At 71.6% G+C, this 57,671-nt stretch carries 49 protein-coding genes and 2 pseudogenes; 24 read left to right on the top strand and 27 right to left on the bottom strand.

Annotation, left to right across the window (positions count from 1 at the left end; translation table 11 throughout):
* Positions 1–15: 15 nt before the first annotated feature.
* The 10 genes from BL253_RS30280 to BL253_RS30235 all read right to left on the bottom strand — a co-directional run bounded on the left by BL253_RS30280 (position 16) and on the right by BL253_RS30235 (position 10,827).
* Positions 16–807: an SDR family NAD(P)-dependent oxidoreductase gene (locus BL253_RS30280; RefSeq protein ID WP_076820721.1), complete on the bottom strand. Its 792-nt coding sequence runs from the start codon at positions 805–807 to the stop codon at positions 16–18.
* Positions 808–1,034: 227 nt separating this feature from the next.
* Entirely contained in the window at positions 1,035–1,868 is an 834-nt protein-coding gene (locus tag BL253_RS30275) for a TauD/TfdA dioxygenase family protein (RefSeq protein WP_076820720.1), read from the bottom strand.
* Positions 1,869–1,962: 94 nt separating this feature from the next.
* A complete protein-coding gene (locus tag BL253_RS30270; protein WP_076820719.1) occupies positions 1,963–2,559 on the bottom strand; it encodes a carboxymuconolactone decarboxylase family protein in 597 nt (198 codons plus the stop codon).
* 311 nt (positions 2,560–2,870) lie between these two features.
* Complete coding sequence (locus BL253_RS30265) at positions 2,871–3,197, bottom strand: hypothetical protein (RefSeq protein WP_081438839.1); 327 nt, start codon at positions 3,195–3,197, stop codon at positions 2,871–2,873.
* A gap of 39 nt (positions 3,198–3,236) precedes the next feature.
* The gene (locus BL253_RS30260) at positions 3,237–4,520 is read right to left on the bottom strand and encodes an aromatic ring-hydroxylating oxygenase subunit alpha (protein ID WP_076820717.1); all 1,284 of its coding nucleotides are present in this window, start codon (positions 4,518–4,520) and stop codon (positions 3,237–3,239) included.
* A 183-nt stretch (positions 4,521–4,703) separates the two neighbouring features.
* Positions 4,704–5,183 (bottom strand): (2Fe-2S)-binding protein, encoded by a 480-nt coding sequence (locus BL253_RS30255; RefSeq protein WP_076820716.1) that lies wholly within the window; start codon positions 5,181–5,183, stop codon positions 4,704–4,706.
* On the bottom strand, positions 5,176–6,099 hold the full coding sequence (locus BL253_RS30250; RefSeq protein WP_076820715.1) for an FAD binding domain-containing protein: 924 nt from the start codon (positions 6,097–6,099) through the stop codon (positions 5,176–5,178). Before BL253_RS30250 ends, BL253_RS30255 begins: the two co-directional genes overlap by 8 nt.
* A gap of 283 nt (positions 6,100–6,382) precedes the next feature.
* Positions 6,383–7,576 carry a cytochrome P450 gene (locus BL253_RS30245; protein WP_076820714.1) on the bottom strand — a complete coding sequence of 398 codons (1,194 nt, stop codon included), beginning with the start codon at positions 7,574–7,576 and terminating at the stop codon, positions 6,383–6,385.
* Between the two features lie 144 nt (positions 7,577–7,720).
* Positions 7,721–8,518: an SRPBCC family protein gene (locus tag BL253_RS30240; protein WP_076820713.1), complete on the bottom strand. Its 798-nt coding sequence runs from the start codon at positions 8,516–8,518 to the stop codon at positions 7,721–7,723.
* Positions 8,518–10,827: a xanthine dehydrogenase family protein molybdopterin-binding subunit gene (locus BL253_RS30235; RefSeq protein ID WP_076820712.1), complete on the bottom strand. Its 2,310-nt coding sequence runs from the start codon at positions 10,825–10,827 to the stop codon at positions 8,518–8,520. The genes BL253_RS30240 and BL253_RS30235 overlap by 1 nt, the downstream gene beginning before the upstream one ends.
* Before the next feature lie 238 nt (positions 10,828–11,065).
* Here BL253_RS30235 and BL253_RS30230 point away from each other — a divergent pair, with 238 nt between their 5' ends.
* Complete coding sequence (locus tag BL253_RS30230) at positions 11,066–11,677, top strand: TetR/AcrR family transcriptional regulator (protein ID WP_076820734.1); 612 nt, start codon at positions 11,066–11,068, stop codon at positions 11,675–11,677.
* Between the two features lie 45 nt (positions 11,678–11,722).
* Here the strand turns inward: BL253_RS30230 and BL253_RS30225 are convergent, their stop codons facing one another.
* The gene (locus BL253_RS30225) at positions 11,723–13,333 is read right to left on the bottom strand and encodes a FadR/GntR family transcriptional regulator (RefSeq protein ID WP_076820711.1); all 1,611 of its coding nucleotides are present in this window, start codon (positions 13,331–13,333) and stop codon (positions 11,723–11,725) included.
* A gap of 205 nt (positions 13,334–13,538) precedes the next feature.
* Positions 13,539–14,330 (bottom strand): enoyl-CoA hydratase/isomerase family protein, encoded by a 792-nt coding sequence (locus BL253_RS30220; RefSeq protein WP_076820710.1) that lies wholly within the window; start codon positions 14,328–14,330, stop codon positions 13,539–13,541.
* Between the two features lie 332 nt (positions 14,331–14,662).
* On the opposite strand from BL253_RS30220, the gene BL253_RS30215 reads away from it, so the two are divergent.
* Positions 14,663–15,433: an SDR family NAD(P)-dependent oxidoreductase gene (locus BL253_RS30215; protein ID WP_076820732.1), complete on the top strand. Its 771-nt coding sequence runs from the start codon at positions 14,663–14,665 to the stop codon at positions 15,431–15,433.
* A gap of 104 nt (positions 15,434–15,537) precedes the next feature.
* Here the strand turns inward: BL253_RS30215 and BL253_RS30210 are convergent, their stop codons facing one another.
* Positions 15,538–16,215 carry a TetR/AcrR family transcriptional regulator gene (locus BL253_RS30210; RefSeq protein ID WP_198946459.1) on the bottom strand — a complete coding sequence of 226 codons (678 nt, stop codon included), beginning with the start codon at positions 16,213–16,215 and terminating at the stop codon, positions 15,538–15,540.
* A gap of 331 nt (positions 16,216–16,546) precedes the next feature.
* Between BL253_RS30210 and BL253_RS30205 the strand changes: the two genes are divergently transcribed.
* From BL253_RS30205 to cysN, 4 genes are read left to right on the top strand one after another with little or no spacing between them, the layout of a single operon-like run.
* Positions 16,547–17,713: a sulfotransferase family protein gene (locus tag BL253_RS30205; protein WP_076820709.1), complete on the top strand. Its 1,167-nt coding sequence runs from the start codon at positions 16,547–16,549 to the stop codon at positions 17,711–17,713.
* A gap of 16 nt (positions 17,714–17,729) precedes the next feature.
* Positions 17,730–18,767, top strand: coding sequence for a hypothetical protein (locus BL253_RS30200; protein ID WP_076820708.1), 1,038 nt, complete (start codon positions 17,730–17,732; stop codon positions 18,765–18,767).
* Positions 18,764–19,711 carry a sulfate adenylyltransferase subunit CysD gene (cysD, locus tag BL253_RS30195; RefSeq protein ID WP_076820731.1) on the top strand — a complete coding sequence of 316 codons (948 nt, stop codon included), beginning with the start codon at positions 18,764–18,766 and terminating at the stop codon, positions 19,709–19,711. Before BL253_RS30200 ends, cysD begins: the two co-directional genes overlap by 4 nt.
* The gene (cysN, locus tag BL253_RS30190; protein ID WP_076820707.1) at positions 19,711–21,639 is read left to right on the top strand and encodes a sulfate adenylyltransferase subunit CysN; all 1,929 of its coding nucleotides are present in this window, start codon (positions 19,711–19,713) and stop codon (positions 21,637–21,639) included. Before cysD ends, cysN begins: the two co-directional genes overlap by 1 nt.
* Before the next feature lie 128 nt (positions 21,640–21,767).
* On the opposite strand, the gene BL253_RS30185 is transcribed toward cysN, so the two are convergent.
* The 5 genes from BL253_RS30185 to BL253_RS30165 form a co-directional block, all read right to left on the bottom strand.
* Positions 21,768–22,304 (bottom strand): methylated-DNA--[protein]-cysteine S-methyltransferase, encoded by a 537-nt coding sequence (locus BL253_RS30185; protein ID WP_076820706.1) that lies wholly within the window; start codon positions 22,302–22,304, stop codon positions 21,768–21,770.
* A gap of 162 nt (positions 22,305–22,466) precedes the next feature.
* Positions 22,467–23,945 (bottom strand): AlkA N-terminal domain-containing protein, encoded by a 1,479-nt coding sequence (locus tag BL253_RS30180; RefSeq protein WP_274535273.1) that lies wholly within the window; start codon positions 23,943–23,945, stop codon positions 22,467–22,469.
* A gap of 348 nt (positions 23,946–24,293) precedes the next feature.
* Positions 24,294–25,973 (bottom strand): AMP-binding protein, encoded by a 1,680-nt coding sequence (locus tag BL253_RS30175; RefSeq protein ID WP_198946457.1) that lies wholly within the window; start codon positions 25,971–25,973, stop codon positions 24,294–24,296.
* Between the two features lie 173 nt (positions 25,974–26,146).
* Positions 26,147–27,430, bottom strand: a complete 1,284-nt coding sequence (locus tag BL253_RS30170; protein ID WP_076820704.1) for an amidohydrolase family protein — start codon at positions 27,428–27,430, stop codon at positions 26,147–26,149.
* A gap of 112 nt (positions 27,431–27,542) precedes the next feature.
* The gene (locus tag BL253_RS30165; protein ID WP_076820703.1) at positions 27,543–29,000 is read right to left on the bottom strand and encodes a thiamine pyrophosphate-binding protein; all 1,458 of its coding nucleotides are present in this window, start codon (positions 28,998–29,000) and stop codon (positions 27,543–27,545) included.
* 52 nt (positions 29,001–29,052) lie between these two features.
* On the opposite strand from BL253_RS30165, the gene BL253_RS30160 reads away from it, so the two are divergent.
* The gene (locus tag BL253_RS30160) at positions 29,053–29,817 is read left to right on the top strand and encodes an NIPSNAP family containing protein (protein ID WP_076820702.1); all 765 of its coding nucleotides are present in this window, start codon (positions 29,053–29,055) and stop codon (positions 29,815–29,817) included.
* Positions 29,818–29,859: 42 nt separating this feature from the next.
* On the top strand, positions 29,860–31,011 hold the full coding sequence (locus BL253_RS30155) for an acyl-CoA dehydrogenase family protein (protein ID WP_076820701.1): 1,152 nt from the start codon (positions 29,860–29,862) through the stop codon (positions 31,009–31,011).
* 37 nt (positions 31,012–31,048) lie between these two features.
* Here BL253_RS30155 and BL253_RS30150 read toward each other — a convergent pair whose 3' ends face one another.
* The 4 genes from BL253_RS30150 to BL253_RS30135 all read right to left on the bottom strand — a co-directional run bounded on the left by BL253_RS30150 (position 31,049) and on the right by BL253_RS30135 (position 35,046).
* A complete protein-coding gene (locus tag BL253_RS30150) occupies positions 31,049–31,855 on the bottom strand; it encodes an enoyl-CoA hydratase-related protein (protein WP_081438838.1) in 807 nt (268 codons plus the stop codon).
* A complete protein-coding gene (locus BL253_RS30145) occupies positions 31,852–32,685 on the bottom strand; it encodes an SDR family oxidoreductase (RefSeq protein ID WP_076820700.1) in 834 nt (277 codons plus the stop codon). The genes BL253_RS30150 and BL253_RS30145 overlap by 4 nt, the downstream gene beginning before the upstream one ends.
* 224 nt (positions 32,686–32,909) lie before the next feature.
* Complete coding sequence (locus tag BL253_RS30140) at positions 32,910–33,773, bottom strand: mycofactocin-coupled SDR family oxidoreductase (protein WP_076820699.1); 864 nt, start codon at positions 33,771–33,773, stop codon at positions 32,910–32,912.
* Positions 33,774–33,951: 178 nt separating this feature from the next.
* Positions 33,952–35,046 carry a beta-ketoacyl-ACP synthase 3 gene (locus BL253_RS30135; protein WP_081438837.1) on the bottom strand — a complete coding sequence of 365 codons (1,095 nt, stop codon included), beginning with the start codon at positions 35,044–35,046 and terminating at the stop codon, positions 33,952–33,954.
* A gap of 770 nt (positions 35,047–35,816) precedes the next feature.
* Here BL253_RS30135 and BL253_RS30130 point away from each other — a divergent pair.
* From BL253_RS30130 to BL253_RS30095, 8 genes are all read left to right on the top strand, one after another.
* Positions 35,817–37,883: an ABC transporter permease gene (locus BL253_RS30130; protein ID WP_076820698.1), complete on the top strand. Its 2,067-nt coding sequence runs from the start codon at positions 35,817–35,819 to the stop codon at positions 37,881–37,883.
* Positions 37,880–39,832: an ATP-binding cassette domain-containing protein gene (locus BL253_RS30125; RefSeq protein WP_076820697.1), complete on the top strand. Its 1,953-nt coding sequence runs from the start codon at positions 37,880–37,882 to the stop codon at positions 39,830–39,832. Before BL253_RS30130 ends, BL253_RS30125 begins: the two co-directional genes overlap by 4 nt.
* Before the next feature lie 188 nt (positions 39,833–40,020).
* The gene (locus BL253_RS30120) at positions 40,021–41,289 is read left to right on the top strand and encodes an ABC transporter substrate-binding protein (protein ID WP_076820696.1); all 1,269 of its coding nucleotides are present in this window, start codon (positions 40,021–40,023) and stop codon (positions 41,287–41,289) included.
* 353 nt (positions 41,290–41,642) lie between these two features.
* Positions 41,643–42,029, top strand: coding sequence for a hypothetical protein (locus BL253_RS30115; RefSeq protein ID WP_076820695.1), 387 nt, complete (start codon positions 41,643–41,645; stop codon positions 42,027–42,029).
* A gap of 212 nt (positions 42,030–42,241) precedes the next feature.
* Entirely contained in the window at positions 42,242–43,168 is a 927-nt protein-coding gene (locus BL253_RS30110; RefSeq protein WP_076820727.1) for a TIGR03619 family F420-dependent LLM class oxidoreductase, read from the top strand.
* Positions 43,159–43,707: a nuclear transport factor 2 family protein gene (locus BL253_RS30105; RefSeq protein ID WP_076820694.1), complete on the top strand. Its 549-nt coding sequence runs from the start codon at positions 43,159–43,161 to the stop codon at positions 43,705–43,707. The genes BL253_RS30110 and BL253_RS30105 overlap by 10 nt, the downstream gene beginning before the upstream one ends.
* Complete coding sequence (locus BL253_RS30100; RefSeq protein WP_241835278.1) at positions 43,707–44,204, top strand: SDR family NAD(P)-dependent oxidoreductase; 498 nt, start codon at positions 43,707–43,709, stop codon at positions 44,202–44,204. The genes BL253_RS30105 and BL253_RS30100 overlap by 1 nt, the downstream gene beginning before the upstream one ends.
* On the top strand, positions 44,194–44,967 hold the full coding sequence (locus BL253_RS30095) for an SDR family NAD(P)-dependent oxidoreductase (protein ID WP_076820693.1): 774 nt from the start codon (positions 44,194–44,196) through the stop codon (positions 44,965–44,967). Before BL253_RS30100 ends, BL253_RS30095 begins: the two co-directional genes overlap by 11 nt.
* A gap of 117 nt (positions 44,968–45,084) precedes the next feature.
* Here the strand turns inward: BL253_RS30095 and BL253_RS30090 are convergent, their stop codons facing one another.
* Positions 45,085–45,603 carry a MarR family winged helix-turn-helix transcriptional regulator gene (locus tag BL253_RS30090; RefSeq protein WP_076820692.1) on the bottom strand — a complete coding sequence of 173 codons (519 nt, stop codon included), beginning with the start codon at positions 45,601–45,603 and terminating at the stop codon, positions 45,085–45,087.
* 417 nt (positions 45,604–46,020) lie between these two features.
* Between BL253_RS30090 and BL253_RS39715 the strand changes: the two genes are divergently transcribed.
* The 6 genes from BL253_RS39715 to BL253_RS30060 all read left to right on the top strand — a co-directional run bounded on the left by BL253_RS39715 (position 46,021) and on the right by BL253_RS30060 (position 52,031).
* A complete protein-coding gene (locus tag BL253_RS39715; protein WP_198946456.1) occupies positions 46,021–46,428 on the top strand; it encodes an RNA polymerase sigma factor in 408 nt (135 codons plus the stop codon).
* Between the two features lie 534 nt (positions 46,429–46,962).
* Positions 46,963–48,216 (top strand): cytochrome P450, encoded by a 1,254-nt coding sequence (locus BL253_RS30080; protein ID WP_081438836.1) that lies wholly within the window; start codon positions 46,963–46,965, stop codon positions 48,214–48,216.
* Positions 48,217–48,380: 164 nt separating this feature from the next.
* A complete protein-coding gene (locus BL253_RS30075) occupies positions 48,381–49,142 on the top strand; it encodes an SDR family oxidoreductase (protein ID WP_076820690.1) in 762 nt (253 codons plus the stop codon).
* Between the two features lie 103 nt (positions 49,143–49,245).
* Positions 49,246–49,593, top strand: a complete 348-nt coding sequence (locus BL253_RS30070; protein ID WP_076820689.1) for a DUF4286 family protein — start codon at positions 49,246–49,248, stop codon at positions 49,591–49,593.
* A 23-nt stretch (positions 49,594–49,616) separates the two neighbouring features.
* Complete coding sequence (locus tag BL253_RS30065) at positions 49,617–50,921, top strand: amidohydrolase family protein (protein ID WP_076820688.1); 1,305 nt, start codon at positions 49,617–49,619, stop codon at positions 50,919–50,921.
* Positions 50,922–51,095: 174 nt separating this feature from the next.
* Positions 51,096–52,031 (top strand): alcohol dehydrogenase catalytic domain-containing protein, encoded by a 936-nt coding sequence (locus BL253_RS30060; protein ID WP_076820687.1) that lies wholly within the window; start codon positions 51,096–51,098, stop codon positions 52,029–52,031.
* A 132-nt stretch (positions 52,032–52,163) separates the two neighbouring features.
* Here the strand turns inward: BL253_RS30060 and BL253_RS30055 are convergent.
* The 3 genes and pseudogenes from BL253_RS30055 to BL253_RS30045 form a co-directional block, all read right to left on the bottom strand.
* Positions 52,164–52,820, bottom strand: a pseudogene (locus BL253_RS30055) (enoyl-CoA hydratase/isomerase family protein); the annotation flags it as partial.
* Entirely contained in the window at positions 52,817–53,977 is a 1,161-nt protein-coding gene (locus BL253_RS30050; protein ID WP_241835279.1) for an LLM class F420-dependent oxidoreductase, read from the bottom strand. The pseudogene BL253_RS30055 and the gene BL253_RS30050, both read right to left, overlap by 4 nt.
* A 2-nt stretch (positions 53,978–53,979) precedes the next feature.
* Entirely contained in the window at positions 53,980–55,590 is a 1,611-nt protein-coding gene (locus tag BL253_RS30045; protein ID WP_198946455.1) for an acyl-CoA carboxylase subunit beta, read from the bottom strand.
* 136 nt (positions 55,591–55,726) lie between these two features.
* Here BL253_RS30045 and BL253_RS30040 point away from each other — a divergent pair, with 136 nt between their 5' ends.
* Both BL253_RS30040 and BL253_RS30035 read left to right on the top strand, forming a co-directional pair.
* On the top strand, positions 55,727–56,506 hold the full coding sequence (locus BL253_RS30040; RefSeq protein ID WP_076820686.1) for an SDR family NAD(P)-dependent oxidoreductase: 780 nt from the start codon (positions 55,727–55,729) through the stop codon (positions 56,504–56,506).
* A gap of 218 nt (positions 56,507–56,724) precedes the next feature.
* Positions 56,725–57,006: a CopG family transcriptional regulator gene (locus BL253_RS30035; RefSeq protein ID WP_076820685.1), complete on the top strand. Its 282-nt coding sequence runs from the start codon at positions 56,725–56,727 to the stop codon at positions 57,004–57,006.
* 285 nt (positions 57,007–57,291) lie between these two features.
* Here the strand turns inward: BL253_RS30035 and BL253_RS43295 are convergent.
* Positions 57,292–57,671: pseudogene (locus tag BL253_RS43295) on the bottom strand (IS701 family transposase); the annotation flags it as partial.

The following is a 57,671-nucleotide window of genomic DNA, read 5'->3' as shown; positions in this document are numbered from 1 at the left end:
AGACGCCGGCAGGTGTTAGAAGACGGCGGAGGTGGTGTTGCGGCCGCCGTTGACGCCGATGATCTGGCCGGTGACGTAGCTGGCCTCCTCGCGGCAGAGGAAGGAGCAGGCGGCGGCGATGTCCTCGGACTGGCCGCCGCGGCGGACCGGGGTGCGGGCGATGACGCCGTCGAGGCCTTCCGGGCCGAGGCGGCCCTTGGCGGCGTTGCGCTCGGTCATCGGGGTGATGATGAAGCCGGGCGGGATCGTGTTCACCGTGATGCCGAACTCGCCGAGTTCCAGGGCCAGCGACTTGGTGAAGGTGATGACGCCGCCCTTGGACGCCGAGTAGTGCGTCATGAGCTGCTGACCGCCCTGGGCGCTGGACGACGAGATGGTGACGATCCGGCCCCAGCGCGCCTCGATCATGTCGGGGACGACGGCCTGGCAGGAGTGGAACGTGCCGGTCAGGTTGACATCGATCAGGGCCTGCCACTGCTCGGCGGTGATGTCGAGAAACCGGCGGAAGCCCTCGCGCCCGGCGGACGTCACCAGGATCGTGGCGGGGCCGTACAGCGACCTGATCTCCGCGACACCGGCGTCGATCTGCTCGCGGCTGGTGACGTCGACCGTGACCGGGTGCGCCTCGCCGCCCGCGGCGGCGATCTCGTCGGCGACCGCCTTGGCGTTGCCGGGATCGAGATCGAAGACGCCGATCCTGGCACCGTCGGCGGCCAGGCGCAGCGCGCAGCCGCGCCCGATGCCCGATCCGCCGCCGGTGACGATGGCGACCTTGCCGGCCAGGCTGTCGCTCGGTGCCACGGTCATCTGCGCGTGGTTTCCCTTCAGTTCAGGCTCGGTCGGTGACGGCGTTGTCAGCGACGGTGTTGTCCGTGAGGGCGTTGGCCGTGACGGCGCCGTCCGTGACGACGTCGTCTGGGCCGCGGCCGCCGTGGCGAGGACGAAAGGCTCGCGGCCTCGGCCGCGGCGTCAGGCCGCGGCGTCAGGCGACGGCGTCAGGCGACGGCGTCAGGCGACGGCGTCAGGCGACGGCGTCAGGCGACGGCTTCCTCGCCGACGAGGGTGGTGCGGTGCATCAGGCGGCGGGACGCGGCGGTGTAGGGCTGGGCGCGGTGCAGGATCCCGGTGTTGTCCCAGATGACCAGGTCACCGCGGTGCCAGTGGTGGCGCAGCGAGAAGTCGGGCTGGGTCGCCCAGTCGAGCAGCCGGTCGAGCAGGGCGCGGCTCTCGTCCTCGGCCAGGCCGACGACGTGGTCGGCGGTGGCACCGACAAGCAGGGACTTGCGCCCGCTTCGCCGAGTCCAGACCAGCGGGTGCTCCCCGGAGGGCACCTTGTCCCACGCGGCGCGCATCTTGGACGACGCGTCCGGCTGGGCCAGCCGCTGGGTGGCCGCGAAGCTGTGCACCACCCGAAGCTCGGCGAACCGGGCCTTCTCCTCGTCCGACAGCGCCTCGTAGGCGGCGTAGAGGTTCGCGAACTCGGTGTCGCCGCCCTCGGTGGCGACCTCGATCGCGGTCAGCAGCGTGGCCTTCTGCGGGACCAGGTCGTTGGCGCCGTCGATGTGCCAGAAGAACGTGCCGGCCCGGTAGGCGGCGAGCGTGCTCTGCGCCGGGTCGAGGGTGATCGCCGAGACCTCGGGGAAGTCCTTCTCGCCACCCATCGGGGCGACGACCACCTCGCCCAGCATCCGGGACAGCGCCACCAGGTCCGCGTCACCGATGTGCGCCTCGCGGTAGATGACGACGCCATGCTCGTCGAGGTACGCGCGCAGCTCGGCGGCGACCTCGGGGGTGGCGAGCTCCGGCCCGGTACGGCCCGTGATCTCGACGCCCACCTCGGGGCTGATCGGGCTGACGGTGACGGACATGGGGTCTCCCGTCCGGTCAGGGCGCGGCCCGGAGGCGCGCGCCCGTCCATGCGGTCGTAGACCTACCCGGCTGGCGATCTACGCGGTTGTCGACCTACTCGGTGATCGACTGGCGGCGGGCCACGGCCGCCAGCATGTCGTCGTCGATGTCGATCTCGAACGAACGCAGCAGGTAGGCGAGCGTCTCGTACGCGCCGACCGTGAAGATCACGTCCAGGATCTGCTTGACCTCGAGCTTGTCCGCGAGGACGGCCCAGGTCTCGTCGCCGATCCTGCCCTTGTCGACCAGCTCGTCGACGGCCCGCAGCAGCGCCGCGTCCAGCGGATCCCACAGCGGCGCGTCCGGGCCGAGGGCGATCCGCTGGATCTCCTCGTCGGACAGGCCGGCGTCACGCCCCAGGAAGGTGTGCTGCAGCCACTCGTAGCCCGCCCCGCGGTCCGCGGCGACCCGCAGTACCAGCAGCTCGCGCTGGCGTGGCGTCAGGGTGGTCGTCGACATGATGTGACCGTTGAAGGTGAAGAACGCCTGCGCCAGCGTCGGGTGGTACGCGTAGACCCCGAGCGTGTTCAGGGCCTTGGAACGGCCCTCGGGGGACAGCTTCGCGGGCGTGCCCGGCGGCTCGAGCGCGGCCAGCACCTGCCGCATCTCCTTGGGCCACTGCTTCGGCGGGAGCGGATCGATTCGAGCCATGTCAGCTGAGTCCTCTGCGTCAAGATCGCCTGCCGGTGTGGGCGACCCTCCCAGTCTTTCGCGGGGCGGGTTGCCGCGTCGACCGAAGGCATGTCGACCGAAGGCATGGTCACCGGGGGTGTCCAGGGGGCAGACAGACCCGACCGGTGCCGGCGTCGCCATGTCAACGGGGCTGGTCAACATGGCTTCACCGACACCGGCCAGGGCCTCGCCGGTCCGCGAGGGGCCGGAGGCTGCGATCCCGAGCTTGCTCGTCCCGGGGTCCGTCGGTCCGCGTCCGTCAGTCCGCTGGTCCGTCAGGGACGGACTGGTCAGACCGCGGGGGCGAGGACGTTCGAGATGTGCGCCGCGCCCGCGTCCGGCACGCGCGGCTGGCGCCACGCCTCGACCGGGAACGAGATCGTGCACAGCGAGTAGTACAGGAGAAGCAGGTTGTAGGCGTCCTCGGGGAGGTCGTCCAGGTCGAGCTTGTCGAGGTAGCTCAGGGCGTCCTGCATGCGGGGGAAGACCGCGTCGTAGAACGTCTGCAGCTCGTCCATGTTCGAGCTGTACCGCTTGTCGAACCGGTCGTCCTCGGCGGCGAGGCACCAGTCGGTGAACGGCTCCAGGTCCGCGARGTCCGCGGGCAGCTTGGCCACAGGTGGCTCCTTCTCAGTCAGCCTCGGTCAGCCGGGCGGTCAGACCAGCGCCGGGGACGGCTTGGCGCCAGGGGTGGTCTTGACGTACTCGGCGCAGAACGCGCGGGCGGTCTGGTGCAGGTGACGCAGGAGAACCTCCTGGTCGTTCAGCGGGAACTCGCTGACCGCCCGGGACTCGAGCATGCTCTGGGTCGCCTCGAGAGTGTTGGCGTCCTGCAGGCCGTACTCCTTGAACGTCGCCGCCGCCAGCTCCTGGCGCAGCCGGTCCGTCGCGTTCTTCGGCGGCGCGAAGTACAACGCCGCCTCGAAGGTGTGGCGGTTCACGGCGGTCGGCCAGTAGTGGTACGTGAGGTACCAGCCCGGCTCCCAGACCAGGATCATGAAGTTCGGGAAGAACACGAACGAGTCGACACCCCAGGCCTTGTGCCGGGCGGGGTTGAGCGCCGGCGGCAGCTCGATGTCGAACGGCTTGTCCCACGGGCCGAACAGGCCGGTGCGCAGCTCCCGCTCGATCGGCTTGACCATCCTCGGGTCCTTCGGCGGGGACATGCCGCCCCAGCTGGAGACCATCGAATGYGGGCCCTCGATCTGGTAGGACAGGGCCTCGTAGCCGTACTGCTGCAGCTTGCGGGACTCCTCCGCGGTCGCCTGGCGGTTGTGCAGCACAGGCGCGTGGTAGAACTCCGCGAACGCGTCGATGAACAACTTCCAGTTGGCGCCGATGTCGGACTTGTACTTGTAGACCGACGTCATCTCACCCCAGGGGTAACCCTCGAGGCCGGCCGCGAGCGGGCCGAGGTACTCGACGAGGGACTGGGTGYCGTCCTTGTCGAAGTTGATGAAGATGAAGCCCTGCCAGACCTCGCAGCGCACGTCCGCGAGGCTGTACTTCRCCTTGTCGAGGTCGAAGAACTCGGACTCCTGCTGTACGAAGGTGCAGGCGCCGCCGAGGTCGTACCGCCAGGCGTGGTACTTGCAGATGAACTGCCGCGCCGTGCCGGACGTCTCCTCTCGCGGAAAGTCCTGCCAGACCAGCTTGTTGCCGCGGTGGCGGCAGACGTTGTGGAACGCCTGAATGCCTTCGGCGTTCCGCACAATGATCACCGAGGAGCGAGCGGCGTCGATCTCCTTGGTGAAGTAGCTACCCACCTTCGGGAGCTGCTCGACCCGGCCGACATTGAGCCACGTCTTACCGAAGATCGCCTTGCGCTCGAGCTCGTAGTGCTCGGGCGAGATCGAGTCCTCGTACGAGGCATCCGCCGTGCTCAGGTCGGGATAGTGCTGGGTCCAGCTGCCCTCAGCTGGCTTCGGGAAGTGAGCCATGTTCGCGCGGTTCCTTTCCGTACCCCGGACTGGAGGCCATGGTAGCAGTCCTCTCTAGTGTTGAGAAGGGCATTCTCACCCGGCGAGTGTCGACCCCCCGCCAGACGCGACTGAGCCAGGGCTACCAGCGCGCCGCTGGTAGCCCTGGCTCGATGATGAGGAGGCCGTCAGGCCATCAGGCCATCAGGCCTTCTCGACCGTCTCGGCGGCTCGGTGAACCGCCGCGATGATGCCCTGGTAGCCGGTGCAGCGGCAGAAGTTGCCGGACAGGCCCTCGCGGATCTCCTCATCCGTCGGCTTCGGGTTGTCCCGCAGCAGCGCCGTGATCGACATGACGAAGCCGGGGGTGCAGAAGCCGCACTGCAGGCCGTGGCAGTCGCGCATCGCGGCCTGAACCCGGGAGAGCGTGCCGTCGGGGGCGGCGATGCCCTCGACGGTCGTGACGTCAAGGCCGTCGGCCTGGACGGCGAACATCAGGCAGGAACGGACGGCGGCGCCGTCGACCAGGAGGGTGCAGGCACCGCAGGCGCCGTGCTCGCAGCCGAGATGCGTACCCGTGAGGCCGCAGCGTTCCCGCAGGAAGTCAGCCAGCGTCATTCGCGGCTCGGCGGTCCTCTCGACCGTCTCGCCGTTCACCGTCAGCCGGACCGGCAGCTCAGCCATCGATTGCTCCCACACTCGCCGCCATGCCGCCAGCCCGGTCGGAGCCGGCCGCTTCCACGCTTGCCGTCACCCAGGCCCGCGCGACGAGCTCGGCGCCGACCCGGACGCGGTAGTCCGCCGAGCCCTGCAGATCCGCGGGGATGTCCTCCAGGCCGCTCATCGCCAGCCGGCCGAGCTCGGCCGCGTCCAGCTCGCCGGCCCGCTGGCCGACGGCGGCCGCCTCCGCCGCCGGCGCGCGCAGCGGGACCGAGCCGAGGCCCAGCATCCCGATCGCGGCGCGGGCGACCCGGTCGTCGCCGTCCAGCTCGAGGGCGACGACCACGCCGGCGATCGCGAAGTCGCCGGCACGGCGGGCGAACTCCTCGACCGCGAACCCGCACCGGCCCGTCCACACCGGGAAGCGGACCCCGACGAGCAGCTCGTCCGGCTCCAGCGCCGTGCTCCACAGACCGGTGAAGAACTCGGCGGCGGGGATGACCCGCCGGCCGGCCGAGGCCGAGAACGCCTCCAGCTCGGCGTCGAGCGCGAGCGCGACCGCCGGGTACTCGGCCGCCGGGTCGGCGTGCGCGATCGAGCCGCCGAGAGTGCCCCGGTTGCGGATCTGGAAATGCCCGATCAGGGGTGTCGCCCGCGCGAGCAGCGGTACCGCGCGGGCGACACCCGCGTCCGCACCGACGGCGGCCTCGGTCGTGCCGGCGCCCACGCGCAGGCTCGCGCCGTCGGCCGTGATGCCACGCAGCCCGTCCAGCCTGGACACGTCGATCAGATGGTCGAAGTAGGCCAGGCGTAACGACAGCATCGGCACCAGGCTCTGGCCGCCGGCGAGGATCTTGGCCTCGTCCCCCAGCTCGGCGAGCAGCGCGGCCGCCTCGTCCACGCTGCCGGGACGGTGGTATTCGAACCGCGCGGGCTTCATCCAGCCCGCCGCGTGTATCGGGTCAGCCGCGTGGACTGGGTCATGAGAACTCCCATGGATGGGTAGTGGTGCAGGACCGCGGGGCGCGTGCCGGAGGCGAGGCCGCACGCGCCCCGCGGCCCTGGTCCAAGTCCGGGTCCAAGTCCGGGTCCAGGTCCAGGTCCGGGTGCAGGTCCAGGTCCGGGTGCAGGTCCAGGTCCGGGTCCAGGTCCGGGTGCAGGTCCAGGTCCGGGTGCAGGTCCAGGTCCGGGTCCAGGTCCGGGTGCAGGTCCAGGTCCGGGTGTCAGCCGACCACGATCGGCAGGGACTCCCAGCCGCGCACGGTCGAGGTCGAGGCGATCTTCGCCGCCTCCCAGTCGACGTCCCAGCTCGGGAAGCGCTTCAGGATCTCCTCCAGCGCGACCCGGCCCTCCAGGCGGGCCAGCGCGGCGCCGAGGCAGTAGTGACCGCCGAGGCCGAAGGTCAGCTGCTGGCCGATCCGGCGGCGGACGTCGAAGGTGTTCGGGTCCGGGTAGCGGGCCGGATCGCGGTTCGCGCTCGCGATGATGAACATCATGGTCGAGCCCGCGGGGACCGTCTGGCCGTGGAACTCGACGTCCGTGGTGACGTAGCGGCCGATGGCGTGGCCGGGCGGCTCGAACCGCAGCAGCTCCTCGATGGCGCCCGGGATCAGCGACGGGTCGGCCACCAGCTCGGCGCGGGCCTCGGGGAACTTCGCGAGCGTCGAGGTGGCCCAGCCGATCAGCCGGCCGGTGGTCTCGTTGCCCGCGCCGGCGACGACGGTGACGTAGGTCAGGATCTCGTCGCGGGTGAGGGTGCGGGTGACGCCGTTCTCGTCCGTGAACTCGTTGGTCAGCAGCTCGGTCATCAGGTCGTCGGACGGGTTCTCGCGGCGCCAGTCGATGTACGGGCCGAAGACCTCGCCGGACAGGAGCGCGCCCTCGGAGAGGTCCATCTGGCCTCCGCCCTCGGTACGCAGCGCGTCGTTGCCGGCGTCGCGGATGCTGGCCTGGTCGGCCTCGGGGATGCCGAGCAGCATCCCGATGACCCGCATCGGGAACTCCTTGGCGAAGGCCTCGACCATGTCGAACCGGCCCGCGCCGACCAGYGGGTCGAGAGTGCGGACGCAGAAGTCGCGGACCTTCGGCTCGAGTCCGCCGATCCGCTTCGGGGTGAAGACCCGGGACAGCAGCTTGCGGTGCAGGTCGTGGGCCGGCGGGTCCTCGAAGATCAGAGTGCCCGGCGGCAGCTCGATGCCGGACTTGATGATTTCCAGGATGCCGCCCTTGGCCGACGAGAACGTCTTCCAGTCGGGCAGGCCACGCTCGCAGTCGGCGAAGCTGCTGACGGCGTAGAAGTCGTACTGCTCGTTGTAGTAGAGCGGGACGTCCTCCCGCAGCCGCTGGAAGATCGGGTAAGGGTCGTCGGCGTATGTGCGGTTGTACGGGTCCCAGGCGATGGCGGTGTCGGTGCTCACGATCGTCGTCCTCCGGTGGGGCCGCGCGCTCGGAAAGCCGAGCCCGGTAAGAGAAGGGGAATGCGGGCGGGTGGTCCAGGACGGTTCGGCGTCGCTCTCCTGACGGCGGCGTCAGAGATGGGCGACGTCAGGAGGTGAGGACAGTCAGGCGTTGCGCACGATCAGCCAGATGACCAGCCCGACGACGGCCGCGCCGACGAGCACCGGCAGCGCCCGCCTGACCAGCGGCCAGGCGACCACGCCGAGCAGGCTCACCGGCTCGGCCTCGGCGGTCCGCGCCGGCGCGGCCGGCGCCGTCGTTGCCGGTGCTGCCGTCGCCACTGCTGATGCGGCCGGTGCGGCCGGTGCGGCCGGTGCGGGCGCGAGTGGTGGTGCGGGTGCCGGCGCGGTCGCGACGGCGCCGGCACCCGGCAACGGGGCAGCGGCCGGCGCGGCAGAGGAGTGGTTGGCGGGACCGGCGGCGGCCGGCTCCGCCGCGGCGGCCGGCTCCGCGGACCCGGCGGCGATCACGTCGGCCTCCAGGTTGCGGACGAACTGGGTGACCAGCTTCCCGCTGACGTCGGCGAGCACGCCGCGGCCGAACTGCGCGGCCTTGCCGGAGATGGTGAGGTCGGTGACGAGGTGGACGGCGGTGCCGTCGCCGTCGGGGGTGAGCCCCATGGTGACGATGGCGCTCGCGTTGCCCTGGCCGCGGGACTCCTTGCCGTCGGCCTTGATGACGGCGCGGTGGGCCTCGGCGTCCTTCTCCCGGAAGGTGGCCTTTCCCTTGTACTGGGCGACGATCGGGCCGACCTTGACCTTCACGGCGCCGTGGAAGTCCTCGCCGTCGACCGACAGAAGCTGGGCGCCCGGCATGCAGGGGGCGATCCGCTCCGGATCGGTCAGCAGGGCCCAGGCGGCCTCGACCGGCAGCGCGACCCGGAATTCGTTCACCAGCTCCATCAGTGCCCCGCCTCGGTCAGTAGTGCGACAAGTGCGGCCGGGCTCGCCGGCAGATTTGTGATCTTCACGCCGAACGGCGACAGCGCGTCGGCGACGGCGTTGATGACGGCCGGCGGCGCGCCGATCGCCCCGCCCTCACCGGCGCCCTTGTGACCACCCGGCCCGGGCGCCGGCATCTCCATGTGGCCGTACTCGATGTGCGGCACCTCGGTCGTCGTCGGCAGCAGGTAGTCGACGAACGTGCTGGCCAGCGGGTTGCCGTCCTCGTCGTAGACCATGTGCTCGAGCAGCGCGCCGCCGATGCCCTGGACCGTGCCGCCGGCGATCTGGCCCTCGACCACGTTCGGGTTGATCATCGGGCCGACGTCCTCGCCGACGATGTAGCGCAGCAGGGTCACCTTGCCCGTGACGACGTCGACCTCGCAGGTGCAGACGTGCGTCGCGTTGGACCACAGCATCGGAGCCTTGGCGGTGTGCTCGGCGCTGGCCTCGACCCCGCCCGGACCGGCGAGCTCCGCGATCTGCGCGTAGGTCATGGCCAGTGATGTCCCGGGCACGCTCGCCTGCCCATCAGCGACCACGATGTCCTGCGGGGCGACGCCGAGGCGCGCGGAGGCCAGCTCGGCGAGCTTCGCCCGCAGGACCGACGCCGTCTCGGCGACCGCGCCGGCCGTCGCCGAGCCGCTGCGGCTGCCGGCGGTGCCGGCGCCGAACGGCGTCTCCGACGTGTCGTTCTGGATGGTGTCGACGCTGTCAAGGCTGACGCCGAGGGCGTCGGCCGTCAGCTGGATGACGGTGGTCTCCAGGCTGTTGCCCGCCGAGCCGCCGTTGACGATGACGGTGACCTGGCCCGACGGGTCGATCCGGATCACCGCACCTTCGCAGGCGTAGTACGGCTGGCCGGTGGCGGTCGGCTCGATGTAGGTGCAGGTGCCGACCCCCAGGTAGCGCCCGGCCGCGCGGGCGGCGGCCTGCTCGGCGCGGAACGCGTCGTAGTCGAGCATCCTCAGCGCGAGCTCGAAGGTCTCCAGCGGCGACGAGTGGTCGTACGGCGGCATACCGGCCGGGTTCGGGTAGGGCAGCTCGTCGCGGCTGAGCATGTTGCGGCGGCGCAGCTCCACCGGGTCGAGGCCGAGGTCGCGGGCGGCGATGTCGAGGAGCAGCTCGCGGGCGACCGACTCGAACTGCCACGGCCCGCGGTAGGCGTGGCGCCCGGCGGTGTTCGAGAAGACCGACGTCGTCGACCAGGTCGCGAGCGGCACCTTGTACGGGCCGGGGAAGAGCAGTCCCACGGCGGCGGCGGCGCCGACCGGCCACGGCGTCGGGTAGGCGCCGATGTCCTGGGCGTGCTCGATGCCGGCGGCGAGGATCGTGCCGTCGGCGGCGAAGGCCATCCTGGCGCGGCCGTGCTCGTGCCGGGCCTGGCCGGCGGCCATCAGGTTCTCCCGCCGGTCCTCGATCCACTTTAGGGCGGCCGGGACCTTGCGCGAGGCGAGCATGATGCACATGTCCTCGCGCATCGGGACGACCTTCTGGCCGAAGCCACCACCGGTGTCGCGCATGAGGACGCGGACGCGCTCAGGCTCGAGCCCCAGCAGGCGGGCGCCGAAGGCACGCACCTCGTGCGGGGTCTGCGTGGCCGTCCAGATCGTCACGTCGCCGTTGTCGGCGGCCCATTCGACGACGATGCCCCGGGTCTCCATGGGGACAGGGGCGTAGGCCTGCTGGTAGAAGGTCTCGTCGGCGATGTGCGCGGCCGAGGCGAAGGCGCCCTCGACCACCTCCGGCGGCGGTCCGGCCAGGCTGCCGGCGACGTTGTTCGGGAATTTCGGGTGGACGAGGATGTCCGAGGTCTGAGCATCGCGATAGTCGGCGATCGCGGTTAAGGGCTCGTAGTCGACTTCGACCAGCTCGATCGCGTCCTCGGCGATGTAGCGGTTTTCCGCGATGACGAGCGCGACCGGGTCACCGACGAACCGGACCTCGTCCACCGCCAGTGGCGGGCGCGGCGTGTCCGGGACGTTCGGGCCGTAGGAGGAGTACCACTGCTCGTGCACATCGGGGTTCAGGTCGGCGGCCGTGAAAACGGCGCGCACCCCGGGAAGCGCGAGCGCGGCGGACGCGTCGATCTCGTTGATCAGGGCACGGGCGAACGGGCTGCGCACAAAACAGGCGTGCAGCATTCCGGGCCGCTGGATGTCGTCGACGAAGGTTCCGTGCCCGGTGAGCAGTCGGCCGTCCTCGACCCGCGGCACCCGGCTACCGGTGTAGCGGGTCGGCGTCGGCGGGGCCGTGGCCGTCTCGGTCATGGATCTGGCTCCCTCGCGTCGCGGCATACTGGTGATGCCGACGGTGCCTCGTCGGCGGCGGGCGCGGGGCCCATGGGCGGGCCGGTGCTGAGCGCTCGCCCAATCGTTATGCTGGGCGCATGCCTACCTTCCCATCGCCCCACACGTCAAGGGGTACGGCGTCCGGGCTGGTAGGGGCACAGGCGCCGGCAAGGGTCGCGGCCCAGGCGCCGCGGCCCGCGGTATGGGGCGTGGCGCCGTGACCACTCCCCGCCGGATGGGCGCGACCGACTCGAAGACCAGGGCCGCGCTGCTCGACGTCACCGCCCAGATCATGATCGAGGAGGGCTACGCCGCGGCGACCTCGCGGCGGGTCGCGGCGAAGGCCGGCGTCAAGCCCGCGCTCGTGCACTACTACTTCCGCACGATGGACGACCTTTTCCTGGCACTCTTCCAGAAAGGCGCCGAGGTAAATCTGAGACGCTACGAGCAGGCGCTTGCCTCGGAAAAGCCGCTGCGGGCGCTCTGGGAGCTCTCCAGTGAGCCGGTCGGCACCGTCCTGTTGTCGGAGTTCCAGGCGCTGGCAAACCACCGCAAGGCCATTCGCACCGAGATCRCCGACTATGCGGAACGCTTCCGCGCGCTCCAGGTAAAGGCTCTCACCGGCCTTCTCGCCGACGCCGGCGTCGACACCGAAACGGTCCCGCCGGCGGTGGTCACCGTCGTCATCGCCGGCCTCGCCCGGATTCTCATCTCGGAGGACATTCTCGGCGTCGCCACCGGCCACCCCGAGACCCTCGCGCTCATCGAGCGGTACCTCACCCAGCTCGAGTCCGCCACGGCGGACGCGGGCGCGAAGGCAGCTCCGTAGGCAGGAGCCGCCGGACGGCGACGGCGACGGCGACGGCGACGATCTCTAGTCGATGACGTCGATCATGAGGCGGTGGGCGTAGCCGTGGGACTCGGCGAAGGGGACGTTGACATCGAGGAGTGCCGCCCAGCACTCGCGGGCCCGGCCTGGGTCGCGGGCGGCCAGGGCGTCGACCAGCTCGGCGAACAGCGGGACGAGGCGGCCGGTCACGGCGGCCCAGGCATCGTCGGGCGGGACGTTGACCGCGGGCCTCGTGCCCAGGCGCACCCACTGGAGGATCTCGGCGACGACGGAGAGGGCCGGGTTGCCGGTCGCGCCGAAGGCGACGGCGGCGGCGCGGCGCCACGCGTCGGAGAAGCGGGGAATGTCGTCGGCCGCGGCCGCCATCTCCGCGCCGAGCACCCGCAGCGCCGCCACCGACCCGTCGTCGATCCGCGCCGCCGCGAGCTCCATCATCGCGGGCTCGAAGAGACGGATGGCGTGGAAGTAGTCGGCCAGCGTGACCTGCCGGGCCTCGAGCACGGTGCCGGCGAGCTCGGCGGCGACCTGCGTGGACGGGTGGCGAACCTGCGCGCCGGCGCGGTCGCCGGCCCGCAGCGTCAGGAGCGACTCCATCTCCAGGATCCGCAACGCCTCGCGCAGCGTCGGCCGGGAGATGCCGAACTCGACGGCGAGGCCCGCGAGCGACGGCAGCCGGTCGCCGTCGGCGAGGCGGCCCTCGGCGATGCGGGCCCGGATCTCGTTGGCGACGATGGCCGCCATCCGCCGCGGTGGCGCCGCGGCACCGGCGAACGCCCCACCCGCGGACGCCCCACCCGCTGACATCCCCTCCGCGGATGCTCCCGCGGAGTGGGCCCGCCACAGCGGCACGACGTCGATCCGTGCCCGGCCCCGGCCGCGGGGGACCAGCAACCGGGCGGTGGAGAGCAGGTAGCCGCTCCAGGCGTGGTTCACCGCGACGGCGTCTCGTTGCCGGGCCGCCGCGAGAAACGCCCCGTGCGCGGCGACGATCCGCCGGCCGATCCGCTCGGCGGACCGCGGGTCGACGGCGTCCAGGGCGGTGTACACCTGACCGGCGTGGATCATCCGCAGGATGCCGGCGATCACCGCGATCGAACGGTTCCCGGAGAGGTCGGTGACGGCCTGGTCGAACGTCGAGACCGCGGTGACGAACGCGAGCAGGTCGCCCGCGGCGCGCTCGTTGTCGTACAGCGTGGCGAGGTGGTCGAGCGCGTCGTCGCCGGGGCGCAGGGCGAGCTGCCCCGCCGCGGGCGGCTCGAGCACCGAGCGGGCCTCGTCCAGGTGCTCCAGCGTGGTGCCGCGCAGCTGCAGGAGGAGGGCGACGTAGCTCGCCGCCGAGGTGAGGCCGGGGCGGCGCACGACGGCCCCGCCGCCGCGGCCCCGGCGGATGTCGAGCAGCGACTGTGCCTCGAGAATCCGCAGTGCCTCGCGCAGCGTGTCACGGGAGACGCCGAAGGCCGCCATGAGCTCGGTCTCGGGCGGCAGCCGGGCGTCGGCGGCGAGCGTGCCGCGCAGGATCTGGCGGCGCAGGTCGGCGGCCAGCACGTGACCGATCTTCTGCGGGCCGCGCCGGACCGGCGGCCGCAACGTCCCGGCGGCGGGGACACGACCCGTGACTGCCGCCGCCGACGTCATCGCGCCTTCACGCTCACTGACCACGCAGCGCCGCCCGACCGCGCAGCGCCGCCCGACCGCGCCGACATCTGGTGACGGCGCATCGGCGCAGCGCCAACCCAACCGCCTCCTCGAGCTGGAACCAGCCCAGGCACCGCCATACGCCTCGGCCCGGAACCACGTCGGAGGGCACCTGGCACCCGATGGCTGGCGCGCGGCGCCAGCCTCACAGGGGACCGTCTTCGGCGAACTGCTTCGGGACCCATTCCGGCGAGCGCTTCTCCATGAACGCGCGCATGCCCTCACGCGGCTCCGGCGAGTTCTCCAGCGCCCAGAACATCGTCTGGTAGTCAATGAAGCCGTAGCGCTCGTTGAGCATCCGCTTGACGTGCATGCGGGCCATCGGCGGTGTCCGCAACACCTGCTTGGCCGCGTTGACCGCCTCGTCGCGCAGCTGCTCGTGCGCGACGACCCGGGAGATCAGGCCGATCCGCTGGGCCTCGGCCGCGTCGAACTTGCGGGCCGAGAGGAGCAGGTCACGGGCGACGGCGATGCCGACATGCGCCGGCAGGGTCGCGGCGTAGGTCGCGTCCGGGATCCCGCGCAGCAGCTCGGGCACGCGGAAGGTCGCGCGGTCGCTGGCCACACAGATGTCGGACATCATCGCGATGAGCAGTCCGCCGGCCTGGCAGATGCCGTTGACGGCCGCGATCACCGGCGCGGTGCTGTCGCGGATGGTCAGGAACGGCAGCATGTGGGCGCCGATGTTCGGCGGCGCCTCGTCACCCGGGTCGCTGCGGCCGGCCAGGTCGCCGCCGGGGGCGAAGACGTCGCCGGTGCCCGTGATGATGAGGGCGGACAGGTCCGGGTCGGAGTTGACCAGGTGCACGGCCTTCTTGATGCCGAAGTACATGGCCGGGGTGAAGGCGTTGCGCGCGTGCGGCCGGTCGATGTACAGCCACGCGAGGGCGCCGTCCCGCTCGAACCGCAGACCGCTCGCGCCAAGCTCGTCCGCCACTCGTCCTCCTGAGGTGTCGACAACCCGGACACCGCACCGTCGCGACCGGGTCAACTGTATAGCGAGGTGGGCTCCCAGCCCGACTTCACGGATCACCGGCCTGGGCCGACGGCCTCATGCCCAGCCTTCCTCACCCACGTCCCACACGCCATCGGTAGGCTCGCTCTGGCCCGACCCGTCGTGGACGGTGGACCGGGTCAACTATATTTTCCTGGACGGCACGGAAGCGGCTCGGGTCACGTCACGTCGCCGCCCCGGGGCGGAGCGCCCGAACAACCGGTGAGACAAGAATTGACGTCGACGTCGACAATGATTCGGACGGAGTGCGCCTGATGAGGACTCCCGCGGAGCTTTTCGACCTGACCGGACGGGTCGCGATCGTCACCGGCGGCAGCCGGGGCATCGGCAGGGCGGTGGCCGAGGGCCTGGCGGCCGCCGGCGCGGACGTCGTCATCGCCAGCCGCAAGCTCGAGGCGTGCGAGAAGGCGGCCCAGGAGATCGAGGCGGCCACCGGCCGACGCGCGCTTCCCGTCGCCTGCCACGTCGGCAGCTGGGACGACTGCGACCGGCTCGTCGAGACCGTCTACGCCGAGTTCGGCAAGGTCGACGTGCTGGTCAACAACGCCGGCATGTCGCCGCTGTACGACAGGCTCTCCACGGTCACCCGGGAGCTCTACGACAAGGTGCACGCCGTCAACGCGGGCGGCCCGTTCCGGTTGTCCGCGCTCGTCGGCGAACGGATGGCGGCCGGCGACGGCGGGTCGATCATCAACGTCACCACCGCCGGCTCGCTGCGGCCAGGCCCGCACGACATTCCCTACGCCATGGCGAAGGCGGGGCTGAACGCGCTCACGCTGGGGCTGGCCGGCGAGTGGGCGCCCAAGGTGCGCGCGAACCTGGTGCTGCCGGGCGCGTTCGACACCGACATCTCCAAGGCGTGGGGGGCCCAGGCGCAGCAACGCGCCGCCGAGATGAACCCGATGCGGCGCATCGGCGTCCCCGAGGACCTGGTCGGCGTCTGCGTCTTCCTGGCGAGCGACGCGTCCGGCTACATCAACGGCGCCCAGATCCTCGCGGACGGCGGACTGTTCCGCACGCTGTAGTTCCGGACCCGTAGTTCCGGACGCCGTAGTTCCGGACGCGGCAGTTCCGGACGCCGTAGTTCCGCGAGTCGCGGGTTCGCACGCCGCGGGACCGTTCGCTCCGCTCACCCGGCGGCGGGCGGTGGCGGACGGCGGCCCTCGCGAACCGCGTCGGACAGCACCCCCATCGCCCACGTGATCGCTCTGGTCGCCTGCTCGCCGTCGAACTGCCAGGCGGTCAGCAGCCGCTGGTAGGTCGGGACGCTCCACAGCACGTCGAGCATGGCGGCGGCCATCCGCCGTTCCTCGTCGGCCCAGTCCGCGGCCGGTCCCGCGACCGCGCCGATGACGGCCTCCCGGCGGACCGCGTCCGCCTCCACCAGCGTGGGCTGCCGCGGCGGCTCCTCGACCCATCGCGTGACCGCGTACGACGGCAGCGTCGCGAACAGCAGGGCACTTATCGGGCCCATCCCGTCGAGGCTGAGCCCCTCGTAGCTGATCCCGGACTCCTCGCCGAGGCGGCGCATGACGGCGTCGTGCAGCTCCCGCTCGGTGGCGAAGTACCGGTAGACGGTGCGCTCCCCCACGCCGGCGCGCTCCGCGACGGCGCGGAAGGTCAGCCCCTTCCAGTCCCAGGTGGTGAACTCGTGCACCAGCTCGGACCCGGCGGCGAGAATGCGCTCCCGAGTCCGCGCGGCACGCTCGCGCCGCACCGGGCTGTGATAACGACGGCGGCCGCAGCCCGCCGTGGCGTCGCCCGCCTCCTCGGCCGCCTTGTTCTCGGCCGCCATGTCCTCGGCCATCGCCTCCTCGGCTACCGCGTCCTCGGCCACCGCGTCGTCTCTCGCCACGCCGTCGCCGACGTCGTGGGGTTCCGTGTCGGACGTCGTCTCCGGTGGCCCATCGAGGCGGTGCTCACCCACCTGCCCGCTCGCCTCCTCATCAGGTGTTGCCGGGACACTGGTATTCATGGCACCCTACTGTCACGAAATTGGCCGGGCAGCCGGCCGACTGTTCTCACCCATACACGGTCCCTGCCCACCCCCGCGGCACCAGCCACCTACCAGGCATGCGCGGACCGTGTCCACGTCTCCACGGGGTCGTGGGAGTGGGTCGCGAGAAGGGAGCGCTTACGTGCGATTAGCCGACAGCCTCATCGACGAGGCACGCGCCTCGACCGGCCTCGACGACTTCGGCGGTGACTCGTTCCGTGAGGGCCTGGAACGGGCCACCCGCGCGCTGGAGACCGAGGCCCAGCTCAGCATGGCCGGCCAGGCCGCGCTGCGCGGCATGATGGCCGGGGCCCTCAGGACCCGCCTGCAGATCGAACAGTGGTACAAGGACCATCCCGAGACCGACGACGCGCCGATCGTCGGACCGCTCATCGCCCTCGGCCTTCCCCGGACCGGCTCGACCGCGCTGGCGGGGCTGCTCGCCGAGGACCCGGGCATCCGTTACCTGCGCCGATGGGAAGCCACCGAGCCCGTCCCGCCGCCGGCGTCCGTCACGGAGTCCCCCGACCCGCGGCTGCTGCGCCAGATCGAGATCCAGTCCCGGCGCACCGAGCTCGACAAGGCGCTCGTCCCGTCGTTCCCCGACGGCCCGCAGGAATGCCACGACCTGATGCTCCTGGACTTCAAGGCCCATTACTTCGAGTGCTTCGCCCATGTTCCCTCCTACGCCGCCTGGCTGCTCGACGCGGACCTCACCGAGACGTTCCAGTACATGCGGCGGGCGCTGAAGTACCTGCAGTGGGGGCAGCCCGCGAAGCCGTGGCGGCTGAAGAACCCCAACCATCTCGCTCACCTCGTCGACATCGACAAGGCCTTCCCCGACGCCAGGTTSGTGATGACCCACCGCGACCCGACCGAGGTCCTGGTCTCGGTCTGCGACGTCTACGCGAACGTCGCGCTGCGGTTCAACGACACGATCGACAGGCGCTACATCGGCGAGCTCAACACCACAGTGCTCACGACCGGGATGGCACGGGCCCTGGCGTTCCGCGACGACGGCAACGAGCACCGGTTCCACGACATCGACTTCCGCGCCATGCAGCGCGACCCGATCGGCGAGATCCACGGCCTCTACGACTGGCTCGGAGAGGCCGTCACCCCCGCGTTCGAGGAGAACATGCGCCGCTGGTGGAAGGAGAACTCCGAGGACCGCGTACGCGTCAGGCACTCCGACCCCGCCGACTACGGGCTCGACCTCGACACGATCCGCCCGCGCTTCGCGGAGTACACCGCCCGGGCGGAACGTTGGACCAGCCACGGTCAGCCCACCAACGCCAGCGCGACCTAGGAAGGACAGGATCTCCATGGCGATAGACCTCAGTGGTGGCCTGCCCGTCGAGCGGGAGTACTTCTTTCCCACCCGGCCGGAGAACCCTGAGATGCGGGACTCGGCAAGCTTCTGGGTGACCGACGACAAGGGCGAGATCGGGCTGCCCCGGTTCGGGATCGAGGCCGTCGCGTCCAGCTGGGACACGCACATCGTGACGTTGAACGTGGTGTTCGGCGACGGCCGGGTGTACCGGTTCCGCGGCCCCGGCGCGGCGCGCTCGCCGTTCAACGCCGCCGGTCAGCCGGCGATCCTCGGAGCCGGTGGGCTCGTGTTCGAGGTCGTCGAGCCCTACCGGCGGTGGCGGATGACCTATGACGGCCCGGCCGTCGCGACCACCTCGCAGGCGCTGATCGAGGGCAGGCAGGACGGCCCGACGGTGAACCTGCGGGTCGAGGTGGAGACGGCGATGGTCGCGCCGCCGTGGGAGCAGGGCGCGCTGCTGCCCGACGCGGCCGAGCGGCTCGCGACCACGTCCGACGGCGACATGATGGGCCACGGCCCGCGGATCGAGCAGCTGTTCACCGCGACGGGCGTCGTCCAGGTGCCGGGCGAGGAGAAGACCTTCACCGGTACCGGCCTGCGGATCAAGCGGCAGGGGGTTCGCCACCTCGAGGRGTTCCGCGGCCACACCTGGCAGTCGGCGGTGTTCCCGAGCGGACGGGCGTTCGGGTACATCACCTACCCTCCGCATCCGGACGGCCGTGAGGTGTTCAACGAGGGCTACCTGTTCCTGGGTGAGGGGAAGCTCATTCCGGCCCGCGTTGTCGAGGCTCCCTGGCTGYGGCGGCTGGTACCGTCGGGCGACCCCGTCCCCGTCGTGTTCGAGTCCGAGCTCGGCACCACCCGTATCGAGGGCGTGACCGTGAACACCACCCACGACACGGTCGACCGGCCGGAACTGCCGAACTTCCCGGTGCTGTTCCAGGGCGAGTGCCGGTACACGTGGGACGGAGAGGAGACCTACGGCATGCTCGAAAGGTCCACAGTGCGCGACCAGATCCAGTGGACATGAGCGCGCCGACCGACGGTGCTACCCGGGACCTGCTCACGGGTACCACTCGTCTGACTCACCTGCAGCGCCTCGAGGCGGAGAGCATCCAGATCTTCCGGGAGGCCGTCTCGGAGAGCGAGCGGCCGGTGATGCTGTACTCCGTGGGCAAGGACAGCGCGGTGATGCTGCATCTGGCGAGGAAGGCGTTCTACCCGTCGAAGCCGCCATTCCCGTTGTTGCACGTCGACACGACGTGGAAGTTCAAGGCGATGTACGAGTTCCGCGATCGGCTGGTCACGGACCTGGGGCTGGACCTGCTGGTCCACCAGAACCCGGAAGCACTCGCGCAGGGCATCAACCCGTTCGACCACGGCTCCGCGGTGCATACCGACATCTGGAAGACCGAGGGGTTGAAGCAGGCGCTGGACAAGTACGGCTTCGATCTCGCGTTCGGTGGGGCGCGCCGCGACGAGGAGAAGTCGCGGGCGAAGGAGCGGGTGTTCTCGATCCGCTCGGCGCAGCACCGCTGGGATCCCAAGCAGCAGCGCCCCGAGCTGTGGCGGCTGTTCAACGCGCGCAAGGGGCCCGGCCAGTCCGTCCGGGTGTTCCCGCTGTCGAACTGGACCGAGCTGGACATCTGGCTCTACATCCATCACGAGAACATCCCGATCGTGCCGCTGTACTACGCGGCGCCGCGGCCGGTCGTGGAACGCGACGGCACGCTGATCATGGTCGATGACGAGCGGATGCGGCTGGCGCCGGGCGAGGTGCCCGAGCAGCGGTCGGTCCGGTTCCGCACGCTGGGCTGCTACCCGTTGACGGGCGCCRTCGAAAGCGAGGCGACGACGCTGACCGAGATCATCCAGGAGATGCTGCTCACGACCAGCTCGGAGCGCCAGGGCCGGGTCATCGACCACGACTCGTCCGGGTCGATGGAGAAGAAGAAGCAGGAGGGGTACTTCTGATGGCGCACGCGGCGGGCGACCTCGTCGCCGACGACATCGAGGAGTACCTGCGTCGGCACGAGAACAAGTCGATGCTGCGGTTCATCACCTGCGGCAGCGTCGACGACGGCAAGTCCACACTGATCGGCCGGCTGCTCTACGACGCGAAACTGGTCTTCTCCGACCAGCTCGCCGCGTTGGAAAGCGACTCGAAGAAGGTCGGCACCCAGGGCGGCGAACTCGACTTCGCCCTGCTCGTCGACGGCCTGTCGGCCGAACGCGAGCAGGGCATCACGATCGACGTCGCCTACCGGTTCTTCTCCACCGAGCACCGCAAGTTCATCGTCGCCGACACCCCCGGCCACGAGCAGTACACCCGCAACATGGTCACCGGCGCCTCCACCGCCGACCTCGCCGTCATCCTGATCGACGCCCGCAAGGGCGTGCTCACCCAGACACGGCGCCACAGCTACCTCGTCTCCCTGCTCGGGATCCGCAACGTCGTCCTGGCGATCAACAAGCTCGACCTCGTCGACTACTCCCAGCAGGTCTTCGACCAGATCGAGACCGACTACCGCGCCTTCGCCGCCCAGATCGGGCTGGAAGGCGAGGCGATCACCTGCATCCCGCTCTCGGCGCTGCGCGGCGACAACATCACCGAACCGTCCGCGAACACGCCCTGGTACACCGGGCCGACCCTGGTCGGGCACCTGGAGACCGTCGAGGTCACCGAGGACCTGGCCGCCGGACCGTTCCGCCTTCCGGTCCAGTGGGTCAACCGGCCGGACCTGGACTTCCGCGGCTTCTCCGGCCAGGTCACCGGCGGCACGATCCGCCCCGGCGACCGGGTCCGCATCGTCCCGGCGGGCACCGAGAGCACCGTGGCGCGCATCGTCACCGCCGACGGCGACCTGCCCGAGGCCATCGCCGGCCAGTCGGTCACGATCACCCTGGCCGACGAGGTCGACATCAGCCGCGGCGACGTCCTCGCCGCGGCGAGCGACCCACCGGCCGTCGCCGACCAGTTCGAGTGCCACCTCGTCTGGATGAGCGACGAACCGATGCTGCCCGGCCGGCCCTACCTGCTCAAACTCGGCACCCGCACCGTCGGCGCGACCATCGCCCAGCCCAAGTACAAGGTCAACGTCAACACCCTGGAACACACCGCCGCCCGCACGCTGGACCTCAACGAGATCGGCGTCGCCAACCTCAACCTCGACCGGCGGATCGCGTTCGACCCCTACGCGGTCAACCGCGACATGGGCGGGTTCATCCTCATCGACCGGTTCACCAACGCCACCGTCGCCGCCGGCCTCCTGCACTTCGCGCTACGCCGGTCCGACAACATCCACTGGCAGGCCGTCGAGGTCAACAAGGCGGCCCGCGCCGCCGCCAAGGGCCAGCGCCCGGCCGTCGTCTGGTTCACCGGCCTGTCCGGCGCGGGCAAGTCCACCATCGCCAACCTCGTCGAAAAACGCCTCCACGACCAGGGCCACCACACCTACCTCCTCGACRGCGACAACGTCCGCCACGGCCTCAACAAGGACCTCGGCTTCACCGAAGCCGACCGCGTCGAGAACATCCGCCGCGTCGCCGAGGTCGCGAAACTCATGGCCGACGCCGGACTCATCGTCCTCACCTCCTTCATCTCCCCCTTCCGCGCCGAACGCCAGCTCGCCCGCGACCTGCTCGACGACGGGGAGTTCATCGAGGTCCACGTCGACACACCCCTCGACGTCGCCGAATCCCGCGACCGCAAGGGCCTCTACGCCAAAGCCCGCCGCGGCGAACTCACCAACTTCACCGGCATCGACTCCCCCTACGAAGCCCCACTACACCCCGAAATCCACCTCGACGCCTCCGGCGCCATTCCCCCCGACCAGAGCGCCGAACAGGTCGTCACCTACCTTCACGAGACCGGCCTCCTCGCCCCACCCCCGGCGGAATAGGCGGTCAGCTCACCCGGGTCCGGGGTGGCCGTTCGGCCGCCCCGGACCATCTGTCCCCGGCCGGCCGCCTGGCGGGCTGACCGGTTCGACGAGGGTTCACCACAACGTGTGTTCACCACAACGTGTGTTCACCACAACGTGCGGCGCGCGCCGGGACCGGCCTCGGCCGGGACGCGGCTCGCCTCGAGCGCCAGCAGGTGGCGCTTGCGGTCGAGGCCGCCGCCGTAGCCGGTCAGGTCGCCGGTGGACCCGATGACGCGGTGGCACGGCACGATGATGCTGATCGGGTTGCGGCCGTTCGCGAGGCCGACGGCGCGCGCCGCGGCTGGCCGGCCGATGCGGTCGGCCAGTTCGCCGTACGAGATGGTCCGCCCATAGGGGATCTCGCGCAGGGCGGTCCACACGATGCGCTGGAACACGCTCCCCCGCGGGGCCAGCGGCAGGTCGAAGTCCGTCAGCGTTCCGTCGAAGTACGCCCGCAGCTGGGCGATGACGTCGCCGAACGCGGTCGGGTCATGCTCCCCGAACGTCTCCGCCCCAGGGCGGTGCCGATGCTCCTCCATGTAGAGACCCGCGAGCAGACCATCGACGGCGACCAGGGTGAGGCCGCCGATCGGGCTGTCGATCACCGTGTGGGTCACGTGCTCTGACTGCTGGGCAGACATCTTCTTCTCTCCTCGGGGTCAATCGGATCAGCGTCGATCGGATCAACGTCGATCGGATCAACGTCGTTTGGATCAACGTCGTTTGGATCAACGTCAACCGGATTGGCGTCACTCGGATCAGCGTCAGCCGGGCGGAGGCTGGGTCAGCCGGACGAAGGCTGGTCAGCCGGACGGAAGCCGGTTGATCGGGTGGTCGCCCGTCGCCCAGAGGTACTGGACCGCGTAGGCACGCCACGGCCGCCAGGGCGCGGAACGCGCCGTCAGCGCCGCGGGCGTCGACGGCAGGCCGAGATCGACCGCCGCGCGCCGCACGCCGAGGTCCGTGGCCACGAAGGCGTCCGGGTCGCCGAGCGCGCGCATCGCGACCAGCTCGACGGTCCAGGGCCCGATGCCCGGCACCTCCGCGAGCTGGGCCCTGGCCCGCTCCCAGTCGCCGCCGACGTCCAGCTCCACGTCCCGCGCGGTGAGGGCGGTGACCAGCGCGCCTACGCTCGCCCGCCGCGACCGGGGCATCGCCAGCGTCTCCGGGTCCAGCTCGGCCAGGGCCGACGTGGTCGGGAACAGGTGGGTCAGCCCGCCGTCCACGTCCTCGACGGGCTCGCCGTGCGTGGCCACCAGCCGCGCCGCGAGTGTGCGCGCGGCGGCCGTCGACACCTGCTGGCCGAGCACCGCGCGGATCGCGAACTCCGCCGGGTCGGTGGTGCGCGGGACCCGCCGGCCGGGGCTCTTGGCGACCAGCGGGGCCAGCGCCTCGTCCGCGCCGAGCTGGGCGTCGACCGCGACCGGGTCGGCGTCCAGGTCGAGCAGCCACCGGCACCGGCTGATCGCGGTCGTCAGGTCACGCAGGTCGGACAGGGCCAGCCGGCACTCGACGTGTTCCGGCGCCGGGCGCAGCGCCACGACGGCATGCCCGTGCGGCAGTCGCAGCGTCCGGCGGTAGGCGCCGTCGCGCCACTCCTCGATCCCCGGCACCGCCGTGGCCGCCAGGTGGCCGAAGAGGTTGTCCGGGCACAGCGGCCGCCGGAACGGGAGCCGCACGACGATGGTGCCGGCTGTTCTCGTGCCGGTTGTTCTGGCGCCCGGTGCACCTGGCTCGTCGACGGCCTTCGCCCGCGTCCGCAGCTCGCTCGGTGAGAGCGCGAAGACCTCCTGGACCGTCTCGTTGAACGCGCGCACGCTGGCGAAGCCAGCCGCGTACGCCAGATCGGCCATCGGCAGCGTGGTCGTCTCGATCAGCAGGCGCGCGGTCTGGGCGCGCTGCGCCCGGGCCAGGGCCAGCGGCCCGGCCCCCAGCTCCGCCATCAGCTGCCGTTCGAGCTGGCGAACGCTGTAACCGAGCCGGGCGGCGAGCCCCGGCACACCCTCGCGGTCGACCAGCCCGTCGGCGATCAGCCGCATCGCGCGGGCGACGAGGTCCGCGCGCTCGTTCCACTGCGGCGAGCCCGGCACAGCGCCCGGCCGGCAGCGCTTGCAGGCCCGGAAGCCCGCCTGCTGCGCCGCCGCGGCACTCGGGAAGAACCGCATGTTCTCGGGCTTCGGCGGCGTGGCCGGACAACTGGGGCGGCAGTAGATCCCGGTGGTGAGCACCGCGGTGAAGAACCAGCCGTCGAAGCGCTCGTCCCGCGCCTGAACAGCTCGCACGCACCGCTCAACGTCCATGTCCACCCGTCTAGCGTGCTCGCCACCGGGCGCCAGGTCTCGCGGAAAAACGACATGACAGTGCGACCGCCCGCCGCCGGACGGGAGATCGTCCGCGGGCTGCCGTCCAGGCTTGCCGACCGGGTCGCGGAGGCCGCGCGAGGCCGCGGCCGCGCGCTCGATCACTAAGCAACCGGAGCTGTACGCGGTGCCCACCAACGAGCTCGACTGAACAGCCGAACGAACCGACGATCACCACGTTCCGCGGAACCGACTCGGGCGCTGGGGCGCCCTCGGCGCCGGCGCCGGGCCAAGACGAGTGGACGTTCTCGCGGGGGCGTCTTCCGAATCTCAGGGCGCGTAGCGTCGGCGCAGGAGATTCTTCGCGATCTTGCCCATGTCGGTGCGGGGGAGGTCGGTGACGATCTCGAGCTGTTCGGGGAGCTTGAACGTCGCCAGGCCCGCGGCCTGGGCGTGGGTGGCCAGGCCGGCGAGGGTGACGGGCGCGGCGCCTTCGGCGAGGCGGATGACGGCGCAGCAGCGTTCACCGGTGCGCTCGTCGGGCAGGCCGATGACGGCGACCTCGGCGACGGACGGGTGAGTGGCGAGGATGTCCTCGACCTCGGGCGCCGCGATGTTCTCCGCGTTGCGGATGATGACGTCCTTGCGGCGGCCGGTGATGCGGACGTGGCCGCGCGGGCCGACGACGCCGAGGTCGCCGGTGCGGAAGAAGCCGTCGGCGTCGAAGAGGCCGGCGGTCTCGGCGGCGGGGACGCCGAGGTAGCCGGAGAAGAGCTGCGCGCCGCGGACCAGCAGCTCGCCCTCCTCGCCGGGTGGGCACGGGGTGCCGTCGAACGCGGCGACCCGCAGCTCGACGCCCGGGGCGGGGCGGCCCTCGGAGACGGTGAGCTCGTCGTCGGTGTCGTCGAGGCGGGCGTGCGTCGCCAGCGGGAACTCGGTCATGCCCCAGCTGGAGAGCACGCCACGGCCGCCGAGCTGCCGGGCGACCTCGGTGTGCAGGCCGGGCGGCTTGGGCGCGCCGCCGCTGAAAGCCGCCCGCAGCTTCGGGAAGAGCACCGCGCCCGGGTCCTTCGCCCGGTCGGCGGCCGCGGCGGCGATGTACGCCCGCAGGAACGGCAGGGCGGAGCCGAGGAAGGTCGCCCCGAGCGCCGCCATCGTCCGGGGGGACGCCTCGGCGTCGAAGCTGTCGAGCAGCAGCAGCCTCATCCCGGACAGCAGCGACGCGGAGAGCATGACGGCGCCGCCGATGTGGGCCATGGGGAACGCGATCGGGTAGAGGTCGGCGGGCGTCGAGGCGACGCCGGAGACGCTCCCGCGCGCCGCGACCGACACCGAGACGTCGGTGTGCAGCACGCCCTTCGGGTCCGCGGTGGTGCCCGAGGTGGTGTAGATCCAGCGGGCCTCCCCCGGCCCGGCCGGCGGCGCCGGGGGCGGGACGGGCTCCGACTCGTCGGCCATCGGCAGGGCGAGGCTGTCGCCCGCCGCCGCGGCGCCGGCCTCGCCGAGCACGAGCGCGCGGTGGTCGACGAGCAGCACGTCGATGGCGGGCTCGCCGGCGTCGACACGCGCGGCGCTGATCGAGGAGATCATCGCCCCGTGGTCGAAGCCGCGCCAGCGCGGCACGGTGACGAACAGCGAGGTCGCCGCCTTCGCGGTGACGTAGGCGACCTCGCGTTCGCGCAGCGTCGGGATGATCGGGTTCTGGGTGGCGCCGACGCGGGCGAGCGCGGCCATGAGCACCACCGACTCCAACGTCGTCGGCAGCTGCCAGCTCACCACCGTGCCGATGCCGATCCCGCGCGCCGCGAGCGCCGCCGCGACCCGCTCGGCGGCGCGCCGGAACCCCGCGGCGGTCAGGCTCCGGCCGAGGTCGTCGACGAGCAGCTCGGTGTCGGGCGTGGCCGCCGCCCTGCGCTCGACCAGCTCCCAGAAGGAGCGCGCGTCCCAGTCGGGCGCGGGCGGGCCCGCGTACACACCGTCGGTCCGCGGGCCTGCCGCCGTGCCGCTCACCCGATCAACCGCCTTCTTCTCGCAGGTCAGCCCAGGCAGCGGGCATGGAAGGGCTCGCGACGACGGTGCGGCCTCGCGTGCCGGAGCCCGGAGCCCGTTCCAGGGGTCGGTAAGCCGCCACCGGCGACCTCCGCGTGCGGCGGAGGCTGCCGGTGGTCGGGACGCGAACGGCGCTAGGCGGTGGCCTTCGACGTCATCTCGCCGAGGGAGATGCCGTCGTGCTTGATCTCGAAGCGGCCCTTGTCGAAGGACCTGGTCTCGACGTCACGGCCGGCGACCTCGGCCCGCAGCGCCCCGACGGTGGACTGCTCCTTCGAGCGGTGCGCGAACGGGTCGAAGGAGTACCAACGGCAGGCGTTCTCGTAGGACATCTTGTTGATGTCCTCGTCCGGCACGCCGGCCGCGGACTTGAGCAGTTCCTCGCCCGGCCATGGCCAGCTCGAGTCGGAGTGCGGGTAGTCGCACTCCCACGCGATGTTGTCGATACCGATCTTGTGCCGCAGCTCGACGCCGACCGGGTCCTCGATGAAGCAGGTGAGGAAGTGCTCCCGGAACACCTCGCTCGGCAGCTTGTCGCCGAAGTTCTGGCCGGTCCACAGGTGGTGCATGTCGTAGGTCCGGTCGATGCGCTCGAGGAAGTACGGGATCCAGCCKGTGCCGCCCTCGGAGAGCGCGATCTTGATGTCCGGGAAGTCCTTGATGACCCGCGACCAGAGCAGGTCGGCGGCGGCCTGGCAGATGTTCATCGGCTGCAGGGTGATCAGGACGTCCATCGGCGCGTCGGGGGCCGTCAGGGTGAGCCTGCCGGACGAGCCGAGGTGGATCGACATCACCGTGTCGGTGTCGACCAGCGCGTTCCACAGCGGGTCCCAGTGCGCGTCGTGGAAGCTGGGGTAGCCGAGCGCGGCCGGGTTCTCGGTGAAGGTCAGCGAGTGGCAGCCCTTGGCGGCGACCCGGTGGACCTCGGCGGCGGCCAGCTCCGGGTCCCACAGCACCGGCAGCGCCATCGGGATGAAGCGGCCGGGGTAGGCGCCGCACCACTCGTCGATGTGCCAGTCGTTGTACGCCTGGACGACGGAGAGCGCGAGGTCCTTGTCGTCGGCGGCCGCGAACAGCCGGGCGGCGAAGCCCGGGAACGACGGGAAGCACATGGAGCCGAGCACGCCGCCGGCGCTCATGTCCTTCACGCGCTCGTGGATGTCGTAGCAGCCAGGGCGCATCTCGTCGAAGGCGGTCGGCTCGACGCCGTACTCCTCCTTCGGCCGGCCGGCCACCGCGTTCAGGCCGACGTTCGGGATGATCGAACCGTTGAAGGTCCACACGTCGGAGCCGTCCTCGCGGTGGAGGACCTTGGGCGCCAAGTCGGCGAACCTCGCCGGCAGCCGCCCCTCGAACATGTTCGGCGGTTCGACAAGATGGTCGTCGACACTGATCAGGATGAGGTCTTCCGCGTTCATGCCGAGCCTCCGCTCACGAGCAAGTACGTCAGAGGCACCGCGTCCTCTTGACATCTGGTCCTCTTGACACCTGATTGGATCCAATATGCCGCCCATCGGCAAGTAGCCCGGATCACATGGGACCAGCCGGCGGGCTGACAGTCCAGGCGACCAACGGCCCGGCGGCGGCGAGCAGCTCCCGGGTGGCGGCGTAGTCGACCGGCAGTTCGAGGACGCTCACGCCCGGGCTGGCGAGTGCGTCGACGAGCCGTTCCCGGTGCTGGGCGGACGATCGGGGCACGCCGCGCTCGCCCCAGACCTCGACGACGAGCCGGGCGCCGAGGCGCCCGGCCCAGTCCAGGCAGGCCGCCGCGACGCCGGCGCGGGGCGGCTGGTCGACGACGGCCACCCCGACCCCGTCGCCCGCGAGGGCGGCGGACAGCGCGCCGGCGATCGCCACGCCGTCCCGCCCGGCCGCCGGCACCCGGACGCTGCCGAGCCGGACCGTCGAGAACGTCCGGCCGATCCAGTGCGCCGCCGGGCCCGGCTCGGTCCATACGGAGCCGCCCTCGGGCAGGACCGCGGCGAGGTCGGCCGCCGCGCACGCCGGGTTCAAGGGCGCGCCGGGGGCCGCGTACAGGGGGCCGGCGACGGCGGCGAGCTCCCGGTAGAGCGCGGGCCGCGGGCCGCCCTCGGTGACGGGAATCCGCGCCCGCATCGCCACCGTGGCGGCCGGCAGGTCGGCGGGGTCGAGGATGACCAACCGCGCGGGGTCGACGCCGGCGGCGGCGAACAGCGCGGGCGCGCACTCGTCCGCGTCCAGCCCGACGGCGACGATCACCGCGTCCGGGTGGGCGCCCGCGAGCGCGAGGTCGCGTTCCTGCAGGAACCCGGTGCCGAGATGGTGGGGGCTGTCCCAGCGGAACACGCCCTTGGCGGTGAAGACGTTGAGAACGCCGAGTCCGCCGCGCGCGGCGAGCTCGACCAGGGCCGGCACCGCGCCCGCCCGCACGACGCCGCGCCCGGCGAGCACCAGGTCGACCTCCAGCGGCTCCCCGGTGCCCGGCCGCCAGGCCGCGCCCGAGAGCCGCGGCGCGAGGCCCGCGTCCGCGAGCGTCGCGGGGGTGCCAGGGACACGGGCGGTGCCAGGGATGCCGGCGGTGCTCGAGGCGCCGGCGGTGCCAGGGGGGCTGATGGTGCCAGGGGGGCCGGCCGCGAACGGCTCCGGGTCGGCTGTCAGGTCGAAGTCGAGGTGAACGGCCACCGCGCCGGCGCCCGTCTTCCTCGCCCGCGCCACAGCGTCCGCGAGCTCCGGCGCCGAGCGGGCGGTCACGGGGGCGCCGGGATCCACCCGCCGCGAGAGCAGCGTCAGCACGGCGCCGTCCCACAGGGCGCCGAGACCCGCGCCCATCGTTCCCTCGGCCTCGGCGAGCGCGAGCGCGCAGTCGAGATCCGGCGCGGGCACCGCCCGGATGCCGGGAACCGCGCGACCGGCACCGCCACCACGCGGGCCACGCCCGCCACGCGGGCCGCCGGGCGTCTCGACCACGTGCCGGAGGCCCTGGCGGCGCAGCCAGTCACCGACCGTCATGCCCCTCCTCGGCTCTTCCGATGATGAAAGGTATGTTATATACAATCTGCGTGTGACGGCGAACACCACCACGACGAACACCAAGGTCTACACCCACGAGTTCATCGACATCCTGGGCACGAACCGGGCGAACTACGTCCACCACATGACCGCGAACTGGAGCCCGATCGCCCAGGAGGAGCGCAACCAGCTCTGCTACGGCGTCTGGGGTGTGATCGGCACGACGGGGCGCTGGCCGCAGGTGATCAACATGTGGGAGGAGGACGGCTTCGACGGCCTCGCCGCCGGTCTCGAGCACGAGACGAAGTCCGCCACCTTCCAGGACCCCAAGCTCGCCAAATGGTGGCAGGAGGCGTCCGGCTACCGCAGCGGCGGCCTCGACCGGATCGTCGTCCCCGCGCCCTGGGCACCGACCATCGAGCAGCTGTGCGCCGACGGCGTGCGTGGCGACGTGTACGCGCACGAGCTGGTCAAGGTCCCGCGCGGCACCGCCAGCGACTTCCTGGAGATCGCCGCCGACGAGGCGGCGCCGGCGTACGCGCCGTTCGGCTGGAAGCTCGCCGGCGCGTTCCGCACCGCGCTGGCCGACGACTCCGAGTGCCTGCTGCTGTGGGCCATCGAGAGCATGCGGGCGTGGGCGGAGCTGGAGAAGGCGGCCACCTTCGGCGGCGAGGCGGTGAACGGCTGGCGCGAGCGACTGTTCGAGGTCAGCGAGTCGTCCGGCCGCTTCCTGATGCGCGACGCGCCGCTCTCGCCGATGCGCATCGGCCGCCAGCCCAGCCGCGCCGACCGGCACGAGGGCTGGACGGACCTGTAGGCGTCGAGGAAGGCGCCCCGCGGGGCGTCTAGGAGGTCTGGCGTGAGCGCGGGAGCAGATTCGACGACGGAGCCGACTCGCGGCACAGCGAGCGTGTCGTTCAGCGAGGAACGCGAGCAGTTGCGCGGTGTCATACGCGAGTTCCTCACGGACGTCTCGGGCGAGGAGGCGGTGCGCGCGGCCATGGTCACACCCACCGGCTGGGACCCGGCCGTGTGGCGTGGCCTGGCCGAGGACCTCGGCGTGCTCGGCCTGGGCATACCGGAGGAGCTCGGCGGCGTCGGCTACGGCTTCGCCGAGATCGGCGTCGTCTTCGAGGAGAGCGGCGCCGCGCTGCTCTGCGCGCCCCACCTGGCCACGGTCGCCGCCGCCCAGGCGCTGCTCGCCACCGGCGACGCCGCCGCGGCGGCCGACCTGTTGCCGCCGGTCGCGTCCGGGACCGTCGCGACGCTCGCCGTCGCCGAGGCCGACGGCCGCTGGGAGGAGTCGTCGGTGACGGCGACGGCCGAGCGCGGCGCCGACGGCTGGCGGCTGACGGGCACCAAGATGTTCGTGCTGGACGGCACCACCGCCGAGCTGGTGCTGGTCGCCGCCCGCACGGGCGGCGGGGTGAGCCTCTTCGCGGTCGACGGCGCCGCGGACGGCCTGCGCCGCACCGGCCTCGCGACCCTCGACCAGACCCGCCGGCAGGCACGTCTCGACCTCGCCGGCGTGCCCGGCCGGCTCGTCGGCGCCCAGGACGCCGCCTGGCCCGCCATCGAACGGGCGCTGCGGCTGTCCATCGTGGCGCTCGCCGCCGAGCAGGTCGGCGGCGCGAGCCGGACGCTGGACATGGCAGTCGAGTACGCCAAGACCCGCGTCCAGTTCGGCCGGCCGATCGGCTCGTTCCAGGCGATCAAGCACAGGTGCGCGGACGTCCTCGTCGAGGTCGAGTCGGCCCGTTCGGCGGCCTATGCCGCGGCGGAGGCGGCCGAACGGCCCGACGACCCGGAACTCGCGCTGGTCTCAAGCCTGGCCAAGGCCTACTGCTCCGACGCGTACGTGCACGCCGCCGCCGAGAACATCCAGATCCACGGCGGCATCGGCTTCACCTGGGAGCACCCGGCCCACCTCTACTTCAAGCGGGCGAAGAGCTCGCGGGTGCTGTTCGGCGACCCGGTGCACCACCGGGAGCTGCTGGCCCGTCAGCTGTAGCTCTGTCGCCGCCGGGCGGACCTCGCGTGCCGCCGCCTCAGCCGCCCTGACGCCGGCGGTCCGCCTCGGCGGTCCTGGCGGCCTTCGCCGCGCGCAGGCTGTCGCGCAGGGCGCGGACGTGGTCGGCGAAGCCGGGCCTGGCGACCGACCACTCCTGAGCGGTCAGCTCCAGCTCGACCGCGTCGTCGGACGACGTGACCGCGAGGCTCGCCCGCAGGGTCTCCTTGGCGCGCGCCACCAGGTCGCGCTGACGGCCCGCGGCGCGGGCGGCCAGCGCGCACGCCCGGTCCAGCAGCTCGGCGTCCGGCACGCAGCGCCAGGCGAGCCCGGCGGCCGCCGCCTCCTCACCGTTGAGCCGGTCACCGCACAGCACCAGCGCCGCGGCGCCCTGCGGCCCGACCCGGTGGGCCAGTCGCCACAGATGGCCGCCGCCAGGGTGGATACCGACGTCGAGGAAGCGGGGATCGAACGTGGCCGACGGCGACGCCAGCACGACGTCGCAGGCCAGCGGCAGGTTCACCCCGGCGCCGATGGCCGGGGCGCCGACGGCCGCGACCGTCGGAACCGGGGCGTTCGCGATGGTCAGCATTCCGGCGTACACGTCGCGCAGTGGCGCCTTCGGGGTGATCAGGTCGTCCAGGTTCCCGCCAGCGCAGAACACCGGGGGGCTCGCGGCCAGCACGATCGCCCCCACGCCCGCCTCCAGCGCCGCCGTGACCGCGGCGGCCAGCGCGTCGGAGAGCTCCAGCGACAGCGCGTTGCGGTGCGCCGGGTCGTCGAGCGTCAGTACCGCGTAGCCGTCCCGGAGCTCGGTAGCGACCAGCGGCTCGGCCCCGCCGGTCACAGTGGCAGCTGCCCGTCCGCGTCGAGCAGCTGGCCCTCGGCGGCGCGCTGGCCCAGCTGGCCCAGGGTCGAGGCGTCCAGCGGCGCGCTCGCCGGGCTGAAGGTGACATCGTCGACGGCGATCTTCGGGTGCGCGAGCGCGAACGCGGTCAGCTCGGCGACCGCGCCCCCCACGTCGTCGACGTGCATGAAGTCGGCCGTGACGACACCTGTGCCCGCCCACTTGGGCAGCACCTCGCTGAGCACGTCACCGGAGAAGTCGCGGTGGATCTCGGTCGGCATCGTGGCGCCGATGGTCAGCCGCAGGAAGCGGTGCTCGGGGTGCTCCAGCCGCCAGGTGCGGATCGTGTGCTCCAGCGCGGCCTTGGTGGCACCGTAGGCGCCGAGGCCCTGCAGCGGCTGGGCGACGTTGGCCGAGGAGACGTAGAGGAACAGGCCGGGTTCGGTCCGCGCCTTCACGGCCGCGGCGGTGACCAGCGACGGGCCGACGACGTTGGTGGCGAACGCGCTCCCCCAGGTATCGGCCGTCAGCCTGGTCATCAGCTGCAGCGGCGAGACGCCGACCGGGAAGAGCACCGCGTCCAACCCGCCGAGCGCCGCGACCGCGTCCTCGACGACCCGGGCGCAGTCGTCCTCGCGGTGCAGGTCCGCCGGGATCGCGACACCCCCACCGGCCGCGGCGACGACCTCGTCGAGCTGGGCGGCGCGCCGGCCGGCGACGGCGATCTCGCCGCCGCGCGCGGCGATCGCGAGCGCGGTCGAACGGCCGACACCGGAGGAGGCCCCGACGACCAGGATCCGGCGGCCCTTCAGATCGACCTCGATACCCATGCGGCGCGCTCCCTGAGCTGGCGGACGACGGCGTCAGATCGGATACTGTATCCAACCACGATCTTGCCTGTCCACCCAGCCCCGCTGCGACCGTTGTCGTCACGACATCCGGCCGCCGCGACACCGCGGGGCGGTGCCCGGCACGGTCAGGTCGTTCCTGCCGTGCCGGGCACCGCCCCGCGGTGTCGCTTCTGGTGACCCGCCCGTGGGGAAGGGTCAAAGGCTCAGATGGCGCGCTCGCCCTTGAGCATCGAGCCGGCGTCGAGCCGGATGTTGAGGCCCGTGATGTACCGGGAGTCCTCGCTGGCCARGAACAGCACCAGGGCCGACACGTCGCTCGTCTCGATGAACGGGATCGGCATCGGCTGCATGGCCGGGAAGGCCACCTCCGCGTCCTCCCGGGTCGGCGTCTGGCCCGCGGCGACGAGGTCGGGGCGGAACGAACGGTAGATGTCGTCGTTCAGCAGCAGGCGGGTGTTGACGTTGGTCGGGTGGATCGCGTTCAGCCGGATGTTGTGCGGCGCCAGCTGCAGCGCGAGCGTCTCGACGTACTGGAAGACCAGCCGCTTCGCGAACGCATATGCGACGCCACCGGTCTTGCCCATCGCCTCGGTGGTGTTCTTCATCAGCCCGGCGGTGGAGCCGGTGATGATGACGGAGGCGCCCGCCTGCAGGTGCGGGGCGACGACGGCGACCGTGTTGTGCGCGCCGACGAAGTCGACGTCCATGCCGTCGATGAAGCCCTCGATGAGGGTGTGGTCGGTCATCGGCAGGATGCCGGCGTTCGCGAGGACGATGTCGACCCTGCCGAAGCGGGCGAGGCCCTGGGCGAGCGCGGCCTTCAGCTGCTCCTTGATCCGCACGTCGGCCTTGACGGCGACGATGCCACGGCCGAGCGCCTCGACCTCCTTGACGGTCTGCGCCAGGTCCTCGGCGCTCGCCATCTCGTAGTTGACGGTCGGGATGTCCTCGCAGATGTCGACCGCGATGATGTCCGCACCCTCGCTGGCGAGCTTGATGGCGTGACTACGCCCCTGCCCCCGCCCGGCGCCGGTGATGAAGGCGACCTTGCCGTCGAGCTTGCCCATCTGTGTCTGTTCCTCCTCAATCGCGATCTCCGTCGCGATCGTGGCACTGGGACGCGATCGTGGCGGCTGCGCCCACGACGCCGGTCGTCATCGTAGTTCTCCGTTGGGGAGAGACGCATTCCGTAACGGTCCGGTACGGATGATGAAAGACCTGCTGGATACGCGGCCGAGTGACCTGCTACGGGACGCGGACCACCTGCGCCGCCCAGGTGAGGCCGGCGCCGTAACCGACGAGCAGCGCCAGGTCACCGGCCCGCACCGCCCTCGCGCGGCGCAGCCGGTGCAGGGCCAACGGGATGGAGGCGGCCGAGGTGTTGCCCGCCCCGGCACCGTCACGCGCGACCACGGCCCTGACCGCGCCGAGCTTCCCGGCGACGGCGTCGACGATACGGAGGTTGGCCTGGTGCGGCACGACGGCCGCCAGGTCGGTCGGCGCGACACCCGCGCGCTCGCAGGCGTCGAGCGCGATCCTGTGGACGGTCTCGATGGCCCAGCGGAAGACGGCGGGGCCTTCCATCCGCATCCGCTGGCTCTCCGGCTCGACCCGGATCAGCGACGCGCGGGAGCCGTCGCTCCCCCACGCCACCGGGCCGATCGCCGCCGGCTCCCCGGTCGCGCCCGCGGCGGCCGGCCCGATGACGACCGCGCCGGCGCCGTCCCCGAAGATGATCGACGTGCCAAGGTCGGACGGGTCGACGTAGTCGGTCATCCGCTCGGCCCCGATCACGACGGCGTGGCGGGCGGAACCGGCGCGCACCGAGTCGGCCGCCGCCGCGATGGCGTAGCAGAATCCGGCGCAGACCGCGTTGAGATCGACGGTCGCCGCGCCGGGCACGCCGAGGCCGCTCGCGACGTCGGCGGCGACGACGCCGGCGCCCGGCGGGGAGCTGCAGGTCGCGACCATCACCAGGTCGACCGCGACGGCGGGCAGCCCACTGTCATCCAGGGCGTCGCGCGCCGCGGCGAGCGCCATCGCGCCCACGGTCTCGTCCGCGGCGGCCACCCCCCGGGCCACGAAGCCGGTCCGGGCCTCGACCCACCGCGCCGTCCGGCCGAACCTGACGCCCACCTCGCCGCTGGTCAGCCGGCCCGCGGGCCGGCAGGCGCCGGTACCCAGCAACCGCGCCCCGCCGAGCGCCGGCCACGCCGGCCGCGCCGGTCGGACGCCGCGCGAGCCCGCGGGCCTCGGGGCCGGCACGGACACTCCCGCCGCGCCGGCTCCGCCCGCGAGGGGAGAGAAGCCGCTGAGCACTGTGGTTGCGACGACTGCCATGGGCTCCGTACTCCTCACGCCGACCTCCGGCGGCATCCGCCGGTGGCCGCGCACGTCATGCGGCCGGGAGGTGTCATGAACAGCGTCTAATTGTTTCGCGTCAGGGCAGGAACCAACGCGTCGTTAGCAATGGATCGATGGGCGATGCCAATCCCCACCGACTGGTCCGCACGGGCTCGTGGCACGCCTTAAAAGTACGGCCCGTACGCGTTCGGCTCATCTTCGGTGACGCCGGCGAAACACCAAATAAATCGGGGATGGATAACGTACCCGCGCGGCGGGCGATGTCGCCAGGGCGAGCCGAGGCCGAGGCGTCCAACCCTCCGGATCCACCGAGACGGCTACCCGCACCGCGAGCCGGCTGCCGGCCGCCGACCGGCGGCCTGCCAGCTGCCGGCCGCCGACCGCTACCTGCTACCTGCTACCTGCCGGCCGCGGGCCGCGGGCCGCCGGCAAGGAGAACGGTCGGCCGGCGGCGGCCCTCACCCCGGGCACAGCCACGCGAGTGAACGCACATTCCGTGAGTGTCCCCCTCCGGGGAGTCGCGAATCCAGGCAAAGCTTGACTCCGACATCGAAGAATGTAACCTTCGTCACACCCCGCCGGCCGACGTGAAGCAGGCGGCATGCCACTGGCCCCGGCAACCGGCTCGACTAAGGAGCAATGTCGGTGAGAAGGCGCGCGACCTGGACCCGTTCCGAACTTCCCGAAAGTACTGCCGCGTTCTTACGTTAACGGTCGGCCGATGAGGCTGGCGCGGAGGAATTAGCGTGCTTCAGTACATCTTGGCTGGCCTGGCGCTCGGCTCCATCTATGCCATCGCGTCCGCGGCACTGGTCGTCACCTACGTCTCGGCCGGCGTCTTCAACTTCGCCTTCGGCTCGATGGCGTACGTCGTCGCCCGGTTCTACTACTGGCTCAACTCTCAGCATGGAATGTCGACGGTCTCGGCCGGCCTGCTGGCGATCCTCGTGCTGGCGCCGCTGCTGGGCATCGTGCTCTACGCCGTGCTGTTCCGGTTCATCCGGAACTCCTCGACGCTCGTCAAGATTGTCGCGACGATCGGCCTGTCGGTGGCGCTGCCCCCGATCAGCGATCTGATTTTCGGCAACCAGGCGATCACCTCCGCGCCGGGCCTGGCGTCACTGAACGACGAGCCTTTCCACGTCTTCGGGACGGTGATCACCACCGACCAGGTGATCACCTATGGGTTCCTGGTGCTCGTGGTCGTCGCGGGCACGGTGGTGCTGCGGCTGACCGACGTGGGCCTGAAGGTGCGGGCGATGGTCGACTCGGAGGCGATGTCCTCGCTGTCGGGCACCCACCCGGGCCGGGTCTCGCTGGGGGTGTGGGCGGTCAGCTCCACGCTCGCCGGGCTCGCCGGCGTCCTGGTCGCCCCTACGGACGGCCTGTCTCCCGGCGGGATGACGGCGCTGATGTCGGCGGCGATCGCCGCGGTGGTGGCCGCGCGGCTGCGCTCGCTGCCCGGCGCGGTCGCCGCGGCGCTGGCGATGGGCGTCATCACCGACGTGATCCAGAAGTACCTGCCCACGAACAGCTCGCTCACCGCGGCCATCGTGCCCAGCGTCCCGTTCGCGTTCATGGTGGTCTTCCTGATCTTCTACGTCGCGCGCTCCGGGTCGGTCGACGAGGACGCCGGTGCCGGCGGCCCGCTCGACCAGGCGATCCGGCCCGCGTCGCGGGACGCGGCGGTCACCGCGGCCCCCACCTACACCGCCCCCTGGGAGAGATGGGTCGGACTGGTCCCGCTGGTCGTCGTGGCGTTCGTGCCGCTGATCTTCAAGGGGTCGCCGTACTGGCTGGGGCTGACCGCGCTCGGGCTGTGCTACGGCATCACCTACCTCACCTTCACCGTCGCCACCGGAGAAGGCGGGATGCTGTGGCTCTCCCAGATCGTCTTCGCCGGTGYCGGCGCGATCGGCGCCGCCCAGTTCGCCACCAACGCCCACCTGCCCGTGCTGCTGGCGATCGTCCTGGCCGGGCTCGTCGCGGCCGCCGCCGGCGCTGTCCTCGGGCTGCTCACCATCCGGCTCGGCGACCTCTATGTCGGCCTCGCCACCCTGACGTTCGGGCTGCTGGTCGAGACGCTGGTATTCACCCGCGGCCGCTTCCTGCAGGGCGGACTCGGGGTCATCATCGAACGCCCCGGCTGGGCCGTCGACGACCTGAAGTTCGCCTACCTCGCGCTGGGGGTGTTCGCGGTGCTGGCCGCGCTGACCCTGAACCTGCGCCGCTCGACGAGCGGGCTCGCGCTGCGCGGCGTGCGGGACAGCGCGCCGGCGGCGCGGACGCTGGGCCTGAGCGTGGTGCAGGTGAAGGTCATCGTCGGCGCGCTGGCCGCGTTCGTCGCCGCTGTCGGCGGCGCGTTCGTCGCGATGTACCAGATGACGGCCCAGCCGACGTCCTGGGCGACGTACGCGGGCCTGGTGTGGCTCGCGGTGGTGGTGACCCTCGGGGTCCGGTCGATCTCCGCCGCCCTGCTCGCCGGGCTGTCGTTCACCCTGATGCAGGGAGTGCTGCAGAGCTACGCCCCGGCCCGGCTGACCTCGCTCCTGCCGATCCTGTTCGGCCTCGGCGCGATCGGGGTCGCGCGCAACCCCGAAGGCGCGGTCCCCCAGGCCGGGCGGCAGCTACGCCGGCTGCTGACCACGGCGCTGTCACACCTCGCGAAGCCGCCGTCGCCCGCCACGCCCGCGCTGGCCGGGATCGACGCGGGCCCCGGCGCGCCCCCGCCGGCCGCGCCCGAGGCATCCGTTGCCCACGTCGGCGGCCCGGCTCGGGAAACGGCCGTCGCGACGACGAAGGCGGAACGATGACCGGCGGCCCGGCGAGGACGGACGGCACGACGACCCAGGTCCAGACCCAGGGCGAACCCCAGAGCGACGCCCAGGGCCGGACCCAGAGCGACGCCGAGGCCGCGCGGACGGCGCGGGGCGCCGACGCGCCCTCGCCCGCGAGCACGCCCGCGGCGCCACGGCTGGCCTGCGTCGGCGTCACGATGCGGTTCGGTGGCCTCGTCGCCGTCGGCGACGTCAGCCTTTCCGTCCCGCCCGGGCAGATCGTCGGGCTGGTCGGGCCGAACGGCGCCGGGAAGAGCACCCTGTTCGCGGTGGTGTCCGGGCTGCTGCGCCCGACCCGCGGGCAGGTGCTGCTCGACGGTGTGGACGTCACCGGTGCCAGCGCGCAGGCGCGGGCGACCCGAGGGCTGGCGCGCACCTTCCAGCACCCCGAGCTGTTCACCAGCCTCACCGTCCGCGACCATCTCGTGCTCGCCCACCGGGTCCGCACCGTCCGACGGCGGGTCTGGACCGACCTGTTCACCCTCGGCAGCCTGCACCGGCCGCGGGCGGCGGAGACCGAGGACGTCGACGGCCTGCTGGAGCTGCTCGGGCTCACCGGCGTCGCCCACCGCCCGGCCATGGGGCTGCCGCTGGGGACYGCCCGGCTGGTGGAGCTGGGCCGCGCGCTCGCGACGTCCCCGACCGTGCTCCTGCTCGACGAGCCCTCCTCCGGACTGGACTCGGCGGAGACCGAGCAGCTCGAACGCGTGCTGCGGCGGGCCACCCGCGAGCGCGGCACCTCCGCCCTGCTGGTGGAGCACGACGTCGAGCTCGTGATGCGCCTGTCCAGCGCGATCTACGTCCTCGACTTCGGGAAGCTGATCGCCAGCGGCACACCCGAACAGGTCCGGGCGGACCCCGCGGTACAGGCCGCCTACCTCGGCGAGGAGCTGGCGGACGCCCCGAGTGCCGAGAACCCGACCAGCACCGAGGACACGACCAGCGCCGAGGGCGCGGCGGGCGCGGCGGGCGCGGCGGAGGCCGCGGATGAAGCCGACGCGGCGGAGGACGGGGGCGCGGCCGAAGCCGACGGGGCGGACGCTGGGGGCGCGACCGACGCGGCGCGGGTGCGCGCCCAGGACGGCGACGACCCGGCGGGCGAGGCCGCCGGCGCCCAGCCGGGCGCGCCACGACCCGCCCTGGTCACGGCCCGTCCCGATGCCGGCGCCCGCGACGCGACCCTGGGCGCGGGCCCGGCGGGTGGCGCGCTGCTGGCCGTCGACGGCCTGGCTGTCCGCTACGGCGAGGCGCTCGCTCTCGGCGGTGTCACCTTCACCGTGGAGGCCGGCACGGCGCTCGCCGTCCTGGGCGCGAACGGCGCGGGGAAGAGCAGCCTGGCCCGTGCCGTCTCGGGGCTGGTCCCGCCGGCCGCCGGCCAGGTCGTCTTCGACGGCGACGACATCAGCGCCTGGCGGCCCCACCGCATCCGCCGCGCCGCCCTGGTCCACCTGCCCGAAGGGCGCGGGGTCTTCCGCGGCCTCACGGTCATCGACAACCTGCGGATGGCCGCCGGGGCGGCCGGTGGGCGGCGGGCCCGGCGCGACGCGGTGGACCTGGCGCTGGAGATCTTCCCGATCTTCGCGTCCCGGCGTCGCCAGCCCGCGAGGCTGCTCTCGGGCGGTGAGCAGCAGATGCTCTCCCTCGCCAGGGCGCTGGCCACCTCGCCGAAGCTGGTGATCGCCGACGAGATGTCGCTGGGCCTCGCCCCGAAGATGGTCGACCAGGTCTTCGACGGCCTCGCCCGGGCCCGCCAGGCCGGCGTGGCCGTGATCATGATCGAGCAGTATGTCCACCGCGCGCTGGACTTCGCCGACGAGTGCCTGGTCCTGCAACGCGGCACGGTGGCCTGGCAGGGCCCCACCGCCGACGCCCGCGGCGAGGTCCTGCGCCATTACCTCGGCGACGCGGCGGCCGCCGACACCTAGGTCGGAACGACAGCCGCGCCCCATGACCCGCCGCCGCCCGCTCCGCCCGTCCACGCCGCCCACCCGGCAACGCCGACAACACCAACACACCAGCGCACGACGGCGCCGAACGGGTTTCCGGATCCCCCTCCTCCAGACGACAAGACGGAACGCGTCCGCGACCCACCACCGATGCACGGGGAGCAAAAATGATCCGCGGGAGAAAACGAATTCTCGGCGTCGCGGCGGCCGGTGCCACCGCCCTGCTCGTCGCGGCGGCCGGCTGCGGCGGTTCGTCCGGGTCGGACGGAGGTGGCGGCGGCGGGAACGCGAGCGCCCCAGCAGGCAAAAAGACAATAACGGTCGGAATATTAACCGACGTCACCGGCGCGGCCGCCTCTGGCAACAAGACCAGTGTCGACGGTGTCAAGGCCGGGGTGGTGTACGCGGCCCGTAACGGCTACAACATCAAGTACGTCGTGGGCGACACGCAGACGACGCCGGACGGCGCRCTCTCAGCCGCGCAGAAGATGGTCACGCAGGACCACGTGCTCGTCGTCATCGCGCACTCGGCCCTCGCCTTCACGGCCGCGAACTACCTGACCGCCCACAAGGTCCCGGTGGTCGGCATGGCCGAGGACGGCCCCGAGTGGATCACGGCGAAGAACATGTTCTCCGTCGTCGGAGCGCTGCAGCAGACCAAGGTCGCGACGACCATCGGCAAGTTCTTCAAGCAGCAGAGCGTCACCAACGTCGCCTCGATCGGCTACTCGGTCTCCCCGCTGTCCTCGGAGTCCGCCCTCGCCTCAGGGGAGTCGGCCAAGGCCGCGGGTCTCCAGGTCGGTTACCTCAACGCCAAGTTCCCCTTCGGCAGCACCGACGTCGGCCCGACCGTCCTGGCCATGAAGAAGGCCGGCATCGACGGGTTCACCGCGTCCGTCGACCCGAACACCTCCTTCGCCCTGATCACCGGGCTGCGCCAGCAGGGCGTCGCCCTCAAGGTCGCGCTGCTGCCCACCGGCTACGGCGGCGACCTCGAGCAGGCCGGCCCCGGCGCGCTCAACGCCGCCCAGAACGTCTACTTCCAGCTCGGCTACGAGCCCATCGAGCTGCAGACGGCCGCCACCAAGCAGTTCCAGAGTGACCTCAAGGACGCCAAGGTCACCACCGTGCCCACCTACGCCATGTACAACGGGTACGCCGCCGTCGGGCTGCTCGTCCGCGGGCTGAAGGGAGCCGGCGCCAACCCGACCCAGGCGTCGCTCATCACCTCGCTGTCGGGCATCCACGACTGGGACGCCATGGGCCTGTTCGGCGGCCGCAAGCTCGACATCAACGACCGCGAGAACATCGTGGGCGGGGCGGGCAACTGCACCTGGGTCACGAAGCTGGAGGGCGACAAGTTCACGCCCGTCAAGGGCGCCGACCCGATCTGCGGTGACGTGATCCCGGGCGTCACCGTGGCGCCGCAGTCCTGATCCGCGGACGGGCCGGGTAACCGGCGACAGGACACAGTCGGGCTCGGCCGCCGGTGGGCGGCCGAGCCCGATCCGCGCGTTGAGACGCCACCCCGTGACGTTCCGAGGGATGACGAGGACAACGGCGTTCGGCGATGGCCACGACTCTTGGTGTCTATTGCGCCGGCCACCAGCCCTGTCGACGGTATGCGCCGCCAAAATGGAGGTCGCGAGCGCTCGAAAAGCGCTAAACAAAAGAAAGGCAGCGAGACGGCGAGGGGAAGCCGGAAAGCCGGCGGCGATATCCGCGGAAAAACACCGTGGCGCCTTGCTCTGATCTCGGAACTGTTTATCCTGCACAGGTGGGTAATCGCGTGGCGAGCTGGGACGACGACGAGCGCGGCGTGCGCGCCGGGCACCTTGTCGAGGTGGTCGCGTTGCCGCTGGCGCTGCCGCCGGTGTCGCCCGTCCGGGCCGCGCACCCGGCCCAGGCGGCCCAGCCGGCCCGGGCGTTCGCCGGGGCCGTCGACATCTGGCTGCGGGCGGGCGGCTGGCGGCTCGGCGCCCGAGGCGCGGGCTCGGTGGCCCTGCGCGGCGGCGGCGAGGGCGAGCCGGGCTGGCTGAAGGACGCCTGGGAGGACGAGGTGCGCGCGCGGAACTGGCCACCCGGCGCGGTGCGGACCTTGCTGGTCATTACCTACGACGAGACGCGGCTGTACTGGTGGGCTAGCGACGAGGCCCGCGGCCTCGACCTGGGCTGACCGCGAGCCGACCTGACCCGCGACGCCGACCCGCGACGCCGACCCGCGACGGCCGACGCCGACACTGACCGCCGGCAGAGGCCCCGTCTCGAGGTACCCGAGGTCGCGGGTGCTGACCACGAGCGCCCACGGCTCGAGCGGCGTAACGTTTGCAGACAATATACATGATCTTGATGTGAGTCATGACGGCGAGGAGCAAGGAGGCCCGGGTGATGACGACATCGCGTCCTCGGCTCGCGATCGGCCTGCCCGTCGGGGAGTCGATGTTCAGGACGGACGAGCAGCACAAGATCGTCGATCTGTGCCGCGCGGCCGACGACGCCGGCATCGACACCATCGTGCAGAGCGACCACGTGGTCATGGGCGAGCGGACCGACCGGTACCCGTTCGGGACGTTCAACTTCCCGCACGGCTCGCCCTGGCTGGAGCCGCTCACGCTGCTGTCGGTCGTTGCCGGGGCGACGTCGCGGGTGCGGCTGTCGACCGGCGTCCTGATCGCGGGGCTGCGCCGCGCGCCGCTGCTCGCCAAGATGTGCGCCACGCTGGACGCGCTTTCCCGGGGTCGCCTCGAGATCGGCGTCGGTACCGGCTGGCAGCCCGAGGAGTACGAGACCCTCGACCTCGACTTCGACAACAGGGCGCAGATCCTCGACGACACGATCGCCGCCTGCCGGGCGCTGTGGGCACCCGGCGGCGGCGCCGCGGTGGACCTGCCGACGATCGCCTTCGAGAAGATCTGGTGCGACCCGAAACCGGTCCAGCCGAACGGGCCGGCGGTCCTGTTCAGCGGCCCGCTGACCAGGCGCAACCTGCGCCGGATCACCGAGCTGGGCGACGGCTGGATCCCGATCATGGGCGAGTCGACCGAGGGGGTGGCGGCCGGCGTCGAGAAGATCCGCGAGGCCTGGGCGGCCGCCGGCCGGGGCGACGCCGTCCCGCGGGTGCGCCACTCCCTGCCGCTGGCCCGCGGCGAGGGCCGTGGGCTCGACCTCGACCGGACGCTGGCCGCGGCGGCGGCGATGGCCGAGACCGGCGTCACCGAGGTCTCGGTGCCGGCCGCGGCGTTCGTCCGCGACAGTGCCGAGGCGGCCGTCTGGATCGGTGACCTCGGCCGGCGCTGGGAGAAGCTGTGGAGCTGAACGCGACGAAGCCGGACGCGGCGGAACGGGCCCGCCCCGCCGGGCCGCTCGCCGCCGGCCGGTCGGCGGGCGACCCGGCCGACCGGCTCGCGCTGCGCGACCTGGTCGAGAGCTACGCCGCGGCGGCCGACGCCAGGGACGAGGAGCTGTTCGTCTCGCTGTTCGCCGACGACGCGGTGCTCCAGGTGCGCTACGCGGACCTGGACGAGCCCGCGACCACGGTCACCGGCGCCGCCGCGATGGCCGTGATCCCGCGGGCGCTGCGCGCGCGCTACCCGGAGACGTTCCACCTGGTCGGCAATCACCGTTGTCAGGTCGACGGGAACAGCGCGGTCGGCGAGACCTACTGCGAGGCGCATCACCTGCACCTCGACGCGGACGGCGAGCCCGCCGACCTGCGGATGGTGATCCGCTACGCGGACGCCTACGTCCGGGGTGGCGACGGCGTCTGGCGCTTCGCGCGCCGGACCGTGAACGCGCGGTGGCAGCAGGTCGGGCCGGTCACCGCCAGCGCCCTCTCGACGAGGAGGAGCGTGTGATGGCGCCCGGTCGGCTCGACGGACTGCGAGCCCTGGTCGTGGGTGGCGGCAGCGGGATCGGCTACGCGAGCGCACGGCTGCTCGCCCGCGACGGCGCGCTGGTGACCATCGCCGGGCGCACCCAGGACAGGCTCGACGCGGCGGCCGCGCGGCTGAAGGAGGACGAAGGCCTCGTCGCGCGCACGGCGCGCTGCGACACCCTCGCCCCCGCGGACGTCGAGCGGGCCGTCGAGATCGCGGGCGACGGCGAGCGCCTCGACATCGGCGTGACCGTCCCCGGCGGCGGCTCGTTCTCCCCGGTGCTGAACTACGAGGCCGACCAGTTCAGCCGCGAGGTCGACATGAACGTCCGTCCGGTCTTCCTGCTCATCAAGTACGGCGCGGCGGCGATGACCGGCGGCGGCTCGATCGTGGCGAGCTCGTCGACCGCCGCCGTGTTCTCCCTCACCGCCCCTGCCCCTGCCTCGGCCCCGGGAGCTGACCGACATGGACGCTGAGAAGTTGCGGACGCTCTTCGACCTGACCGGGCGGGTCGCGGTGGTCACCGGTGGCACCCGCGGCATCGGCCGCGCGATCGCCGAGGGCTTCGTCGCCGCCGGCGCGGCCGTCGTCGTCGCCAGCCGCAAGGCCGACGCCTGCGCCGAGACCGAGAAGCACCTGAAGGCGATGGGCGGACAGGCCCTCGGCGTTCCCACCCACGTCGGCGAGCTCGCCGCCCTGCGCGCGCTCGTCGAGCGGACCGTCTCGACCTTCGGCCGGATCGACATCGTCGTCAACGACGCCGCCACCGGCCTCGCCCAGCCGCTCGGCGCGATGACCCCCGAGGCCTGGGGCAAGTCGTTCGACGTGAACCTGCGCGGCCCGGTGTTCCTCGTCCAGGAGGCGCTGCCCTACCTTGCCGCGAGCCCGTCCGCCTCGGTCGTGAACGTCGTCTCTGCCGGCGCCTTCCTGCACTCCCCCGCGGTCTCGATGTACGCCGCGGCCAAGGCCGCGCTCGTCGCGTTCACCCGCTCGATGGCCGCCGAGTACGCCGGCCGCGGCATCCGCGTCAACGCTCTGTCTCCCGGCGCCGTCGACACGGACATGGTCCGTGCGACCGATCCGGACTCCCAGGAGCGGATGGCCAAGGCCAGCCACCAGGCCCGTCTCGCCGACCCCGACGAGATGGTCGGCCCGGCTCTCCTCCTGGCATCGGACGCGGGCAGCTTCCTTACCGGCCAGGTGCTCCACGTCGACGGCGGCCTCGTCGTCGCCCGCTGATCAGTCGCCCGCTGATCAGCGGGCCAGGCTGATCAGTGAGTCGGGCTGATCAGTGAGTCGGGCTGATCAGTGAGTCGGGCTGATCAGTGAGTCGGGCTGATCAGTGAGTCGGGCTGATCAGTGAGTCGGGTGGAGCTCCGGACGGGCCTGGCGCGGCCAGGGGCGGCCCTGGCCGCGCTCCATGGCGAGGTTGAAGCGGGCGAGCAGATGGGCCAGGGTCGCGAGGTCGGCCGGGTCCCAGTCATCGACCATCCTGGCGATGCCGCTCACCGCCCAGGCACGGTCGGCGTGCAGCCTGGCGAGGCCGTGGTCCGTGACGCGCAGCTTGCGGGCGAGCCCCCCCTCCGGGTCCGGGATGCGCTCGACCAGGCCGGAGCGCAGCATCGCGGCGGTCTGCCGGTTGATCGTCGAGGTGTCCAGGCCGAAGGCCTCGGAGAGCTGGCCGATGGACATCGGACCCTCGGCCTCGATCCGGCTGAGCAGGAGGTAGGCGCTGCGTTCGAGGCGTTGCTCGGACTTCGCCAGCTCCGCCCGGGCGGTGGCGGTCATGACCATGTACCGGCTGATTAACATCAGCTCACGCTCGATGTCGGCGACTTCGGCCAGGCCGGCGTCGACCGTCGCCTCGGGATCCATCGTGACTCCTCCCCTAACGTCCGCGCCGGAACGAGCCGGCTCCTCTGTGCGCGATACACATCATATGCATGGTACATAGACAGCGTACGCGCCCTCAGACGGAACGCTCTCGCCCCCGTCCGGGAACCCTCTCGTCCACCTCTGGAACGTTCTCGCCCACGCCGCCGATCCGACTGGCGCGACGGCGCTCCTCCCCCTCGGCACCGGACCGTAGAAAACCTGCCGACGCGAGCAGCGGATGGCCGGGTCGCGCGTCATCTAGACGTGCCACCAACCACCCCCCGTCTCCGGGCCGAGGCCGAGGCCGTCGCGACACCCCCCGGGCCCGCGTCGGCCACGGCGGACGAGGCCGATCCGGACGATCCGCCGGACCAGGCCGATGCGGCCGAGCCCGCCGGGCACCGAGATCCTGGCCCCGTGACCGCCGGGCCCCCGGGGGACGCCGCCGAGCCCGGTTCCCGGGACGCGGTCGGTCAGCTGTTCGCCGAACACCGGCTCGGGCTGTTGCGGCTCGCGGTGCTGCTGCTCGGTGACCAGCGGGCGGCGGAGGACGTCGTCCAGGACGCGTTCATCGGGCTGCTGCGGCAATGGCCGCGGCTGCGCGACCGGGACCGGGCGTTGGCGTACCTGCGCGCGAGCGTCGTCACCGCGGCACCTGATTGCCACCTCTCGCCTGGTCGTCCTCGAGCACGTCAGGCAGAACCAGTCCCAGCCGAGGACCCGTCCCGCTCGAACCGCGGACTGTCCGCGCCGAAGTCGCCCGTCGCTCGTCCACCTTGGTCTGTCCTGGCCTCCGGCTCTACCCGACCCGACCAGGTCAACTGATTAGCGGATTGATCTCCCCGTTGGGCGTGACCAGGCGCAGCACAGATCCGACAGCCTCGGTGTCGGCCCGCGGCGACCCGGACAGCGCGACGAGGCGAGCCGGACCTAGCCGGCGGAAAGGACCGGCCATGGTCATCGGGGGCGGACCTCTGGCGACATCGCCAGCTCACGGGCGCACTACGTCGGCCAGCGGTCGCGAACGGACCAGTCCGCCTCGACGCGTCACCAGCGCGGCGGGGTGCGGGCGCGGACGCCATCGGTCCAGGCCAGGTCGGTCAGACCGGCCGGTCGCCTCGTCCGGTGGCGGCGACGCAGGAGCGGACGTAGACAGCTGACCGGGTCAACTATATTGTTCCTTGCTGGGTCCCACGTGGTCTAGATCACGAAGTGGAGTCGCTCAGCCCGCGGGGCATGACGCCGGCTCGCTCCCGGCAGCGGAAGCGACGTCGGCACAGGCCACTGGCCGACGTTGGCAACCCAGCCGCGACGGTGGAGGTTGCCGTGACAACGGCCTGGCGAAGCAAGGAGCGGAGAATGGTCGAGGAGTTAGCAGGGCACGGGGGCGTCGACGCGGGACAGACCGTGGGCGGCCCCCGCATCGGCGTCGCGCAGCTGATGACCATCGACGTGGCGCGCGACCCGCGGCCGGTCTTCAGGGCGTTGAGGGACAGCGGGCGAGTCCAGCGAATGGACGGCCTGTCAGGTCCCGCGGTCGTCGCCACGGGCCGGGCCGCCATCGACGAGATCTTCAAGTACCCGGACGTCTACTCCTCGGCGGCGCATGCCGGAACGCTCGGCAACCTGCGCCCACTCATCCCGATCGAGTACGACCCGCCGGAGCAGCGCAAGTACCGCAAGCTCATCAACCCGGTCTTCTCGCCAGCGGCGGTCGAGCGGTGGAAGGAGCCGGTGACCCGGCTCGTCCACGAGCTCATCGACGGCTTCATCGGCGCGGGCGAGATCGACTTCGCCAAGCAGTTCTCGACGCCACTGCCTTCCCAGATCTTCCTCACCCTGCTGGGCCTGCCGCTCGAGGACCTGCCCACGTTCCTGCGCCTCAAGGACGGCATCGTCCGTCCATCCCTGCTCCTTGGCCTGCCGCCGAACCACCCGGACGTCAAGGCCCACCAGCGCGCGACCGCGCAGGAGATCTACGCCTACTACGACAAGGTGCTGGACGAGCGCGAGGCCGAGCGCAGGGACGACCTGCTCAGCCATCTGCTGGACGTCGAGGTCGACGGCGAGAAGCTGACCCGCCACGAGCTGCTCGACATCTGCTTCCTGTTCCTGACCGCGGGCCTGGACACCGTCTCCGCCTCGCTGGAGACGTTCATGGCCTATCTCGCCGAGCACCCCGAGCGCCGCGCCGAGGTCGTCGCCAGCCCGGACAACATCGACAACGTGATCGAGGAGCTGCTGCGCTACGAGTCGCCGGTAATGCTGGTCTCGCGGTTCGCGACCACGGACACCGAGCTCGCCGGTTGTCCGGTCCACAAGGGCGAACAGGTCTACGTCTTCATCGGCGCGGCGAACCTCGACGAGGAGGAGCTCCCCGACGCCGACCAGGTCCGATTCGACCGGCCGGTCAACCGCCACATCGCGTTCGGCGGCGGGGTGCACCGCTGCCTCGGCTCGCACCTGGCCCGCCTCGAGCTGCGCATCATCCTGCGCGAGTGGCACGCACGGATTCCGCACTACCGCATCAAGCCGGGGACCAGGCTGAGCCTCAGCCCCGGTGTCCGGTCCCTGAACTCGTTCCCGATGGTGCTGGGTGAGGGCGCGGAGTGAAGACGCCAACGTACCTGTTCACCTCGGGCAGCGCCCTGTCCTGATTGCCCTGGGCCCCGGTCCGACTGGCGCCGAATAGCGCCCGCGGCGGCCGGGAATGCTGCGGTCATTCATGCTCCTACCGTCGTCCGTTATTTCGTTCTCGGCTCGCGAGGAGAAAATTCATGTCCGGCGGGTTGGCGCTGGAGGGAAAAGTCGCGATCGTCACCGGCGCGGGTGGTGGAATCGGCAGGACCTACGCGAGGGGCCTGGCGGAGGCCGGCGCCGCGGTCGTCCTTGCCGATATCGACCTGGAGCACGCCGAGGAGGCGGCGAAGGAGCTCGCCGAGGCCGGCCACCGCGTGCTCGCGGTGTGTACCGACGTCTCCGACGAGGCGAGCGCGAACGCCATGGCAGCTGCCGCCAGGGACGCGTTCGGCTCCGTCGACATCCTCGTGAACAATGCGGCGCTCATGGCCGAGATCGTCGGTCAGGGCACCCTCATCACGATGTCGCTGGACATGTGGAGCCGCACGCTGGCGGTGAACCTCACCGGCACGCTGCTGTGCGCCCGCGCGGTCGTGCCCCATATGAAGGAACGCGGCTACGGGAAGATCGTCAACCAGTCGTCCGGCGGTGCCTTCATGGCGGCGAACGCCTACGGCATCACCAAGCTCGGCGTCGTCAGCATGACGCTCTCGCTCGCCCGCGAGCTCGCGCCGTTCGGCATCCGGGTAAACGCCATCGCGCCGGGCTATGTGAACACCGAGGCAGGCGCCGTCGCGGCGCCGCCGGCGCTGCGCGCGATGGTCGAGAAGTCCATCCCGTTCCCGTTCGGCGACCCCGAGGACCTGGTACCAGGACTGCTCTACCTGGTCGGCCCTGGCAGCGACTGGGTCACCGGCCACACTCTGAACATCGACGGTGGCTGGATCCAACGCACCTGACGCGRCCACGGCTGGACATCCTGATCGGTGTCGGGCGACCGTCAGCGACGATCGGCAGGCAACCCGACGGCCGGACCCACAGCTACCAAGAAACGAGAGGAACATGGTGAACGAAGAGCTCCCACACTGGATCCTGCACGTCGAGTCCAGCCCGGTCAGCCGCGACCTGGAAACCCTGGCCGAGTTCAACCGCTGGTACGACGAAGTGCACATCCCGGAGATGGTGGCCTTCGAGGGTTATCTTTCAGGTCGCCGGCTCGAGCCGGTCGACGACGACGGCCCGTACATCGCGCAGTACCTGATCGAAGGCGACCCGGAAGAGGTCCTCGGTCGAGTAAAGGCCGCGTCCGCCTCCGGCGAGCTGAAGATGTCCGAGACCCTGCGGATGAGCCCGACCCCCAAGATGCGGCTCATGCGGGTCTCTTTTGAGTACACCAAGCCGGCCGCGTAGAGCCCGGGAGCGGAGGGACCGTCATGCAGCGTGACGACATGATCCTTGTAAGTGTCGACGACCACGTCATCGAGCCACCCGACATGTTCGTGGGCCGGCTACCGACGAAGTACGTTGACGACGCACCCCGGCTGGTGCATCGCGAGGACGGCACCGACGTCTGGAAGTTCCGGGACACCGTCATCCCGAACTCCGCGCTGAACGCGATCGCGGGCCGCCCCAAGGAGGAGTACGGCCTCGAGCCGCAGGGCCTCGACGAGATCCGGCCGGGATGCTACGACATCCACGAGCGGATCAAGGACATGAACGCCGGCGGGCTGCTGGCACAGATGAACTTCCCCTCGTTCCCCGGCTTCGCCGGCCGGCTGTTCGTCACCGACGACGTCGACTTCTCGCTGGCGCTGGTCCGCGCCTACAACGACTGGCACGTCGAGGACTGGTGCGCCACCTACCCGGGCCGGTTCATCCCGATGACGATCCCGGTCATCTGGGACGCGCAGCTCTGCGCCGCCGAGGTGCGCCGCAACGCCGCGCGCGGCGTCCACTCGCTGACGTTCAGCGAGAACCCGGCGGTCATGGGGATGCCGAGCTTCCACGACGAGTTCTGGAACCCGCTGTGGGCGGCGCTCGTCGAGACGGACACCGTGCTGTCGATCCACATCGGCTCGTCCGGGCGGATCGCGGTGCCGGCGGTGGACTCACCACCCGACGTAATGATCACGCTGCAGCCGATGAACATCGTCTCGGCAGCGGCCGACCTGCTCTGGTCCCGGGTGCTCAAGGACTTCCCGGACCTGCGGATCGCCCTGTCCGAGGGTGGCATCGGCTGGGTCCCGTACTTCCTGGAGCGCGCGGACAGGACGTTCGACGTGCACGCGACCTGGACGATGCAGGACTTCGGCGGCAAGAAGCCCTCCGAGATCTTCCGGGAGCACTTCCTGACGTGCTTCATCACCGACTCRCTCGGCGTCGGGCTACGCCACGAGATCGGGATCGACAACATCACCTGGGAGTGCGACTACCCGCACAGCGACTCGGCCTGGCCACAGGCACCCGAAGGACTGTGGGCGGACTTCCAGAAGTGGAACGTACCGGACGACGACATCAACAAGATCACATACCAGAACGCGATGAAGTGGTACTCGTTCGACCCCTTCACGCACATCAAGAAGGAGGACGCGACAGTCGGCGCGCTGCGCAGGGCGGCCGAGGGCCACGACATCAGCGTCAGACCGCGCAGCCACCAGATCATCCAGCCACAGGAGAAGCTCGAGCAGTTCCGCATGCGCGCCCGCGCGGCCGTCGCCGGCACGACGACCAGCCGGTAGGACGACCTGGTCCCTACTCGAGGTCCTCGGCAACACCCCGGCCGCGAATTGGTGCCGCCGAAAGCAAAAAGGCGGTGCCCGCCCTGCCGCCATCGACAAACGGMATTCGCCGCTGTGGGTGCCGCGGAGGGCGAAGATCCGCGAAGACGCACGGCGAGAGGAGATGGAGCCCCTGTGAAGGGATGGCAACTCGTCGAGTTCGGTAAGCCACCGCGGCTGGTCGAGAAGGACGATCCCGAGCCCGGCCCAGGGGAGGTCGTCCTCGATGTCAGGGGATCAGGCCTGTGCCACTCCGACATCATGGAGATCGACAGTCACGGCGCCGACTGGCTGCTCGGGACGATCATGGGCCATGAGCTGGCCGGCGTCGTCTCCGCGGTGGGGCCCGACGTCACCCAGTGGAAGATCGGCGACCGGGCCGCCGTCTGCCCGTCGAACACCATGCGCTGCCCGGGCTTCCACTACGACGGGGGCTTCGCCACGAAGCACCTGTCGCCGGCGGACGACCTCGTCCTGGTCCCGGACGCGGTCGGCTGGGCCCTCGGCGCCATGATGACCGACGCCGGCATGACGTCGTACCACGCGCTCGTGCGCCGTGGCGGGGCGACCGCCGGCATGAAGGTCGGCCTGATCGGCCTCGGTGGCCTCGGCCAGATCGCCGCCCGGGTCGCCGTCCTGAAGGGCATCGACGTGCACGTCGCCGAGCCGAAGAAGGACGTCTGGCCACTCGCCGAACGCCTCGGCGTCAGGCACGTCGTCGACGACGTCGCCCGGTGGGAGAACCAGAACTTCGACCTCGTCGTCGACTACGCCGGCTTCGGCACGACGACAGCCGGCGCGCTACGGGCGGTCGGCTTCGACGGAGCCGTGGTCCAGGTCGGCCTCGGCATCAGCGAAGCGATGATCCCGCTCGCGGACATGGTCGGCCGCAAGTCCAGGCTGCTCGCCTCCCGCGGCGGCACCAAGGAGGACATCGCCGAGCTCTACACGTTCGCCGCCGCCGGCGACCTCGACCCCACCGTCACCGAGATCACTTTCGACGACATCCCCCGGGGTCTCGCGGACCTGGCCGCCAACAAGGTCACCGGCCGCCTCGTCGCCCTCATCTGAGCTCACGGCGGCCTTCACCGCCGCCAGGGCGTCGCGGCGGAAACGGGTGGCGGCCTCGGTGTGGGCGGCCAGGGCGGTGAGCTCGGTGCCGGCACGGATGGCGGCGCGGGCGCCCCACACGTCGAAGGCCCGGTGGACGGAGCGCTTGTTGATCTGGGTCAGCTCGCTGGGGATGCGGGCGACGCGGGCCGCGATCGCGAGCACCTCCTGGGCCAGCCGGTCGGCCGGATAGGCACGGTTGGCGAAGCCGATGCGGGCGGCCTCGACCCCATCGACGGCGTCGCCGGTGAGCATCAGCTCCATCGCGCGGCGCAGGCCGAGCAGCACCGTGTGGTACTGCCAGTCCGGCGGGCTCGCCACCCGCACCACCGGGTAGCTGATCCGCGCGTCCTCGGCCACGTAGACCAGATCGCAGGCGGAGGCGAGCTCGGTCGCGCCGGCGATCGCGTAGCCGTGGATCTGGGCGATCACCGGCTTGGCCAGGTCCCAGAGGCTGAACCAGGTCTCACCCGCCTGCCGGGCCCACTGGCCGTCGCCCGGCGCCGAGTAGAACGGCGGGTCGGCCATCAGCGGGGAAGCAAGGTCGTAGCCGGCGGAGAAACACGGGCCCGCGCCCCGGATGATGCTGACCCGCACATCCGGGTCGACGTCGTGCGCCCGCAGCGCGTCGAGCAGCTCGGTGCGCAAGGGGGTCGAGATGGCGTTGCGTTTCTCCGGCCTGTTCAGCGTGATCCGGCGGACGCCGTCGGCCGGGGCGTCGACCAGCAGGAACTCGTAGTCGGCGGTCACCGGGCTTCAACCGCCGGTGATCCTGGAGACAGCGGCCTCCGCTCGCGCGAAGGAAGATTGTTTTCGCACGCCCTCTGGCCCTCCAGGTCGCTCGCCAGGTCATTCGCCGGGTCGTCGCTCGGCAGGTCGTCGCTCGGCAGGTCTCTCGTGCCGGCGAGGTCGGCCATCAGCTCCAGCGCCTCGGGCTGATGGGCGTCGATGATGACGCCTGTGCTGCCGGGCGCGGCGAAGCCGGCCTCCCAGCGCGCCCGGATCCGGGCCGGCGAGCCGAGCAGGGCGGTCTGCTCCAGGTACTCGTCCGGAACGGCCGCCATCGCTTCGTCCTTGCGCCCGGCACGCCAGAGCTCGCCGATGCGGTCGGCGGCCGCGGCGAAGCCGCGCCGGGCCATCGCGTCGCGGTGGTAGTTGTGCGTCGCGCTGCCCATCCCACCGACGTACATGGCGGTCAGCGGGCGCATCGCGTCGAGCGCGCCGCGCACGTCGTCGGTGATCCGCACGGACGCGCCGGTGAACACGTCGAACCCGCCGCGCGCGGCCCGTTCCTGGACCACCGGAGGCACGCCGTCCGGGCCGAGCCCCATCGGCAGCCAGCCGTCGCACAGCTGCGCGGCGAGCACGGTGTTACGCGGGCCGCCGGCGCCGAGCCAGATCGGGATCGGCGCCACCGGATGCATGATCGACTTCAGCGGCTTGCCCTGGCCGAGCGCGCCGGGGCCGGCATAGGGCAGCTGGATCTCCTCGCCGTCGTGACGGAGCGGCTCCTCGCGGGCCAGCACCTTGCGCACGATCGTCACGTAGTCGCGCAGCCGGGCGTTCGGCCGTCCCCAGGGCTGGCCGTACCAGCCCTCGACGATCTGCGGCCCGGAAAGCCCGATCCCAAGGATCAGCCGGTCGCCGCCGGCCAGAGCGTCGATCGTCATCGCCTGCATCGCGAGCGTGGCCGGCGGGCGGGCGGCGAGCTGGACGACGGCCGTCCCCAGCCGGATCCGCTTGGTCTGGGCCGCGAGAAAGGCCAGCGGCGTGAGTGCGTCGCTTCCGTACGCCTCGGCGGTCCAGACGGAGTGATAGCCGAGGCGCTCCGCGTGCCGGACCTCATCGACGGGCACCGCGAGCCGGGCGGCCCGGTAGAGGCTGAGGCGCAGCCCGAGCTTGAGCACGGTCAAGGCAGGATCCCTCCCGGCTGGGGCGGGCGGTCGACGCCCGCCCACTCGCGGCCCTCGCTCAGCGCGAGGCCGGCGAGCAGCGCGTTACGCAGCTCGCGCGGGTCGATGACGTCGTCATAGGACAGCCTGGCGCCTCCGGTGATGGATGCCTTTGCCTGTGCGGCCGCGACCCGGGCTCGCTCCTCGGGGTCCTCGATCTTGCTCGCCGTCGAGGAGGCGGGCAGTGCGCCCAGCGTGATGGACGGGAAGGCGAGCGTGAGCGTCTGGCCGTCGAACGGGTTCATCGCCATGACCGACGAGCCGAAGCCGAACGCCTTGCGCAGTGTCACGTGCAGCTTCGGCACTGTGAGGCGGTGCTGCACGGCGTACATCCGGGCCGCGTGGCGCAGGATTCCGGCCCGTTCGGCCGCGCTGCCGGCGAGAACGCCGGGATTGTCGGCGAGGAACACGCAGGGCAGGCCGAAGACGCCGGCCACCTGCAGGAAGTGCGCCACCTTGTCGGCCGCGCCGCTGTCGATCGCGCCGGCGAGCACGCTCGGGTCGTTCGCGACGATCGCCACGGCGTGGCCGCCCAGGTGGGCGAGGGTGGTGACGACGGACCGGCCGAAGTCGGGCTGCACCTCCAACAGCTCGCCCTCATCGACGATCGCTTCGAGCACCGGTCTGATCGCGTACGGGCGCCGTGGATCGGGCGGAATCAGCTCCAGCAGCTCGTCGACGCGGCGAGGCCCGATGTCGGGGCCGTCCACGCGGCGCGGCGGCGGGCCAGCGGCGTTGAGCGGGAAGTACGACAGATAGCCGCGGGCCAGTGCGATGGCCGCGCGGTCGTCCGCGACGACGTTGTGGACGACGCCGCTGGTGGCGGCGGCTATGTCAGGGCCGCCAAGGTCCTCCTTGGTGATCTCCTCACCGGTGGCCGAGCGGACGAGCGGCGGACCGGCGGAGAAGATCGACGCGGTCGCCGTCATGACGACGAAGTCACACAGTGGCGCGGTGAGCGCGCCGTGGCCGGCCGAGGCGCCCAGCACGAGACACACCATCGGCACCAGGCCGGAAAGCTCGACCAGCCCGCCCAGGTCGCCGGGCCGGCGGCCGGTCGCGCCCTCGGTCACCCGGTGGCCGGCGCCCTCCAGCATCATCACCAGCGGCACCCGTTCCTGGCGGGCGAGCTGGGTCAGCCGGTAACGCTTGTCGGCCGCACCGGTGCCGATCGAGCCGCCCAGCACGGTGACGTCCTCGGCGCCCGCGAGCGCGGGACGTCCGTCGATCCGCCCGGCGCCGGCGACGAACGCGTCGGCGGGGACCGGCGGGTCCTCGGTTCCCCCGACGAGCGCGCCAACCTCGTAGAACGTGCCCGGGTCGAACAGCGCGGCGAGCCGTTGCCGGGCGTTCAGCCGGCCGCGCTGGGCCTGCCGGACGAGCCGGGCCTCGCCGCCCATCCCGAGCGCCACCGCCTTGCGCCGCTCGATCTCGGCGAGCGCCGGGCCCCAGCCGCACAGGTCAGGTACGGGGTCGGGCGCGGCGCCGGGGCCGGGGCCGGGGCCGGGCGCGGGATCGAGCGTCGAGTCGTCTTGGTGGTCCTTCGGCGCTTCGTCGGGTGCGCGCACCGGACCCACAGTAGGAACCAGGTTTCTCTCCCGCAAGGGGCAACTCAGACGTGCCGGGCCGGATCGGTTTCCTTCCAGGCCATCATCACTAGAATTTAGTTCCAGCAACCTGGTCGCGACGGGAGCGAGGAACGGCGTGGACATCAGTGGCGCGGTAGCGATGGTCACCGGCGGCGCGTCCGGGTTGGGGGCCGCGACCGCTCGGCTGCTCACGGCGCGCGGGGCGCGCGTCGTGGTCGCCGACCGGGATGACGCCAAGGGCGAGGCCGTCGCCAAGGAGGTCGGCGGCGTGTTCGCGCACGTGGACGTCACCTCCACCGCGGACATCGTCGCCGCGACCGAGCTGGCCAGGACGCTCGGCCCGGTGCGCGCCCTGGTGAACTGCGCGGGCATCGGCTGGGCGGCGCGAACCATCGGCAAGGACGGCAGCTACGACTCCGCGCACAGCCTCGACGCGTTCCGCAAGGTCATCGAGGTCAACACGATCGGCACGTTCGACTGCATCCGGATCGTCGCGACGGCGATGTCGGCCACCGAGCCGCTGTCCGCCGACGGGGAGCGCGGCGCGATCGTCAACACCGCGTCGCTCGCCGCCTTCGACGGCCAGATCGGCCAGGCGGCCTACTCCGCGTCTAAGGGCGGCGTCGTCGGCATGACGCTGCCCGTCGCCCGCGACCTCTCCGTCATCGGGGTCCGGGTCAACTGCGTCGCCCCCGGGCTCATCGACACCCCGATCTACGGCGAAGGCCCGGGATCCGAGGCTTTCAAGGACAAGCTGAAGCGCGACGTCCTGTTCCCGCACCGCCTCGGCACCACGGACGAGTTCGCCTCCCTCGCCGTCGAGCTGCTCACCAACAGCTACCTGAACGCCGAGGTCATCCGCGTCGACGCCGGCGCCCGCCTCCAGCCCAGGTAGACCACAGCCCGGCCGCAGGCAGGCGACGCGTAGCGAGCCAACTCGCCGTGTTGCCCGAATTGACCTTTTCGACTCGCACGCCTACTGTCTTACCCGACAGTGTCTTAGTCGTCAGTCGGGAGGCTTACATGACCCAGGCCCTGATGCGGACCTCAGCCGAGGTCCGCCACCAAGCACGGCGCTCGCCATCCCCGCGCCAGGAACCTATGGTCACGGGAATGGGGAACAAGAAGATCACGATCAGCGTCCCCGAGGACCTACTGGAAGCGATTCGGACCTCAGCCGGTGCACGCGGCCTCTCCGCCTACGTCACCGAAGCACTACGCCGCCAGCAGGAGCTCGATCGGACGCGCGAGCTACTGGAGTGGCTGGAGGACGAATACGGCCCGATCACCGATGAGGAGCACGCCGCCGCCGAACGGGAACTGGCTGATCTCCGCGCGGAGCATGCGCGGCGCCGTGCTCAGCGCCGCGACGCACGGCCCAACCCGGCGGAATGAGCAAGCCCAAGGCCCACTCCGCCGAGCCGTCGGAGGTGTTCGTCTTCGACTCCGAGGCGCTCTCGCTTGCTGTACGCGGAGACCGGGCGATGATGATGCACCTGCAACAGGTATCAAGTGGCGAGATAAAGATTGTCACCTCACCTATGACGCTTATCGAGGCGTTCGATGAGCGCGTCATCGAGAAACGCTGGGACTGGACTCTGTCCCGCGTCGAGGTGCCGGGGCTGGACAAGGATCAAGCTCGGGAGGCTAGTACGGCAGCAACAGTGATCGCCGGTGGTCTCAGGCCGGCGCGGCGGCCGGCTGCGCGGCGCGGATGCGCCGCCGGTAGTGGTAGTAGCGCGCCATCGCCTGGTGGCGGCGGCGCCAGGTCGACCACCACAGAACGACAGCCGGTGGCATCGCGACCTCGCGGAGCAGCCCGAAGATGTGACGGATCTCGTTGAGCGTGAACGGAATCATCGTGTTCCTGTCCGGTCTGACTGGTTCGCTGATCGGAATTCCGTGGGGGAGACGCTCGTATCCCACCGCCGACCTCCCGCCGCCGATGGCTGGCGGATGTTTCTCACGGCTCTGCGCCGCGCTCACGGCGAGCCACGCCTGCGCGAGCATCGCAAGAGTGATGTGCCGGTACCAGGCACGGTAGAGGCGGACCTGATAAT

It is taken from the genome of Pseudofrankia asymbiotica, from assembly GCF_001983105.1.
Classification (GTDB): Bacteria; Actinomycetota; Actinomycetes; order Frankiales; family Frankiaceae; genus Pseudofrankia; species Pseudofrankia asymbiotica.
Note: the sequence above shows the minus strand (reverse complement) of the source record. Positions and strands in the feature narration are given on the sequence as shown.

Excerpts from the sequence above, each read along its gene's own strand:
- BL253_RS30280 (WP_076820721.1), bottom strand. The coding sequence starts at position 807 with ATGACCGTGGCACCGAGCGACAGCCTGGCCGGCAAGGTCGCCATCGTC.
- BL253_RS30275 (WP_076820720.1), bottom strand. The coding sequence starts at position 1,868 with ATGTCCGTCACCGTCAGCCCGATCAGCCCCGAGGTGGGCGTCGAGATC.
- BL253_RS30270 (WP_076820719.1), bottom strand. The coding sequence starts at position 2,559 with ATGGCTCGAATCGATCCGCTCCCGCCGAAGCAGTGGCCCAAGGAGATG.
- BL253_RS30255 (WP_076820716.1), bottom strand. The coding sequence starts at position 5,183 with ATGGCTGAGCTGCCGGTCCGGCTGACGGTGAACGGCGAGACGGTCGAG.
- BL253_RS30250 (WP_076820715.1), bottom strand. The coding sequence starts at position 6,099 with ATGAAGCCCGCGCGGTTCGAATACCACCGTCCCGGCAGCGTGGACGAG.
- BL253_RS30240 (WP_076820713.1), bottom strand. The coding sequence starts at position 8,518 with ATGGAGCTGGTGAACGAATTCCGGGTCGCGCTGCCGGTCGAGGCCGCC.
- BL253_RS30235 (WP_076820712.1), bottom strand. The coding sequence starts at position 10,827 with ATGACCGAGACGGCCACGGCCCCGCCGACGCCGACCCGCTACACCGGT.
- BL253_RS30225 (WP_076820711.1), bottom strand. The coding sequence starts at position 13,333 with ATGACGTCGGCGGCGGCAGTCACGGGTCGTGTCCCCGCCGCCGGGACG.
- BL253_RS30215 (WP_076820732.1), top strand. The coding sequence starts at position 14,663 with ATGAGGACTCCCGCGGAGCTTTTCGACCTGACCGGACGGGTCGCGATC.
- BL253_RS30210 (WP_198946459.1), bottom strand. The coding sequence starts at position 16,215 with ATGGCCGAGGACATGGCGGCCGAGAACAAGGCGGCCGAGGAGGCGGGC.
- BL253_RS30185 (WP_076820706.1), bottom strand. The coding sequence starts at position 22,304 with ATGTCTGCCCAGCAGTCAGAGCACGTGACCCACACGGTGATCGACAGC.
- BL253_RS30165 (WP_076820703.1), bottom strand. The coding sequence starts at position 29,000 with ATGACGGTCGGTGACTGGCTGCGCCGCCAGGGCCTCCGGCACGTGGTC.
- BL253_RS30145 (WP_076820700.1), bottom strand. The coding sequence starts at position 32,685 with ATGGGTATCGAGGTCGATCTGAAGGGCCGCCGGATCCTGGTCGTCGGG.
- BL253_RS30135 (WP_081438837.1), bottom strand. The coding sequence starts at position 35,046 with ATGGCAGTCGTCGCAACCACAGTGCTCAGCGGCTTCTCTCCCCTCGCG.
- BL253_RS30110 (WP_076820727.1), top strand. The coding sequence starts at position 42,242 with ATGACGACATCGCGTCCTCGGCTCGCGATCGGCCTGCCCGTCGGGGAG.
- BL253_RS30100 (WP_241835278.1), top strand. The coding sequence starts at position 43,707 with ATGGCGCCCGGTCGGCTCGACGGACTGCGAGCCCTGGTCGTGGGTGGC.
- BL253_RS30095 (WP_076820693.1), top strand. The coding sequence starts at position 44,194 with ATGGACGCTGAGAAGTTGCGGACGCTCTTCGACCTGACCGGGCGGGTC.
- BL253_RS30090 (WP_076820692.1), bottom strand. The coding sequence starts at position 45,603 with ATGGATCCCGAGGCGACGGTCGACGCCGGCCTGGCCGAAGTCGCCGAC.
- BL253_RS30080 (WP_081438836.1), top strand. The coding sequence starts at position 46,963 with ATGGTCGAGGAGTTAGCAGGGCACGGGGGCGTCGACGCGGGACAGACC.
- BL253_RS30075 (WP_076820690.1), top strand. The coding sequence starts at position 48,381 with ATGTCCGGCGGGTTGGCGCTGGAGGGAAAAGTCGCGATCGTCACCGGC.
- BL253_RS30070 (WP_076820689.1), top strand. The coding sequence starts at position 49,246 with ATGGTGAACGAAGAGCTCCCACACTGGATCCTGCACGTCGAGTCCAGC.
- BL253_RS30035 (WP_076820685.1), top strand. The coding sequence starts at position 56,725 with ATGGGGAACAAGAAGATCACGATCAGCGTCCCCGAGGACCTACTGGAA.